57 protein-coding genes and 3 tRNA genes (1 of these 60 cut by a window edge) are annotated in these 55,900 nt (G+C 59.6%); 30 read left to right on the top strand and 30 right to left on the bottom strand.

The genetic code is table 11. The annotated features are described in order from the left end of the window. From ACXHXG_RS00005 to ACXHXG_RS00015, 3 genes are all read right to left on the bottom strand, one after another. Window positions 1-610, bottom strand: a 610-nt coding sequence (locus tag ACXHXG_RS00005; protein WP_457898151.1) for a GTP-binding protein, incomplete at its 3' end; no start/stop codon positions are given. Window positions 611-1,061: 451 nt separating this feature from the next. Beyond that, window positions 1,062-1,135 (bottom strand) — tRNA-Gly (locus ACXHXG_RS00010). Window positions 1,136-1,159: 24 nt separating this feature from the next. Continuing rightward, window positions 1,160-1,244: transfer RNA gene (locus ACXHXG_RS00015), tRNA-Tyr, on the bottom strand. A 198-nt stretch (window positions 1,245-1,442) separates the two neighbouring features. Between ACXHXG_RS00015 and rlmB the strand changes: the two genes are divergently transcribed. The 3 genes from rlmB to ACXHXG_RS00030 all read left to right on the top strand — a co-directional run bounded on the left by rlmB (window position 1,443) and on the right by ACXHXG_RS00030 (window position 3,998). Further along, window positions 1,443-2,351, top strand: a complete 909-nt coding sequence (gene rlmB / locus ACXHXG_RS00020; protein ID WP_104822770.1) for a 23S rRNA (guanosine(2251)-2'-O)-methyltransferase RlmB — start codon at window positions 1,443-1,445, stop codon at window positions 2,349-2,351. 39 nt (window positions 2,352-2,390) lie between these two features. Beyond that, window positions 2,391-3,089 carry an AprI/Inh family metalloprotease inhibitor gene (locus ACXHXG_RS00025; RefSeq protein ID WP_457898152.1) on the top strand — a complete coding sequence of 233 codons (699 nt, stop codon included), beginning with the start codon at window positions 2,391-2,393 and terminating at the stop codon, window positions 3,087-3,089. Window positions 3,090-3,203: 114 nt separating this feature from the next. Continuing rightward, the gene (locus ACXHXG_RS00030) at window positions 3,204-3,998 is read left to right on the top strand and encodes a class I SAM-dependent methyltransferase (RefSeq protein ID WP_457898153.1); all 795 of its coding nucleotides are present in this window, start codon (window positions 3,204-3,206) and stop codon (window positions 3,996-3,998) included. Window positions 3,999-4,071: 73 nt separating this feature from the next. Here ACXHXG_RS00030 and ACXHXG_RS00035 read toward each other — a convergent pair whose 3' ends face one another. The 5 genes from ACXHXG_RS00035 to ACXHXG_RS00055 form a co-directional block, all read right to left on the bottom strand. Further along, on the bottom strand, window positions 4,072-4,356 hold the full coding sequence (locus ACXHXG_RS00035) for a hypothetical protein (RefSeq protein ID WP_457898154.1): 285 nt from the start codon (window positions 4,354-4,356) through the stop codon (window positions 4,072-4,074). Between the two features lie 88 nt (window positions 4,357-4,444). Then, a complete protein-coding gene (locus ACXHXG_RS00040) occupies window positions 4,445-4,714 on the bottom strand; it encodes a hypothetical protein (RefSeq protein ID WP_104822766.1) in 270 nt (89 codons plus the stop codon). Window positions 4,715-4,906: 192 nt separating this feature from the next. Beyond that, window positions 4,907-6,088 carry an MFS transporter gene (locus ACXHXG_RS00045; protein ID WP_457898155.1) on the bottom strand — a complete coding sequence of 394 codons (1,182 nt, stop codon included), beginning with the start codon at window positions 6,086-6,088 and terminating at the stop codon, window positions 4,907-4,909. A 156-nt stretch (window positions 6,089-6,244) separates the two neighbouring features. Then, complete coding sequence (locus ACXHXG_RS00050) at window positions 6,245-6,763, bottom strand: cyclophilin-like fold protein (protein ID WP_457898156.1); 519 nt, start codon at window positions 6,761-6,763, stop codon at window positions 6,245-6,247. Between the two features lie 7 nt (window positions 6,764-6,770). Continuing rightward, on the bottom strand, window positions 6,771-7,787 hold the full coding sequence (locus tag ACXHXG_RS00055; protein WP_457898157.1) for a zinc-dependent alcohol dehydrogenase family protein: 1,017 nt from the start codon (window positions 7,785-7,787) through the stop codon (window positions 6,771-6,773). Between the two features lie 162 nt (window positions 7,788-7,949). Between ACXHXG_RS00055 and ACXHXG_RS00060 the strand changes: the two genes are divergently transcribed. Next, complete coding sequence (locus ACXHXG_RS00060; RefSeq protein WP_104822762.1) at window positions 7,950-8,846, top strand: LysR family transcriptional regulator; 897 nt, start codon at window positions 7,950-7,952, stop codon at window positions 8,844-8,846. A 91-nt stretch (window positions 8,847-8,937) separates the two neighbouring features. Here ACXHXG_RS00060 and ACXHXG_RS00065 read toward each other — a convergent pair. Then, window positions 8,938-9,013 (bottom strand) — tRNA-Thr (locus tag ACXHXG_RS00065). 166 nt (window positions 9,014-9,179) lie between these two features. Here ACXHXG_RS00065 and ACXHXG_RS00070 point away from each other — a divergent pair. Then, complete coding sequence (locus ACXHXG_RS00070) at window positions 9,180-9,953, top strand: NAD kinase (RefSeq protein WP_457898158.1); 774 nt, start codon at window positions 9,180-9,182, stop codon at window positions 9,951-9,953. Window positions 9,954-10,042: 89 nt separating this feature from the next. On the opposite strand, the gene prfB is transcribed toward ACXHXG_RS00070, so the two are convergent. The 3 genes from prfB to ACXHXG_RS00085 form a co-directional block, all read right to left on the bottom strand. Continuing rightward, window positions 10,043-11,174, bottom strand: a protein-coding gene (gene prfB / locus ACXHXG_RS00075) for a peptide chain release factor 2 (protein WP_104822742.1) whose coding sequence is annotated in 2 segments (ribosomal slippage) — window positions 10,043-11,104 and window positions 11,106-11,174 — 1,131 coding nt in all. Because the reading frame shifts where the segments join, the coding sequence is not laid out codon by codon here. Between the two features lie 126 nt (window positions 11,175-11,300). Continuing rightward, window positions 11,301-13,766, bottom strand: a complete 2,466-nt coding sequence (locus ACXHXG_RS00080; protein WP_457898159.1) for a penicillin-binding protein 1A — start codon at window positions 13,764-13,766, stop codon at window positions 11,301-11,303. 260 nt (window positions 13,767-14,026) lie between these two features. Next, a complete protein-coding gene (locus ACXHXG_RS00085; RefSeq protein WP_457898160.1) occupies window positions 14,027-15,241 on the bottom strand; it encodes an N-acetylmuramoyl-L-alanine amidase in 1,215 nt (404 codons plus the stop codon). A gap of 693 nt (window positions 15,242-15,934) precedes the next feature. Here ACXHXG_RS00085 and ACXHXG_RS00090 point away from each other — a divergent pair. Then, window positions 15,935-18,823: an Rne/Rng family ribonuclease gene (locus ACXHXG_RS00090; RefSeq protein WP_104822739.1), complete on the top strand. Its 2,889-nt coding sequence runs from the start codon at window positions 15,935-15,937 to the stop codon at window positions 18,821-18,823. A 212-nt stretch (window positions 18,824-19,035) separates the two neighbouring features. Here the strand turns inward: ACXHXG_RS00090 and ACXHXG_RS00095 are convergent, their stop codons facing one another. Beyond that, entirely contained in the window at window positions 19,036-20,193 is a 1,158-nt protein-coding gene (locus tag ACXHXG_RS00095; RefSeq protein WP_457898797.1) for a pyridoxal phosphate-dependent aminotransferase, read from the bottom strand. A 211-nt stretch (window positions 20,194-20,404) separates the two neighbouring features. Here ACXHXG_RS00095 and ACXHXG_RS00100 point away from each other — a divergent pair, with 211 nt between their 5' ends. From ACXHXG_RS00100 to ACXHXG_RS00125, 6 genes are all read left to right on the top strand, one after another. Continuing rightward, window positions 20,405-21,172 (top strand): DsbA family protein, encoded by a 768-nt coding sequence (locus tag ACXHXG_RS00100; protein WP_457898161.1) that lies wholly within the window; start codon window positions 20,405-20,407, stop codon window positions 21,170-21,172. A 226-nt stretch (window positions 21,173-21,398) separates the two neighbouring features. Beyond that, the gene (aroQ, locus tag ACXHXG_RS00105) at window positions 21,399-21,833 is read left to right on the top strand and encodes a type II 3-dehydroquinate dehydratase (protein ID WP_457898162.1); all 435 of its coding nucleotides are present in this window, start codon (window positions 21,399-21,401) and stop codon (window positions 21,831-21,833) included. A 26-nt stretch (window positions 21,834-21,859) separates the two neighbouring features. After that, on the top strand, window positions 21,860-22,330 hold the full coding sequence (gene accB, locus ACXHXG_RS00110) for an acetyl-CoA carboxylase biotin carboxyl carrier protein (RefSeq protein WP_104822736.1): 471 nt from the start codon (window positions 21,860-21,862) through the stop codon (window positions 22,328-22,330). Between the two features lie 5 nt (window positions 22,331-22,335). Further along, on the top strand, window positions 22,336-23,688 hold the full coding sequence (gene accC / locus ACXHXG_RS00115; protein ID WP_199773538.1) for an acetyl-CoA carboxylase biotin carboxylase subunit: 1,353 nt from the start codon (window positions 22,336-22,338) through the stop codon (window positions 23,686-23,688). A 3-nt stretch (window positions 23,689-23,691) separates the two neighbouring features. Then, entirely contained in the window at window positions 23,692-24,315 is a 624-nt protein-coding gene (gene aat / locus ACXHXG_RS00120; RefSeq protein WP_104822735.1) for a leucyl/phenylalanyl-tRNA--protein transferase, read from the top strand. A 70-nt stretch (window positions 24,316-24,385) separates the two neighbouring features. Next, window positions 24,386-25,342 carry a DUF2167 domain-containing protein gene (locus ACXHXG_RS00125; protein ID WP_457898163.1) on the top strand — a complete coding sequence of 319 codons (957 nt, stop codon included), beginning with the start codon at window positions 24,386-24,388 and terminating at the stop codon, window positions 25,340-25,342. 163 nt (window positions 25,343-25,505) lie between these two features. Here the strand turns inward: ACXHXG_RS00125 and ACXHXG_RS00130 are convergent, their stop codons facing one another. Beyond that, entirely contained in the window at window positions 25,506-25,673 is a 168-nt protein-coding gene (locus ACXHXG_RS00130; RefSeq protein WP_158704431.1) for a hypothetical protein, read from the bottom strand. Between the two features lie 34 nt (window positions 25,674-25,707). Here ACXHXG_RS00130 and ACXHXG_RS00135 point away from each other — a divergent pair, with 34 nt between their 5' ends. After that, entirely contained in the window at window positions 25,708-26,346 is a 639-nt protein-coding gene (locus ACXHXG_RS00135) for a DUF1062 domain-containing protein (RefSeq protein ID WP_457898164.1), read from the top strand. Between the two features lie 81 nt (window positions 26,347-26,427). On the opposite strand, the gene ACXHXG_RS00140 is transcribed toward ACXHXG_RS00135, so the two are convergent. From ACXHXG_RS00140 to ACXHXG_RS00165, 6 genes are all read right to left on the bottom strand, one after another. Next, window positions 26,428-26,868 (bottom strand): DUF2155 domain-containing protein, encoded by a 441-nt coding sequence (locus ACXHXG_RS00140; RefSeq protein ID WP_104822732.1) that lies wholly within the window; start codon window positions 26,866-26,868, stop codon window positions 26,428-26,430. A gap of 104 nt (window positions 26,869-26,972) precedes the next feature. Next, complete coding sequence (locus ACXHXG_RS00145) at window positions 26,973-27,371, bottom strand: NADH:ubiquinone oxidoreductase subunit NDUFA12 (protein WP_104822731.1); 399 nt, start codon at window positions 27,369-27,371, stop codon at window positions 26,973-26,975. A gap of 105 nt (window positions 27,372-27,476) precedes the next feature. Then, complete coding sequence (locus tag ACXHXG_RS00150) at window positions 27,477-27,944, bottom strand: GNAT family N-acetyltransferase (protein ID WP_457898165.1); 468 nt, start codon at window positions 27,942-27,944, stop codon at window positions 27,477-27,479. A 22-nt stretch (window positions 27,945-27,966) separates the two neighbouring features. After that, complete coding sequence (locus ACXHXG_RS00155; RefSeq protein WP_283050041.1) at window positions 27,967-28,470, bottom strand: GNAT family N-acetyltransferase; 504 nt, start codon at window positions 28,468-28,470, stop codon at window positions 27,967-27,969. 6 nt (window positions 28,471-28,476) lie between these two features. Next, a complete protein-coding gene (gene gatB / locus ACXHXG_RS00160; protein WP_457898166.1) occupies window positions 28,477-29,982 on the bottom strand; it encodes an Asp-tRNA(Asn)/Glu-tRNA(Gln) amidotransferase subunit GatB in 1,506 nt (501 codons plus the stop codon). A 77-nt stretch (window positions 29,983-30,059) separates the two neighbouring features. Further along, complete coding sequence (locus ACXHXG_RS00165; RefSeq protein WP_457898167.1) at window positions 30,060-30,569, bottom strand: GNAT family N-acetyltransferase; 510 nt, start codon at window positions 30,567-30,569, stop codon at window positions 30,060-30,062. A gap of 298 nt (window positions 30,570-30,867) precedes the next feature. Between ACXHXG_RS00165 and ACXHXG_RS00170 the strand changes: the two genes are divergently transcribed. Beyond that, the gene (locus tag ACXHXG_RS00170) at window positions 30,868-31,125 is read left to right on the top strand and encodes a YjhX family toxin (RefSeq protein WP_457898798.1); all 258 of its coding nucleotides are present in this window, start codon (window positions 30,868-30,870) and stop codon (window positions 31,123-31,125) included. Between the two features lie 285 nt (window positions 31,126-31,410). Beyond that, window positions 31,411-32,871: a hypothetical protein gene (locus ACXHXG_RS00175; RefSeq protein ID WP_457898168.1), complete on the top strand. Its 1,461-nt coding sequence runs from the start codon at window positions 31,411-31,413 to the stop codon at window positions 32,869-32,871. 113 nt (window positions 32,872-32,984) lie between these two features. Here the strand turns inward: ACXHXG_RS00175 and gatA are convergent, their stop codons facing one another. The 3 genes from gatA to ACXHXG_RS00190 form a co-directional block, all read right to left on the bottom strand. Continuing rightward, window positions 32,985-34,466, bottom strand: a complete 1,482-nt coding sequence (gene gatA / locus ACXHXG_RS00180; protein WP_104822725.1) for an Asp-tRNA(Asn)/Glu-tRNA(Gln) amidotransferase subunit GatA — start codon at window positions 34,464-34,466, stop codon at window positions 32,985-32,987. 56 nt (window positions 34,467-34,522) lie between these two features. Next, a complete protein-coding gene (gatC, locus tag ACXHXG_RS00185) occupies window positions 34,523-34,810 on the bottom strand; it encodes an Asp-tRNA(Asn)/Glu-tRNA(Gln) amidotransferase subunit GatC (RefSeq protein ID WP_283050034.1) in 288 nt (95 codons plus the stop codon). 68 nt (window positions 34,811-34,878) lie between these two features. Further along, window positions 34,879-35,583 (bottom strand): metal-dependent hydrolase, encoded by a 705-nt coding sequence (locus ACXHXG_RS00190; RefSeq protein WP_457898169.1) that lies wholly within the window; start codon window positions 35,581-35,583, stop codon window positions 34,879-34,881. 118 nt (window positions 35,584-35,701) lie between these two features. Here ACXHXG_RS00190 and ruvX point away from each other — a divergent pair, with 118 nt between their 5' ends. Then, the gene (ruvX, locus tag ACXHXG_RS00195) at window positions 35,702-36,196 is read left to right on the top strand and encodes a Holliday junction resolvase RuvX (protein WP_457898170.1); all 495 of its coding nucleotides are present in this window, start codon (window positions 35,702-35,704) and stop codon (window positions 36,194-36,196) included. On the opposite strand, the gene ACXHXG_RS00200 is transcribed toward ruvX, so the two are convergent. From ACXHXG_RS00200 to ACXHXG_RS00215, 4 genes are all read right to left on the bottom strand, one after another. Beyond that, complete coding sequence (locus ACXHXG_RS00200; protein ID WP_457898171.1) at window positions 36,133-36,465, bottom strand: DUF6105 family protein; 333 nt, start codon at window positions 36,463-36,465, stop codon at window positions 36,133-36,135. The genes ruvX and ACXHXG_RS00200 overlap by 64 nt on opposite strands. Then, the gene (locus tag ACXHXG_RS00205) at window positions 36,462-36,635 is read right to left on the bottom strand and encodes a hypothetical protein (protein ID WP_457898172.1); all 174 of its coding nucleotides are present in this window, start codon (window positions 36,633-36,635) and stop codon (window positions 36,462-36,464) included. The genes ACXHXG_RS00200 and ACXHXG_RS00205 overlap by 4 nt, the downstream gene beginning before the upstream one ends. 129 nt (window positions 36,636-36,764) lie before the next feature. Then, on the bottom strand, window positions 36,765-37,424 hold the full coding sequence (locus ACXHXG_RS00210) for a TetR/AcrR family transcriptional regulator (protein ID WP_104822720.1): 660 nt from the start codon (window positions 37,422-37,424) through the stop codon (window positions 36,765-36,767). 103 nt (window positions 37,425-37,527) lie between these two features. Beyond that, the gene (locus ACXHXG_RS00215) at window positions 37,528-38,145 is read right to left on the bottom strand and encodes a GNAT family N-acetyltransferase (protein ID WP_457898173.1); all 618 of its coding nucleotides are present in this window, start codon (window positions 38,143-38,145) and stop codon (window positions 37,528-37,530) included. Between the two features lie 85 nt (window positions 38,146-38,230). On the opposite strand from ACXHXG_RS00215, the gene ACXHXG_RS00220 reads away from it, so the two are divergent. Continuing rightward, complete coding sequence (locus ACXHXG_RS00220) at window positions 38,231-38,431, top strand: type II toxin-antitoxin system VapB family antitoxin (protein ID WP_104822718.1); 201 nt, start codon at window positions 38,231-38,233, stop codon at window positions 38,429-38,431. Then, window positions 38,428-38,826, top strand: coding sequence for a type II toxin-antitoxin system VapC family toxin (gene vapC / locus ACXHXG_RS00225; RefSeq protein ID WP_457898174.1), 399 nt, complete (start codon window positions 38,428-38,430; stop codon window positions 38,824-38,826). Before ACXHXG_RS00220 ends, vapC begins: the two co-directional genes overlap by 4 nt. Before the next feature lie 16 nt (window positions 38,827-38,842). On the opposite strand, the gene ACXHXG_RS00230 is transcribed toward vapC, so the two are convergent. Next, complete coding sequence (locus tag ACXHXG_RS00230; protein WP_457898175.1) at window positions 38,843-40,501, bottom strand: acyl-CoA dehydrogenase family protein; 1,659 nt, start codon at window positions 40,499-40,501, stop codon at window positions 38,843-38,845. A gap of 185 nt (window positions 40,502-40,686) precedes the next feature. Between ACXHXG_RS00230 and ACXHXG_RS00235 the strand changes: the two genes are divergently transcribed. The 10 genes from ACXHXG_RS00235 (at window position 40,687) to rpmG (ending at window position 52,274) form a co-directional block, all read left to right on the top strand. Then, complete coding sequence (locus tag ACXHXG_RS00235; RefSeq protein WP_457898176.1) at window positions 40,687-41,643, top strand: aspartate carbamoyltransferase catalytic subunit; 957 nt, start codon at window positions 40,687-40,689, stop codon at window positions 41,641-41,643. Next, a complete protein-coding gene (locus ACXHXG_RS00240) occupies window positions 41,640-42,929 on the top strand; it encodes a dihydroorotase (RefSeq protein ID WP_285168192.1) in 1,290 nt (429 codons plus the stop codon). The genes ACXHXG_RS00235 and ACXHXG_RS00240 overlap by 4 nt, the downstream gene beginning before the upstream one ends. A 32-nt stretch (window positions 42,930-42,961) precedes the next feature. Then, a complete protein-coding gene (plsY, locus tag ACXHXG_RS00245) occupies window positions 42,962-43,579 on the top strand; it encodes a glycerol-3-phosphate 1-O-acyltransferase PlsY (protein ID WP_457898177.1) in 618 nt (205 codons plus the stop codon). Beyond that, window positions 43,579-44,730, top strand: a complete 1,152-nt coding sequence (gene dprA / locus ACXHXG_RS00250; RefSeq protein WP_457898178.1) for a DNA-processing protein DprA — start codon at window positions 43,579-43,581, stop codon at window positions 44,728-44,730. Before plsY ends, dprA begins: the two co-directional genes overlap by 1 nt. 240 nt (window positions 44,731-44,970) lie before the next feature. Continuing rightward, window positions 44,971-47,658, top strand: coding sequence for a type I DNA topoisomerase (gene topA, locus ACXHXG_RS00255; protein WP_457898179.1), 2,688 nt, complete (start codon window positions 44,971-44,973; stop codon window positions 47,656-47,658). Then, on the top strand, window positions 47,655-50,033 hold the full coding sequence (gene rnr / locus ACXHXG_RS00260) for a ribonuclease R (RefSeq protein WP_285168188.1): 2,379 nt from the start codon (window positions 47,655-47,657) through the stop codon (window positions 50,031-50,033). Before topA ends, rnr begins: the two co-directional genes overlap by 4 nt. A gap of 30 nt (window positions 50,034-50,063) precedes the next feature. Further along, window positions 50,064-50,519 (top strand): DUF983 domain-containing protein, encoded by a 456-nt coding sequence (locus ACXHXG_RS00265; RefSeq protein WP_283050013.1) that lies wholly within the window; start codon window positions 50,064-50,066, stop codon window positions 50,517-50,519. Beyond that, window positions 50,516-50,815 (top strand): hypothetical protein, encoded by a 300-nt coding sequence (locus ACXHXG_RS00270; protein ID WP_457898180.1) that lies wholly within the window; start codon window positions 50,516-50,518, stop codon window positions 50,813-50,815. The genes ACXHXG_RS00265 and ACXHXG_RS00270 overlap by 4 nt, the downstream gene beginning before the upstream one ends. A gap of 10 nt (window positions 50,816-50,825) precedes the next feature. Then, entirely contained in the window at window positions 50,826-52,010 is a 1,185-nt protein-coding gene (locus ACXHXG_RS00275; RefSeq protein ID WP_104822708.1) for an MFS transporter, read from the top strand. Between the two features lie 96 nt (window positions 52,011-52,106). After that, on the top strand, window positions 52,107-52,274 hold the full coding sequence (gene rpmG / locus ACXHXG_RS00280; RefSeq protein ID WP_003587245.1) for a 50S ribosomal protein L33: 168 nt from the start codon (window positions 52,107-52,109) through the stop codon (window positions 52,272-52,274). An 810-nt stretch (window positions 52,275-53,084) separates the two neighbouring features. On the opposite strand, the gene ACXHXG_RS00285 is transcribed toward rpmG, so the two are convergent. After that, on the bottom strand, window positions 53,085-54,458 hold the full coding sequence (locus ACXHXG_RS00285) for a PleD family two-component system response regulator (protein WP_457898181.1): 1,374 nt from the start codon (window positions 54,456-54,458) through the stop codon (window positions 53,085-53,087). Between the two features lie 15 nt (window positions 54,459-54,473). Beyond that, window positions 54,474-54,845 (bottom strand): response regulator, encoded by a 372-nt coding sequence (locus tag ACXHXG_RS00290; protein ID WP_007531841.1) that lies wholly within the window; start codon window positions 54,843-54,845, stop codon window positions 54,474-54,476. Between the two features lie 131 nt (window positions 54,846-54,976). On the opposite strand from ACXHXG_RS00290, the gene ACXHXG_RS00295 reads away from it, so the two are divergent. Together ACXHXG_RS00295 and ACXHXG_RS00300 are read left to right on the top strand one after the other, a co-directional pair. Further along, window positions 54,977-55,285 (top strand): DUF3572 domain-containing protein, encoded by a 309-nt coding sequence (locus tag ACXHXG_RS00295; protein WP_285168184.1) that lies wholly within the window; start codon window positions 54,977-54,979, stop codon window positions 55,283-55,285. Window positions 55,286-55,287: 2 nt separating this feature from the next. Then, window positions 55,288-55,900: the 5' portion of a hypothetical protein gene (locus ACXHXG_RS00300; protein WP_104822704.1), read on the top strand. Its footprint extends 35 nt past the window's final position; the window shows 613 of its 648 coding nt (coding positions 1-613); the start codon lies at window positions 55,288-55,290; the stop codon falls past the right edge of the window.

Genomic DNA, 55,900 nt, shown 5'->3' on the forward strand with positions numbered 1-55,900 from the left:
TCGGACGCTCTGGCGTCGGGATGTAGGCGTCAACCTGGGCCATCAGCTCGCGGATCGCGTTTTCGCCGATTTCCTTGTTGCTGTCTTCCAGGGCAGCAAGCGCCGAACCCTTGACAACCGGAATGTCATCGCCCGGGAAGTCGTAGGACGACAGCAGTTCGCGAACTTCAAGCTCGACGAGCTCGAGAAGCTCGGCGTCGTCAACCTGGTCGACCTTGTTCAGGAACACAACGATCGCCGGAACGCCAACCTGGCGGGCGAGCAGGATGTGCTCGCGCGTCTGCGGCATCGGGCCGTCGGCAGCCGAGCAAACCAGGATCGCGCCGTCCATCTGCGCGGCACCCGTGATCATGTTCTTCACATAGTCAGCGTGGCCGGGGCAGTCGACGTGCGCATAGTGACGAGCAGCCGTTTCATATTCAACGTGTGCCGTCGAGATCGTGATACCACGCGCCTTTTCTTCCGGTGCCGCGTCGATCTGGTCATACGCCTTGAACTCACCGAAGAACTTCGTGATCGCTGCCGTCAGAGACGTCTTGCCGTGGTCAACGTGGCCGATCGTGCCGATGTTAACGTGCGGCTTATTGCGCTCAAACTTACTCTTTGCCATTTGAATGCTTCCTGTGAACGTAAATGGTGGCCCCGGCGAACCGGTTTAGTGCCGCCGTTTAAGGCTTTCGTCGCATTTGCGCAAGACTTAATTGCAGGCCCTATTCTTGGCGAAGTGTAGCCGATGACGGACAATGCACGCCGTCGGCTTTGATTCGCCCCGCAGGTTTCGCCGGCCGATCCGGAAAGATGTAAAAGCATTTGCCGGTTCAGACGCTTAGATAGGCACGCTGAGGAAATAATCCAGGTGTCCGAAGCCGCTTCTCAGAATTGAACAGGTCTGCAGAGGCCGATCTTGCAGAGGTTCGCGAATAGGTATGTATCGCCCGCCAGAATATAAGCCATTCCTCACGCGGAGGATGTGAATCGAATATGGCGGAGAGGAAAGCAGGGATTCAGGGCAGCAGGTCTGTCGCAAGACCTGCCTGACGGAGATGAAGGACTGAAAATCTTGGAGCGGGTAGCGGGAATCGAACCCGCGTATTCAGCTTGGAAGGCTGCTGCTCTACCATTGAGCTATACCCGCGGGTGGCCAAGATCCTGTGCGGAATGGTGGAGGGAGTTGGATTTGAACCAACGTAGGCTGAGCCAACGGATTTACAGTCCGTCCCCTTTAACCACTCGGGCATCCCTCCAGTTTTCCGACTGGATCTTGCGACCAAGCTTGCTAGACCGGACGTCGCCGCCGCGATCTGCGCCGCGTATATGACCGGACCGTTTCCTTCTGTCAACATGAGGTCCGGGCAAAAATGACGAAAAAATTTCAACTTGCTGCAAAAGCCCACTGACGAAAGAGGACTATGCGCTCAAGGGCGCTCTCGCTATAAAGCCGCATGAGCAAAGACAGAACATCCGGCCGTTCCGGCCCTGACAACACCGTCGGCGACAAGTCGGCCAAAGACACGCATTACGCCACCTTGCGGCGCGCGCATCGCGACGCCAAGCGCGAGCGCGGCGAAATTCCGACGCCGCCGCCACAGAAGCGCAAGCGGGCCGGCGCGGACGATTGGAAGCCGCCGGCACTCGCCCCCGACCAGGTGTATCTTTATGGCCTACATACGGTGCGCGCAGCCCTTGCCAATCCCGAGCGGAAGAACATCAAGCTGTCGGCGACGCAGAATGCGTTGGTGCGGCTGGAAATCGGACCGGCGGCCGAACTCGGCATTCCCGTCGAGATGGTCTCGCCGCAGGATATTGACAAAGTGCTGGGTCCGGAAGCGATCCATCAGGGTGTCATGCTGGAGACGCGTCCCCTGCCCGTGCGCCGGCTGGAGGCCCTGAAGGACAGCCCGCTGCTGCTGGTTCTCGATCAGGTGACCGATCCGCACAATGTCGGCGCAATCATGCGCTCAGCCGTCGCCTTCGACGCCGGCGCCGTCATCACCACACAGCGTCATAGCCCGACCGAATCGGGCGTACTCGCCAAATCCGCCTCCGGCGCGCTGGAGCTGATACCCTATATTCAGATCACCAATCTCGCCGACGCGCTCGGTGAGCTGCACCGCCTCGGCTTCGTCACCATCGGTCTTGATTCGGAAGGGCCGGCGCCGCTCGAAGGCACGTTTTCGGGCGAGAAGGTTGCCCTCGTCCTTGGCTCCGAGGGCAAGGGGCTGCGCCAGAAGACACGGGAAACGGTGAACGCGCTGGCGCGGCTCGACATGCCAGGCGCGATCAAATCACTCAACGTCTCGAACGCGGCCGCGATCGCTCTCTATGCAGCGCGGTCTTATCTGAAAATCTAGCGGCACGGGGGTGCCGCAGCAGATTTGGGGGGAACTGCCTTGATCCGCACTTTTTGTCTCGCGGCGGCTTCTGCCGCCTTCATTCTCGCCGCCGGGCAACCGGCTGGTGCCGCCGACGAGGAACTCATCAAGTCGCAGGCGGGCACATGGCTGCTGGCGCCGGAAGGTGGCGCCAAGGGCTGCCGCCTCACCTTCGAAACCAGTCCAGTGACCGGCGGCTACGCCGTCAGCGGCGCGGATGCCTGCGCAACCGCCCTGCCCGCCTACGCCAAGACGGCCGCCTGGAATTTCAGCGAGGACGGCTCGCTCGCCCTTATGGACGCGACGCAGAAGGTGGTGGCCCGTTTCCAGGAAGAAGAGGGCTCGCCCTGGGAAAGCGAAGAAGGCGATCCGACGTGGCTGCTGCCAGCACTCGGAGACGTCGACCATGTTCCAACCGTCGCAAGCCTCGCCGGCACCTGGCAAGTCGAGCAGCCCAACGGCAAACTCATCTGCAACATCACGCTGTCCAGCGATACCGACGAGGATGGCACGCCGAAAATGTCACCGGGCAGCGACTGCCCGGCCGACGTTGCTGACCTCAAGCTTTCCCTCTGGGTCGTTGAGGGCTTTGGCCTGGTGATGATGGGCACTGACGGCTCTTCGCTCTCCTTCGATATGCGGCCGGATGGCAGCTTTCAGAAATCCGAGGAAGAAGAGGGACAGCCGATGGTGCTCGTCCGCAAACAGGGCGGCTAAAGGAGCCGATATCCCGCCTATGGCTTGACGTCCGAGAAATGTGACTATGTTAGCTTGGGCCGGTCCGAACCCGGCCCTTATTGTCACATATTGGGAAATATAGGTACAGGGCGCATGATCTTATCGAATATCCGCAAATTCATCTTCCACGAATTGCGAAGTGTAGAAGGATATATCGACCCACCGGATGCCCTTGTTTACCTTTCTATTCTGGAACGCCAGAGGGGACATGGATTGGGCGGCGGAATTGCTGAAATCGGGGTTTATTTCGGTCGTTCTTATTTTCTCCTGAAAAAGATCACTTCGCCGGAGGATCGTGTGCTTGGCATCGATCTCTTCGACATCGGAGAGATGTCGAATGGCGTTTCCGAGCAATACCGAACATTTATCGAGAATGGCGAGCGGCTCGGCCTGCCTGTCGACGAGGACCTGCTGTTCGTCGGCGATAGCGCGGAGCTGTCGCCGAAAGACATAGCGAGCAAGGTCGGCAAGGTGCGCTTCTTCAGTATCGATGGCGGGCACACCTTGTCGAACCTGAAAGCCGACATCCACCTGGCGAAGGAGACGATCGCCGACCATGGCGTCATCGTCTTCGACGACACGTTCAATCCCGCCTGGCCGGAGGTCACAGTCGGTGTCGCGGATTTCCTCCGCGACGATGATGAGATTTTCTCGGCTTTCTGCATGACGAAATACAAAACATATGTCTGCCGGCGCGAATTCCACGATTTCTACCGTGCGGCTATCCTGCGGGCGCCCCATCTCAGAGCCTTCGAACTGGCGGAAACGCATTTTCTGGGGTCCGACGCCGTCCGCCTGCACAATCCATTCGGCCGGCGCATACTCTACGAACTCATGACCCGCTCGGGCATGAGCGCCATTTCGGAGCGCGCATACCGCTGCCACTAGAGTAATTCGAGGAAAAGTGCGCAACGGTTTTTCGTCCGGAATTGCGACAAAAACAAAGGGACAGAAAAACGGATCAGCGAACTGCAATCGGCTGCGGACGCCAAGCCGATTGCTGCGTGAGCGACCGCTCCGTGATCGGGCATCCATCCTGCAGCTTCAGCCATGAGGTGACATTCAGGTTCATCTCGCATTGCGCGAGATAGCTCTTGCCGTTCACGGTCATGCAGGCGACTTCGCCGATCGCATGCTGCTTTCCGTCTACGTTTTTGCAGTAGCAATCCTGCCCGGCCAACGCCGGCGCATCTGCCATCACAGCAAACGGCAATCCCAGGACAATAAGCTTCAAAACCTCGCGCATGGACGTTCCCTCGCCCGCCGTGGATGAGGAAAGTGTATGCTTATTTCAGACGTTGTAAATGCGCGAGGCCGAAGCGCGCCGGCGCAGCCTAGTGAATCGCAGGATCCGATTCGTCGAAGAAAGTCCTGATACCATCGCGCGCGATCGTCGCCAGGAACTCATCGAAGGCCTCGCGGTCAGTCGCGAAGGGCTCTTCCCATTCGATAAGATCCTCCTCCGGCGTGATGACCTCCATCCGCCAGTCTTGCTGGGTGCCTGCCGGGCGAAAGATATCGACGAGCACGGTCACGCCGTCCTCGGTAAATTCACCGGATAGTTCGGAGTGTTCGAGTTTGGGCTTCTTGGGCTTAACGGTCATATCTTCCCACATGCAGCAATGACGAGAATCGTAACTTAGTGATCGTTACGACCATTTCAAAGTGCAGCGGCGTTACAATTGCATGAAGCAGCCGCCGATTTCCTGCATCGAGGGCTGCAGGGAAAACAACTCGGTTAAGCCGCTGAATGAGCGTGTCTATTGCCGAAGCAGGTCGAACGTCACTGCATGGCGTCACCTCGGCCGCAAGCGTGTCACGCCGACCGCGACCACGCTCGAAACCATAAAGAGGATAGCGCTGTACGCGAACGGGCTCCACCAGCCGGCACTGTCGAAGAGCATGCCGCCTGTGAAGGCACCAAATGTTATGGCGAACTGGATGAGCGCAACCTGAAGCCCGCCTCCCGCTTCAAGCTCTGACGGTATGATGCGCGTCAGCCAGGTACCCCAGGCCACCGGAATGGGAGTGGCAAACAGGCCGAAGAGAGCAAGGAGCGCCCCTATTGTCAGGGCAGATGGGCCAAGCGGTATCAACAATACCGCGATGAGCATCAGCGCGGCCGGGAAGCTCACCAGCACGGTGCTTAGGTGCGAGCGCAGCAGGAACCCGATCATCGATGTCCCCAGAAGGCCCGCCAGGCCGATCCCAAGGAGAACGAGCGAAAGACCGTTGACATCAAGGCCGGTTACGTCCCCAAGGAACGGCCGTAAATAGGTGGACAGTGCAAACTGTCCCATGAAGAAGAAGGTCATGGCCGCCATACCGATGGCGAAGGTGCGGTTGCGCAGCAGCCCGAATGTACTGCGAACCGAACCGGCACCACCTCCCGGTATTTTCGGCAGTGCAAAGACCTGCCATATGAAGGCAATGATCGCGATCGGCACCATAATAAAGAATGCGCCTCGCCAGCCGATCAACCCGCCGAGGAAACTCCCCAATGGTTGAGCGACAACACTTGCAAGGGCGCTTCCTCCTTGCAGCATGGCAAGAGCCTTGGGTAGGTCCGGGCCGGATACAATACGCGCCATGATAGCCGTGGACAGCGACCAGAAGCCGCCAATCGACACGCCGATCAGCGCGCGGCCGACCATGAACACGAGGTAGTTGGGCGCGAATGTGATTGCCAGACCGGAAAGCACGAGAACGCCTGTGTAGGAAAGTACCACTGCGCGTCGGTCAAGGCGTGCCAGTAACGCATTGCTGAACAGGCTGGTGACGACGGCAAAGAAACCCGAAACGGAAATCGCTTGACCGGCCTGTCCCACCGTGATGCTCAGTTCGTCGGCGATTGGTGTCAGCAGGCTGACAGGCAGGAATTCCGAGGCAACGAGCGTGAATGTCATCAGCGTCATGCAGATGACAATACCCCACGGACTTGCCGTGCTTTCGATCTGGTTGTCGTAGGTGGTTTCCATATTGCTTTCCGTCAATGGCTTGGAGCGGATCGTTCAGGACGTATTGGAGTGTCTGAGCCTGCTGAGGGAACGACAGGGATCGTGCCGGCGCGCCGGCCTCACCCAGCTTGAGTCTCATGCGATCAGGTTTTCGAAGATGCGCGCGGGCCGCGCCGCCTAGTTCTCGTTCTTGCCCGTCAGTCCGTTGCTGACCTCGATGGTTACCGGTGCACCGTCCGGGATCGCGCGAACTTCGTCCACGCTCGCGTGAATGCGTCCCAGCGGGACTTTTCCTGGCCAGTAGCCGATGTAACCATAATAAAGCGCAATCCATTGACCGGGCTCGTAATAGCCCACTTCCGGGATCTCAGGCTCGTCGCCACGAGGCCCCCCCTTCATGGAAAGCCCGTCTTTCAGCCGGATGACCTTCTCGTCATAACCAGGATAATTGCCGGCTTTTAAGTTGAGCGGCAGTTTGGTGATCAGGTCTTTGGCCGTCTCGTTGTCGTAGAGATCGACAGCAAACGTCTTTTCACCGATGCGTATCGCGATTGTCTTGTCGCTCGGCTTTCTCAAATTGCTGTGCATGGCGCTGTCTTCTGTCGTGTAACTCGATTTGGCTTGAATGATGCCCGCTAGTCCCAGGCATCCCAATGCAAGCACCGCCGCCAACGTCGTAGATCGCTTCAGGGTCATGACGTCCTCACATCCGAAGGAGCGTCTTGATGGCACTGCGTTCGTCCATGGCCTTGTAGCCTTGGGCGACATCGGTAAGCGGCACTTCGAGATCGAAGACTTTGCCGGGGTTGATCTGCCGGGTCATGATGAGATCAATGAGGTGCGGCAGGAAGCGACGCACCGGTGCCGGACCGCCGAGCAGGTTCTTCTGTTGAAAAAACAGCATCTGCCCGTCCAGCTCAACGCCATGCGGCACGCCGACATAGCCGATCGAGCCGCCTGGACGGGCGCAGTTGATCGCCTGCAGCATCGATTCCTGGGTGCCGACGCACTCAAGGACGGAATCGGCGCCAACGCCTCCGGTCAATTCCTTCACTCTTGCAACGCCCGCGTCGCCCCGCTCTGTGATGATGTCGGTGGCGCCATATTCGAGGGCGAGTTCCTGGCGCTGCTTATGGCGGCTCATGGCAATGATGCGCCCGGCGCCAAGCTGTTTTGCCGACAGCACGCCCATGAGGCCGACGGCGCCGTCGCCCACCACAACCGCCGTGCAGCCCGGCGTCACGCGCGCGGCATCAGCGGCATACCAGCCCGTGCCGAGCACGTCGGATGCGGCGAGCAGGCTCGGGATCAGGTCTTCGGACGGCATGGTGTCGGTCGCGACCAACGTACCGTCAGCCAGTGCGATACGAGCGTATGGCGCCTGCGCGCCGGACATGAATTCGCGGTGTTCGCAGGAGGACTGGAAACCGTACCGGCAATGCGGGCAGGTATTGTCCGAGAGGCAGAACGAGCCGACGACGAACTGGCCGGGCCGGATAGTCTTCACGTCGCTTCCAACCTCGACCACGACGCCGCAGTATTCATGGCCCATATGCTGCGGCGCGGTCACGGCCTGAATTCCGCGATACGGCCAGAGATCGGAGCCGCAGACGCAGGACGCCGAAAGCTTGATGATGGCGTCGGTGGACTTCAGGATTTTGGGTTCGGCGACTTCTTCGCAGCGGATGTCGCCGGGGGCGTGAAGGACTGTTCCGAGCATGAATCTCTCCGGTTCTTTGACCATCGGGCGAAGTGCCCTTGTCAAACTTGATCGGAGAAACAGATAGCACCGATCGATAGCCTGCATTAGCCGCGCCAATTTGCATGGACTTATCGAAATTCGCTTGTAATAGATATCGATCGGATAGGTGGAGGACCTGTTGTGGCGCGGGAAAACTTCAACGAATTACTCTTGTTCCTCGCAGTTGCCGAAGAACGCAGCTTCACCAAAGCCGCGGCAAAGTTGGGAATTGCCCAATCCACCCTCAGCTACGCCGTCAAGCAACTCGAAGCACGAATGGGGCTTCGGCTTCTGACCCGCACGACGCGAAGTGTGGGAACGACGGAGGCCGGCGAACGTCTCCGGCAATCCCTGGCGCCGCGCATTTCTGAAATAGAAGCCGACATAGAGGCGTTGATGGCCTATCGGGACAAGCCGGCCGGTACCGTCAGAATCACATTGTCCCATCACGCCATGGAAAGCGTCGTTTGGCCCAAACTATCCCCCATGCTCGCGGACTATCCGGACATCAAGCTGGAACTCAGCGTCGATAGCAGCTTCCGCAACATCGTTGAGGATGGCTTCGACGCTGGTGTGAGACTCGGCGAAAGTCTTGAGAAAGACATGGTGGCGGTGCGGATCGGACCGGATTGGAGATTGGTGGCTGTTGGGTCTCCCGGTTATTTCATGACGCGAGCCGTGCCAAGGACGCCGCAGGAACTCATGCGCCATAATTGCATCAACAGGCGCATTGACAGGATCGGAGCGCTCTATGCCTGGGAGTTCGAGAAGGATGGCGAGGAGGTTCGCGTCAGGGTCGAAGGGCAGCTTACTTTCAACACGGATGCCGAGATGGTCGATGCCGCTCTTCGAGGCTATGGCATAGCCTACGTACCGGAAAGCTTCGTCGAGCAGCATCTGGCAGAAGGGCGGCTGCAGCTCGTGCTCGACGACTGGTCACCGAAATTTGCCGGATATTACCTCTACTATCCCAGCAGGCGCCAGAATTTGCCGGCATTTTCTGTGATCGTGGACGCGCTTCGGCAAAGGAGCTGGTAGCCTGTGAGGCATTTTCCAGAAAGTCTCGAGCCGCAAAATAGGTCGCAAATTTCAGAAGATTGGGGAAAGCATAGTGATCTCTAGATCATGATGGTGCCCCCGGCAGGGTTCGAACCCGCGACCCCCTGATTACAAATCAGGTGCTCTACCAACTGAGCTACAAGGGCACATCGGCATGCCAAGTAGCAGATTTTGATTTCCTGTAAAGGGAAAATCGGCAGTTTGGCTTTGATGCAGCGGATCAAAGCCCCTGCCTATTCACCAGTCTTTGCAAAACGTCTTGTCGCGTAAGGGGAATATCATTACCTAGTACGATTATTCAAAGGACATTGCATGTCACGCGCTTTTCAGTCTGTTTGTTTTCTCGCATCGACCGCGCCGGAAGCCCAAAGCGCGCGGGAGGAGTTGATTCGCCTTTACGGCCAGACGCCGCAGGAAGATGCGGATATCGTCGTTGCGCTCGGCGGCGATGGCTTCATGCTGCAGACGCTGCACAATACGATGAACTCCGGCAAGCGCGTCTACGGCATGAATCGCGGCTCCATCGGCTTCCTGATGAACGATTATCGTACCGAATGCCTGGCCGAACGCATCGAAGCGGCTGTCGAAAATGCGTTTCATCCGCTGCAGATGAGCACGCGCAACGCAGACGGCAGCACATCCGTCGCGCTTGCCATCAACGAGGTGTCATTGTTTCGCCAGTCCTATCAGGCGGCCAAGCTGAAGGTCGAGATCGACGGCCATGTCCGTCTGCCGGAACTGATCTGCGACGGGCTGATGGTGACGACGCCGGCCGGTTCCACCGCCTATAATCTCTCCGCTCACGGCCCCATCCTGCCGCTCGAGGCACCGCTGCTCGCCATCACCCCAGTCAGCGCTTTCCGCCCTCGCCGCTGGCGCGGCGCCCTCCTGCCCAACAAGGTGACGATCGACATCACCGTGCTGGAGGCAGAAAAACGCCCGGTCAATGCGGTTGCCGACAACACCGAAGTCAAATCGGTCGTGAGCGTCAAGATCGCCCAGACCGAAGACACGACGGCACGTATTCTCTCCGATCCAGACAGATCGTGGTCGGAGCGGATATTGGCGGAGCAGTTTTCGGATTAAGAAATACTTGCGCATCGCAAGAGCGGCATTCCAGCGAACAAAAAAAGCCCCGTCTCCGGGGCTTTTCGTCTATTAAATGCGTTCGGATCTTAATCCACGTCGTCCACGACCGCGTCGGCCGCGCCGCTGATGCGGTGCGCGAGGGCAGCTTCCATGAACTCGTTGAGATCGCCATCGAGCACGTCATCTGGGGCCGTGCTGGCGACGCCGGTGCGCAAGTCCTTGACGAGCTGATAAGGCTGCAGGACGTAGGAGCGGATCTGGTGGCCCCAGCCGATATCGGTCTTCGAGGCGGCTTCGGCGTTGGCGGCCTCTTCCCGCTTCATCAATTCCGCTTCGTACATGCGGGCGCGCAGCATGTCCCAGGCCTTGGCGCGGTTCTTGTGCTGCGAGCGTTCCTGCTGGCATTGCACGACGATGCCGGTCGGGATGTGCGTGATACGCACCGCCGAGTCGGTCGTGTTGACGTGCTGGCCGCCGGCGCCGGACGAACGATAGGTGTCGATGCGGCAGTCGCCCTCGTTGATCTCGATCTGGATCGAGTCGTCCACGACCGGATAGACCCAGATCGACGAGAAGGAGGTGTGACGGCGGGCATTGCTGTCATAGGGCGAGATGCGAACCAGGCGGTGAACGCCCGATTCGGTCTTCAGCCAGCCATAGGCATTGTGGCCCTTGACCAGCAGCGTCGCCGATTTGATGCCGGCTTCTTCGCCGTCATGGACTTCGAGCAATTCCACTTTGAAGCGCTGACGCTCTGCCCAGCGGGTGTACATGCGCAGCAGCATGTTTGCCCAGTCCTGGCTCTCGGTGCCGCCGGCGCCGGAATGGACTTCGAGGTAGGTATCGTTGGAATCGGCCTCGCCCGAAAGCATGGCTTCCACCTGCCGGCGCGCAGCTTCCGTCTTCAAACTCTTGAGGGCTTCTTCGGCCTCGCGGACGACGTCGGCATCGCCCTCTTCCTCGCCAAGCTCGATCAGTTCGACATTGTCGGCAAGCTGCTGCTCAAGCGCACGCACGCCGTTGATGCCGTCATCGAGCTGCTGGCGCTCGCGCATCAGCTTCTGCGCTTCGGAGGCATCGTTCCAGAGGGTCGGGTCCTCTGCCTTGTTGTTCAACCAGTCCAGTCGTCTTATCGCCTGATCCCAGTCAAAGATGCCTCCTCAGCAGGCTTATGGCCTGCTTGGTTTCGTCGACTACATTCTCGATTTCCGCTCGCATGTTCCTGCTTCTTTATTCGGCCGTTCGCTATGAACGGCTGTTCAATTCAAAGAGTGCTGGTGACATAGATACACATGCCGCGACTGTAAAGCCCCGCCACATGATCATTGGACAAATCGACCAGGATCAGAAGAGACCGCCCGCACCTGACGTGACCGCCTGATTGGCCTGCGGCGAGGTCTTCAGAATTTCCTCGGGCGCGACCTGCGCCGAAGCATCGCCGCCGCCGATGACCGTATAGGTGGTCGCAGGACCAGTGCCGGGCTTGAAGGCTTCCATGATGGCGTCGGGATCGCCGGGCTGCGCGGCCATGCCGGTCGCGCGGTTGACGGCCATCATATTCATGCCCGCCGGAACCTGGAATTTCTCCGGCTGCTCATCCTTGGTGGCGGCCTGCATGAACTCGTTAAAGATCGGCGCGGCGATCGAGCCACCGGTCGCGCCGCGGCCGAGTGTGCTCGGCGTGTCGTAGCCGACATAAAGGCCGGCAACGAGGCTCGGCGTAAAGCCGACGAACCAGGCGTCCTTTTCATCGTTGGTCGTACCGGTCTTGCCGGCGACATCGGTGTTCAGCTTGATCTTGCCGGCGGCCGTGCCGCGGACGACGACGCCCTGCATCATCGAAGTGACCTGATAGGCAGTCATCGGATCGAGCACCTGCTCGCGGTTGTCGGCGATGACTGGCTCATCCTGATTCTGCCAATCGCTGACATTGCAGGCGTCGCAGACGCGCTCTTCGTGCTTGAAGATGGTCGCGCCATAGCGGTCCTGAATGCGGTCGATCAATGTCGGCTTGATCTGCTTGCCGCCATTGGCGATGACCGAATAGGCGGAAACCATGCGCAGCACCGTCGTCTCGCCGGCGCCAAGCGCCATGGCAAGAACCGGGTTCATGCGGTCATAGATGCCGAAGCGGTCGGCATATTCGGCGACCAGCGGCATGCCCATATCCGCAGCGAGACGCACGGTCATCAGGTTGCGCGAATGCTCGATGGCAAAGCGAAGCGTATGGGCGCCGCCGCCCTCGCCTTCGTAGTTTTCCGGCTTCCACACCTGTCCGTTGCTGAGCGTGATCTGGAGCGGATCGTCAAGAATGACCGACGCCGGCGTATAGCCATTGTCCATGGCCGCCGCGTAAACGAAGGGCTTGAAGGACGAGCCGGGCTGGCGTTTAGCCTGGGTAGCGCGGTTGAACTCCGACTGCGCATAGGAGAAACCGCCGACCATGGCGAGCACGCGGCCGGTATGCGGATCCATCACGACGAGGCCGCCCTGCACTTTCGGAGGCTGGCGCAGGCGATAGGCGCTGGAATCGGCATCGCCGGTCTTCTGGACATAGATCACGTCACCTGGGCTCAACACGCCGGTCGGCGATTTCGCCGTCTTGCTGCCACCCGCCGAGCGGAAAGCCCAACGCATGTCAGCTACGGCGATCGTACCACGCTTGCGATCGTTCGCGACCTTACCCGCGGCGTCGACACTTGGCTGGAGGCCGATATCGACCGTCTGATCGGACACGGAAAGCACGACGGCGAGCTGCCATTCCGGCACGTCGCTCAGGGACGGGATCTTGGCGAGTTCCGGACCCCAATCCTGCGATGTCGCGATCTGCTTGATCGGGCCATGGAAGCCGCGGCGCTCGTCGTAGTCGACCAGTCCGTCCTGCAACGCCTTGCGTGCTTCGATCTGGATCTGCGGATCCAGCGAGGTACGGACCGAAAGCCCGCCCTCGAGGAGGGTTTTCTCGCCATATTGGTCGATCAACTGGCGGCGGACTTCTTCGGCAAAATAATCGGAGGCGAAGAGCGACGGGCCACTCTTTGGCGGCGCAACGCCGAGCGGCTGCTTCTTGGCTTCTTCGCCGTCGCTCTGGCTGACATAGCCATTCTCGACCATGCGGTCGATAACCCAGTTGCGGCGGGTCATCGCAGCGTCGGGGTGGCGGAACGGATTGTAGTTGGACGGGCCCTTGGGCAGCGAAGCGAGATAAGCCGATTCGGCAATCGTCAGCTCGTTGACCGACTTGTCGAAATAGGTCAGCGCCGCACCGGCGATGCCATAGGAATTGAGGCCGAAATAGATCTCGTTCAGATAGAGTTCGAGGATCTTGTCCTTGCTGTAGGCCTGTTCGATGCGGAAGGAGAGGATCGCTTCCTTGATCTTGCGGTCGAAGGTCTGGTCGGCCGAAAGCAAGAAGTTCTTGGCGACCTGCTGGGTGATGGTCGATGCACCAACGAAACGGCGGCCGGAACCGATATTCTGAAGGTTTACGGCGACGGCGCGCATCAGGCCGCCGACATCGACGCCCGGATGATTGTAGAAGTTCTTGTCTTCCGCCGAGAGGAAAGCGGCCTTGACGCGATCGGGAATGGCCTGGATCGGCAGGAACAGCCGGTTCTCGCGCGAATATTCCTTCATCAAGGCACCGTTGCCCGCGTGAATGCGGGTCGTCACCGGCGGCGCGTATTTGGCGAGCACCTCATAATCCGGCAGATCCTTGGAAACGACGCTCAGATAAATAGCCGCCGCCGCCGCCGCACCCAGGAACAGGAGGCAGCCCAGCCCAAAGAAATATCCAATCAGTCTGACCATATGATGCTACCGGTGCTTCTTCTTCATGCGGCGCATGCGCGAGACCATCGCACATTCACGGGCGTTTTGCACGCTCAGGGCGTGAATGCAAGACGGCAACGGCATAAAGCCGTGCATGCCGACCGCGGCAAACAATACTTTGGTGTAACGGCGGGAATGTGAGCAAAATAGGGCTCACCGCTGGTATTCCTCACTTCATCCCAGCCCATTAGCAGCGGCTGTTACATGGAAGACACGAACGGCGCCGCTATTCTACCATCTCAGCCGCCATTCGCGATGGTCGAAACGCGGTATTTCTGTACCGCATCGGTCAGCCGATCCGCCAATTTCTGCCGCCAATCGGGATCAAGCAAAAGTTTCTCATCATCCTTGTTCGAGAGGAAGCCAAGCTCGAGGAGAATGGAGGGAACATCCGGCGCCTGCAGCACGCGGAAGCCGGCATGGCGATGCGGGTTGTTGATCATCGAGATCTGGCCATTGAACGAGGTCAACACGTCCTGCGCCAGCGAGATGGAAAAAGCCTGCGTCTCACGCCGGGTCAGGTCCATTAGAATATCCGCGACGGCGGCAGGCTGGGCCTGCGTCTCGGCGCCGGCAAGCTGGTCGGAATTGTTTTCGCGGTCGGCGACTTCGCTGGCGAGCTTGTCGGAGGCCTTGTCGGAGATCGTATAGACTGTGGCGCCGCGGATATCCTTCTGCTTCAGCGTGTCGGCATGCAGCGAGATGAATAGCGAGGCGTGATTCTGCCGGGCGATGGTGACGCGCTGCGACAGCGACAGATATTCATCATTGTCGCGCGTCAGGAAAGCCTTGATGCCGGGCTTGGCGTTCAGCTTGTCGGCCAGGAGTTTGGCAAAGGCGAGCGTGATGTCCTTCTCCTGGGTGACGCCATCGCTGGCCGTTGCGCCGGCGTCGATCCCGCCGTGACCCGCGTCGACCGCCACGAGGAAACTGCTCGGATCAGCCCTTTCGATCGGCGCCACCGGACCGACATCCTTTGCGGTGTCATCGTTGGTCCAGCTCTGCTGCTTGATAAGATCCGCAAACTGCCCGGCAGGCAGCATCTCGGCATCGAGCACGAGGCGATGCCCCTTGCCGCTTTCGTCGGGCTGCACCTTGGCCATGACCAGCTTCACCGGCTTGGCCGCCGTCAGCACGATGCGGGCGCTGTCCTCATCCATGGTGCCGTAGCGGATATCCTTGAAGAGGCCGATCGGCTTCAGATCGGCTGCGGGGAAACCGAAGGCGGTTGCCGGAAGGTCGACGATGACGCGTACGGGGTTGTCAAGATAATGGACCGTGAAGGTCGGCTCGCGATCCATATCGATGACGATACGGGTGCGGGCATCGTCGCCGGCGATGCGTGCGCCATAGGCGAGCAATGGATCGGCGGCGGCCATGGCCGTCGCAAGCGGCGAGAGAATCGGAAGAGCCGTCACTGCGAGGGCCACCGCTGCAATTCGCAAAACCCTCACGCCATTCTCCGTCGCATGCCGCAATCCCTTTAACTATCGCCCACCGCGCCCCATATTGATTTCGACGTTGTTTTTGAAGTCCAAAAATAACGGGAAAACCACGGATGACGCGATAGTGTCGATGTGATGGCGTGCCGGGAGAAGAATCGGAAACGCCGTCCCCGCACCTTCATCATCCGACGAATCCATCAATATTATGGCATACTTGGCTTTCCCCTTGCTATTGTGACAGATAAAACATACAACGCATATTAGGGTAGAAGTGTTGACGGGATAGAGTCGCCGCAAAGGCAGCCGCCTCGAGTACTAGGCGCCATAAGCGGCCGTCATCCGCCGTCTACAGTGCTTCTGCTCCCATACTGGATATCTGAATTTCCGGTTTTGCGCGGGAAATTCATCGGTGGAGAGCCACCAAACGCTCTTTAAAGAGAGCACATTCATCGGACCCGTTTGTTGGGTCTAAGGCATTGTCGATCTCGCTTGGTTACGGATGGTACCGCAGCAGCTTTTTCAAGAAGTGAACAGACCCCGGGGAACTGATCTCCCGGCCGCTGTCTGGCTGCTGTCATCGTCATCGCAAAACAACCAATCGCGACTTTCATTATCCGGTGCAGCAATAGTGGAGTGCAACCAGCCTGTCCTAGCGACCGGCCGGCGCCTTTCCGCATGCCGGCGCCGAGGAGCACAGCTTACATGGCAGACAAAATGCTTATCGATGCGTCTCACGAGGAAGAGACGCGTGTTGTTGTCGTTCGCGGGAACCGCATAGAAGAATTTGACTTCGAGTCGCAGCACAAGAAGCAAATCCGCGGCAATATCTATCTCGCCAAGGTGACGAGGGTTGAGCCCTCGCTGCAAGCCGCTTTCGTGGATTACGGCGGCAACCGGCATGGCTTCCTGGCCTTTGCCGAAATCCATCCCGACTACTACCAGATCCCGCTCGCCGACCGGCAGGCGCTCCTGAAGGCGGAAGCCGAAGAGCATCGCCGCGACGACGATGTCGAGCATGTCGAAACGGCGCTCGATCTTTCCCAGCAGGAACAGCCCGACATCGGCATCGTCCAGAAGGACGAGGCGGAAGTCGCGGTGACGGAAGAAGCCCTTGCCCCTGAGGTAGCGGCTGCTCCCGTCGAGGAAGCTCCGGCGAAGAAGGCCAAGCCACGCCGCAGCCGCAAGAAGGTGGTCGCTGAAGCTGCCGCCGAGGAGGCTCCTGCAGCCGAAGCGATCGCAACAGTCGACGCGCCGAGCGAAGATGAAGAAGGCGGCCCGTCCGGCGAGATGGCCGCGATGGTCGAAACCGATTCGATTTCCGAGGATGTCGATGTTTCCAAGCGCCGTCACGACGATGACGACGACGATGATCACGACCAGGAAGAAGAAGTAATCGAATCCGTCGGCGCCGAAGACGCGATGGAAGAGGTTCCGGACCGCACGCAGCGCAAGCCGCGGAAACAGTATCGCATTCAGGAAGTCATCAAGCGTCGGCAGATCCTGCTGGTGCAGGTTGCCAAGGAAGAGCGCGGCAACAAGGGTGCAGCACTTACCACCTATCTTTCGCTCGCAGGCCGCTACTCGGTTCTGATGCCGAACACGGCGCGCGGCGGTGGTATCTCCCGCAAGATCACCAATCCGCAGGACCGCAAGCGCCTGAAGGAAATCGCCAAGATGCTCGAAGTGCCGCAGGGCATGGGCGTCATCCTGCGTACCGCCGGCGCCAACCGCACCAAGGTCGAGGTCAAGCGTGACTTCGAATATCTGATGCGCCTTTGGGAAAACGTCCGTACGCTGACGCTCGCTTCGACAGCGCCTTGCCTCGTCTACGAAGAAGGCAGCCTGATCAAGCGCTCGATCCGCGACCTTTACAACAAGGATATCGGCGAGATCATCGTTGCCGGCGAAGAAGGCTATCGTGAAGCGAAAGACTTCATGAAGATGCTGATGCCGAGCCATGCCAAGGTGGTTCAGCCCTATCGAGACATCCATCCGATCTTCTCGCGCTCCGGCATCGAGGCGCAGCTTGACCGCATGCTGCAGCCGCAGGTGACTTTGCGCTCGGGCGGCTACCTGATCATGAACCAGACGGAAGCGCTGGTTTCGATCGACGTCAACTCCGGCCGCTCGACCCGCGAACACTCGATCGAGGACACGGCGCTCCAGACCAATCTGGAAGCTGCCGAGGAAATTGCCCGCCAGCTTCGCCTGCGCGACCTTGCCGGCCTGATCGTCATCGACTTCATCGACATGGAAGAAAAGCGCAACAACCGCGCCGTCGAGAAGAAGCTGAAGGAATGCCTGAAGAACGACCGCGCCCGCATCCAAGTCGGCCGTATCTCGCATTTCGGCCTTCTGGAAATGTCGCGCCAGCGCATCCGCGCTTCGGTTCTCGAAAGCACGACGCAGATCTGCTCGCATTGCGGCGGCACCGGTCATGTTCGCTCGCAGTCCTCCGTTGCGCTGCATGTTCTGCGCGGCATCGAGGAATACCTGCTGAAGAACACGACGCACGACATCACCGTGCGTACGACGCCGGACATTGCGCTCTATCTGCTCAATCACAAGCGTCAGACGATCGTCGATTACGAAAACCGCTTCGGCGTCGCCATCGTCATCGGCGCGGACAATGCCGTCGGCACGCAGCATTTCGCGATCGACCGCGGCGAGCCGGTGGAAAATCCGGTGAAGATCGAATCCCTGTTCAACTTCGCCGCCATTCCGGAGGATGATGACGACGATATCGTCATCGAGGCAGATGAGGACGAAGACGAAGAGCTCGAAGAAAAGGCCGCTAGCGTCGAACAGCAGCCCGCAGCGCGCTCCGAAAATAATGAAGGTGGCCGCAAGCGCAAGCGCCGCCGCCGTCGTCGCGGTCGTGGCGGTGACGCCCAGGTAGCATCCGAATCGGCCGATGCATCCCGCGAGGAAGGCGATGACGAAGCGGATGAAGGCGACGAGGACGATACCGGCAGCAGCGGCGAAGTCGCGGCCGTGTCCAGCGATGATGGCCAGCAGAAGCGCAAGCGCCGCCGCCGCGGCAAGCGTGGCGGGCGTCGCAATCGCGACGGCGAAGGCAACGAATTAGCCGCCGGCGGTGAAGCCGGTTCCGACGAAGGCGCTGACGATGAGGATGACGGCGAAAGCGATGTCGCTGTAACCGTTGCCGATATCGCGGTCGCCGAAGGCGAAGCCGCCGTCGAAAGCGAGCCGGCAATGGCGGCTGTCGAAACCGCGGCCGTCGTCGTTGAAGACGTGAAGCCCGCCAAGGGCCGCAGCCGCCGCAAGCCGAAGGCGGAAGCATCGCCCGTCGAGGTACCGGTCACTGAAGAAGTGTCCGTGATCGACGCCGAGGCTGAAACGGTTGCCGAAGTTGCCGGCGATCTCGACAAGGCCGCCGAACCGGTCGCCGCTGCGGAGCCCGAAGTGATCGAGGCCGCAGCCAAGCCGGCTCGCGCCAACCGCGAGTCGAACGTCTCCTCCTCCGAGCCGGTGGTCAAGTCCACCCGCACCAGCGAGGGCGGCGACGGCGATGGCGAGCCGACCAAGCCGAAGAAAGCCGGCTGGTGGCAGCGCCGTGGCTTCTTCTGAACGCTGCTGTTCGGAACGAAATAAACAAATCCGGCCGTGGCAACGCGGCCGGATTTTTGTTTTGGAAGACGGCAAGCAACCGCGGCCGATGATCGGCATTTCCGCGAATTGAGGCGCATTTCAGCGGATAGGGTGGAATTGCCGCGGAGGACGGAGTGATCTCCGTTCGGTGCAAATCTTCAAAACTCGCCGTAAACCTCTGATCGAAGAGCCTATTTCAGCCACGCCGCCATGCGTTCTGCCGCTTCCTCGATCTCCGCGTTCGAGCCGGCATAGGAGATGCGCATCGCGCGGTGTCCTTCGATCGGATCGAAATCGAGGCCCGGTGTGGCGGCGACGTTGATTTCAGCCAGCATCTTGCGGGCGAAGGCCATGCTGTCGTTGGTAAAGCGGCTGACATCGACATAGGCGTAGAAGGCGCCGTCCATCGGCGACGCGATGGAAAAGCCAATTTCGGGCAGACGGCGCATCAGGAAATCGCGGTTATGGCGGTAGCTTTCGCGGTAGACGTCCAATTCGGCCCCTGCCCCGAGTGCTGCGGCGGCGGCGATCTGCGAGAGCTCCGGCGCCGAAATGTAAAGGCTCTGAGCAACGCGCTCGATCGGGCGCACCAGGCGCTCCGGCAGCACCATCCAGCCGATGCGCCAGCCGGTCATGCAATAATATTTCGAAAAGGAATTGATGATGATGGCCTGATCGGTCAGTTCCAGAGCGCTCGTCTCTTCGCCGACGAAGGTCAGTCCATGATAGATTTCGTCGGAAATGAAAGCGATCGAACGGTCGGCACAATAATCGGCAAGCGCCTTCAGCGCCGCCCTGCCGGTCACCGTGCCGGTAGGATTGGCGGGGCTTGCAAGCAGTACGCCCTTCAGCCGCTTGCCGCTGGCCGCTTGCGCCGCCTCCAGGCTTTCCGGCGTCAACGTGAATTGCGTTTCGGCGGTGACGGGCACTTCGACGACATCGAGCCCGAGAGCAGCAAGAATATTGCGATAGGCTGGATAGCCGGGCCTTGCGATGGCGACGCTGTCGCCAGGATCGAACAGCGTCAGAAAGGCGAGGTTGAAGCCGGCCGACGAACCTGTCGTGATCGCGATCCGCATGGGATCGATGCTCAGCCCATGGCGAACCTGGTAATGAACCGCTAGCGCCTGTTTCAGCGCCAGCGTGCCCAGTGCGTCCGTGTAGCCGATGCGTCCGTGCCCGAGTGCCGTGCGTGCTGCCTCAAGTGCTGCCTTGGGCGTCGGATGCGACGGCTGGCCGACGGCCATCGAAATGACGGCATGCCCCGCCTGACGCCGACGGGTCGCCTCCGCCAGCACATCCATGGCGTGGAAGGGTTCGACATCGCTGCGTTTGGATAGGGAAAACAAGGTCAATTCTTTCTCGGATCGGATTAAAGCCAGACAATTGCCGCAATATTAGCCTGTTCACAATCCCGCGATTGCGGCTTTGTCGTGAAAATTCCTGTTTCTGGAAATAAGCATGCACCGTAAATTGCCGATACAAATTTCGGGATTTTAACCTGGCGGTGATATCCCGAACCGGACGATGAGTCTCAGCACCTACTCAAACGAGGACCCAATGACCCTTTTTTCCAAAACCCTGCTGGCCGCCTCAGCGATCGCCATTGCCGCATCGCTTGCCATGGTTCAGCCCGCAGCCGCGCTGGATGACCAGCAGAAGAAGGAATTCGGGGAGTTCATCAAGGAATACCTCGTCGAGCACCCGGAAGTGCTGTTGGACGCGCAAGCGGCGCTTGAAAAGAAACAGGACGAGGCGCGCCTCGCTCAGTCGGCCCAGGCTGTCACCCAAAACAAGGATGCCATCTTCAATTCCAAGGATGATGTCACGATCGGCAATCCAAAGGGTGACGTCACCGTGGTCGAGTTCTTCGACTATAATTGCACCTATTGCCGCCATGCGCTCCCCGACATGGACGCGCTGTTGAAGCAAGACCCGAATGTGCGTTTCGTGCTGAAGGAATTCCCGATCCTCGGACCGGATTCGGTTGCCGCGGCACGGGTTTCCGATGCTTTCCGCAAGCTTGCGCCGGAAAAATATGCTGAATTCCACCATGCGCTGCTTGGAAGCGACGGCCGCGCATCGGAAGACAGCGCCATCGAAGTTGCGACCTCGCTCGGCGTCACTGAAGCGGCAATTCGCGCTGAAATGGCCAAGAGCCCGAACAGCGATTCGATCAAGGCCACGTACCAGCTCGCCACCGATCTCAACGTCACCGGCACGCCGGCCTATGTCATCGGTAATGAGGCGATCTCCGGCGCAATCGGCCTCGACGCCATTCAGCAGAAGATCGCCAATGTCCGCAGTTGCGGCAAGACGAGCTGCTGAACCGTGGCAATGTCTGCGCCGCGCATCTTTCAGGATGCATAAAGGACACAGTGGCGCCTCAGAAGATGTATGAGCCTTTCCGAAGTCGAACCGATTTCGGGCTTATGCGTAAAATCGCCAAAATCGGGGCGTTTCCACACCTAGACACGCGCAACCTACGTCCTGGGGGCTTTCCTACGCGCCCTCGGGAGTCTATAGGTTGCGCTGCACTTTGACGGAACCTCTGATGGCGCAAACCATTTTCGTCCTAAACGGACCCAATTTGAATGCCCTCGGCAAGCGCGAGCCGGGCATCTATGGCGGCAAGACGCTCAAGGATATCGAAGCCGACTGCAAATCCGTGGGCGAAAGCCTTGGCTTTGTCGTCGACTTTCGCCAGAGCAACCATGAAGGCGTGCTGGTCGACTGGATGCACGAAGCCGGCGACGTCGCCGCCGGCGTCGCCATCAACCCCGGCGCCTATGGCCACACGTCGATCGCGCTTCATGATGCGATCCGCGCCATTTCCATTCCGGTGGTGGAGGTTCATATCTCCAACATCCACGCACGCGAAGAATTCCGGCACAAATCGATGATCGCGCCCGCCGCCAAGGGCGTGATCTGCGGTTTTGGGCCCCACAGCTACATCCTGGCGCTGCATGCGCTGAAATCCATCACGTAATAACAAGAATACAGGGCTAAACATCCATGGCTGACAAGAAATTGGGTATCGACCAGGCGCTGATCCGCGACCTCGCCAATATTCTCAATGAGACCGATCTGACCGAGATCGAAGTCGAGCAGGAAGATCTGCGCATCCGCGTATCGCGCGCCGGCACGACTCAATATGTTCAGGCACCGATCGCAGCACCCGCCTATGCCGCAGCAGCTCCCGCCGCCGCCCCCGTTGCAGCGGCCGCACCTGCCGGCAAGTCGCGCAATCCGGACAACGTCGTCAGCGCGCCGATGGTAGGCACGGTCTACATGGCACCCGCTCCAGGCGCTGCCGCTTTCATCGAGGTCGGCGCCTCCGTCAAGGAAGGCCAGACGCTGCTGATCATCGAAGCAATGAAGACGATGAACCAGATCCCCGCGCCCAAATCCGGTATTGTGACCGAAATCCTCATTCAGGATGGACGCCCGGTCGAATACGGCGAAGCCCTGGTCGTCATCGAGTAGGCCCCATGCCCATGATTTCGAAGATTCTCATAGCCAATCGCGGAGAGATCGCCCTTCGTGTGCTGCGCGCCTGCAAGGAGCTCGGCATTGCGAGCGTCGCCGTGCATTCGACCGCCGACGCCGACGCGATGCATGTGCGCCTGGCGGATGAAAGCGTGTGCATTGGCCCGCCGCCGTCGCGCGAGAGCTATCTCAACATCCACCAGATCGTCGCGGCCTGCGAGATCACCGGTGCCGACGCCGTTCATCCGGGCTATGGGTTCTTGTCGGAGAACGCCAAGTTCGCCGATATTCTCGAAGCACATGGCATCACCTTCATCGGCCCGACGGCGGATCACATCCGCATCATGGGCGATAAGATCACCGCCAAGACGACGGCGCAGCAGCTCGGCATTCCCGTCGTTCCCGGTTCGGACGGCGAAGTGAAGACCGAAGCGGATGCGCTGAGGACCGCGAAGGAAATCGGCTATCCCGTGCTGATCAAGGCGACCGCCGGTGGCGGCGGACGCGGCATGAAGGTGGCGCGCACGGAAGCCGATGTACTCGAAGCCTGGTCGACGGCGCGCACCGAGGCGGCAGCCGCCTTCGGCAATGAATCCGTCTACATGGAAAAATATCTCGGCAAGCCGCGCCATATTGAAATCCAGGTATTCGGCGATGGCGAAGGCAATGCCGTGCATCTCGGAGAGCGCGACTGCTCGCTGCAGCGCCGCCACCAGAAGGTCTGGGAAGAAGCCAATTCACCGGCGCTCAACGTCGAGCAGCGGATGAAGATCGGCCAGATCTGCGCCGACGCCATGAAGAAGCTGAAATATCGGGGCGCCGGCACGATCGAATTCCTCTATGAAAACGGCGAGTTCTATTTCATCGAAATGAACACCCGCCTGCAGGTCGAGCATCCGGTTACCGAAGCGATCACCGGCATCGATCTCGTGCACGAACAGATCCGTGTGGCCTCGGGCGGCGGTCTTTCCGTGACGCAGGAAGACGTGCATTTCCACGGCCACGCCATCGAATGCCGCATCAATGCCGAGGACGCGCGCACCTTCGTGCCCTCGCCCGGCACGATCACGCATTTCCACGCACCGGGCGGCCTTGGCGTTCGCATCGATTCGGGCGCCTACCAGGGCTACAGAATCCCGCCCTATTACGACAGCCTGATCGGCAAGCTGATCGTGCATGGCCGCACCCGCGTCGAATGCATGATGCGCCTGCGCCGCGCGCTCGACGAATTCGTGGTCGATGGCATCAAGACCACGCTGCCTCTGTTCCAGGATCTGGTTTCCAACCAGGATATCGCCAACGGCGATTACGATATCCATTGGCTGGAAGACTATCTGGCGAAAGGTTCGGCTTAACCTATGGCAGGGCCGCGCGGCAGAAATCCTGGCATTACTCCGGAAATTCTGCTGCGCGCCTATTCCATCGGTCTCTTCCCCATGGCGGAATCGGCTGACGATCCGGAAATCTTCTGGGTCGAACCCGAACTGCGGGGCGTGCTGCCGCTCGACACTTTCCACATTTCGAAAAGCCTGACGAAAACGATCCGTCGCAAGCCCTTCGATATTCGTTTCAACACGGATTTCGATGCCGTTATCGCCGCCTGCGCTGAGCATACCAGCGGCCGGCCAAGCACCTGGATCAACAAGACCATCAAGTCGCTCTATTCGACCCTCAACCATATCGGCCATGCGCACTCCGTTGAGGCTTGGGAGGGCAGCAAACTGGTCGGTGGGCTCTATGGCGTATCGCTAGGCTCGGCCTTCTTCGGGGAGAGCATGTTTTCACGCCGCACCGACGCCTCGAAGATCTGTCTTGTCTATCTGGTCGAGCGGCTCAAGCAGCGCGGCTTCACCCTCCTCGATACTCAATTCACCACCGAGCATCTGAGGACATTCGGCGCGATCGACGTGCCAAAGGATCAATATACAAGGATGCTCGAGAAAGCGATGGAATCGCCCAATCTGAGCTTCTCCAACGGTTGAGAACCCACGTACATACGTTGATTAAAACCAGAAATCCGCTACGTTCGGCACAACAGCCGGGGGTAGTATCTTGAAAACATATCTTGCAATCGCCTTTCTCGCCGCACTGGTCGCAACGCAGGCCGAGGCCAAATCCTTTCACGACATGTTCGGCACCGACGCGCCCGAGGGCGGCGCAGGAGCCATACTGAAGACCATCGACTTCCAGCAGGGACCGATCAAATTGCCCGGCGCCAACGCGACGCTGAATGTTTCCGATCAGTTCTACTATCTCAATCCGGCCGATACGCGAAAAGTACTGGTTCAGCTTTGGGGCAATCCGGGCAATGCCGCCGAAGGTACGCTCGGCATGATCTTCCCGGCGAAATATGCGCCGACGGATCAGCGTACCTGGGGTGCGGTCGTCGAATATGACGATGGCGGCCATGTCTCCGACGATGATGCCGCGTCGACAGACTACAACGCGCTGCTGAAACAAATCCAGGACGCGATCAAAGGAGACAATCCCGAACGCGAGAAGCAAGGCTACCCTTCGATCACTCTGGTCGGCTGGGCTGAACCACCGCACTATGACAAGACAACCCATGCGCTCCACTGGGCGCGCGACCTGGTCTTCGGCAAAGACCCCAATGGTCCGCATACGCTGAACTATTCGGTGCGCGTGCTCGGTCGCGAAGGCGTCATGGAGCTCGATTTCGTAGCCGGCCTCAACCAATTGCAGGAAATCAACAATGCCATCCCGAATGTCATCAACACCGTGCAATATGACAGCGGCAAGCGCTATGCCGACTTTGTCAACGGCGACAAGATCGCCGCCTACAGCATGGCGGGAATGATCGCGGCCGGTGCCGGCGTGAAGATTGCAGCAAAACTCGGCTTCCTGGCTGTCGTCCTTGGCTTTTTCAAAAGCTTCGGCGTAGCGCTCCTGGCATTGAAGAAAGGGCTGATCGTCGTCATCGCCGGCATTGCCGCCCTCGGACGCAAGATCCTTGGCGTGTTTCGCCGGGATAAAAGCACCGACGCTTGAGCGCGGTCCGGCCGGCTGGTGTAGAGAAAGGCCGTTGGCCTCCAGTGCGTCACGGCTTCAAATCCGCGTTTTAATCTGCTAACGCTCGTTTGAAGAGCGTTGGTGCATTGAGGTTCCACTTTGCCGTCGTAAATACCGGTCTCATCCAATTTCACCCCGTATGTCAGGGCAGCTTCATCGCCGCCGGATGTATGATCATGTTCATCGGGTGGTGGCCTGAGACCGGTTTGGCATTGTTGAAATGCGCCATGCGCAGCCATTGCTGTCTCAGCTCTTCAGCCGTCCGAAACATCGCCACGCCGCGCCCGTAATGGGCTTGTCTTACCGCCAACTTGGTGAACTTCCGAACGGAAGACCAAGACGGTATGTGCAACAGTCTCAAGGTCCGATGGACCATCAATCCTCGAACTGCCCCTCAACCATGGATCGCCTGCAGCGGATGCGGCTGCCCCAAGCCTTTCAAGTCCAGCGGCAAGATCAGGCTCAACGCCAACGGCAAGAAACTCGACGCCTGGCTCGTCTATAAATGCGTGGACTGCGACAAGACATGGAACCGGACGCTCTTCGAGCGCCAGACCATTCGTGATCTTGATCCGCTTGTTCTGGAAGCGCTGCAAGGCAACGATTCCGATTGGATACGAGCCAGAGAATTCGATCTCGATGCGCTGCGGCGCAAGACCCAACGCATCGACGAATTTGCCGATGCAGATGTTGAAAAAGAGATACTGAGCGAACCGGATTGCTGGACAATGCTGGAAATCGATCTGGCGGTTACGCTTCCTTTCAACGTCCGTCTCGATCGCCTGCTTGCCTCTGAACTCAACGTCTCACGCTCCCGGCTTCAGGCTCTGCACGAAGACGCGAAACTTCGGGTGCATACGGATCGCGCCGATGCGATGCGGCGTAGGATCAAGAATGGCTCATGCATCGTCATCGATCTCTCTGACGAGGCCGATCGACATTTGATCTGGAAAGCCGCCGTTTTGGGCAAAGAGATCAGCTGACCGGATGCCGTAGGATTGCTCGCGACGAATTGACCTTCGCGCGCCAATCTTGCGGCATTGCTATGGCTGAAGAGGAATATGTTACTTGGCGCCGGCGCTGTCCGGCGGCGGGATGTCCGACTTCTGCTTGCACTCTTTCAGCCAGACGTCATAGATCGGATGTTCAACGGCGTTGAGACCCGGGCTGTCGGCGAACATCCAGCCGGTGAAGATGCGGCGGATGCGGCGGTCGAGGGTGATCTCGTCCACCTCGACAAAGCCGTCGACCTTCTGCTGCTCGGTATCGTCACGGGAATAGCAAGCCTTCGGCGTCACCTGCAGCGCGCCGAACTGCACGGTCTCGTTGATGTAGACATCGAACGTGGTGATGCGGCCGGTGATCTTGTCGAGGCCGGAGAAGACGGCGACGGGGTTGGAGATGCGGGCAGCCTCGGCGGACGGCGGCAAAAAGACGCCCGCAGCAAAGGCAAGCGCCACTCCCGATATCGCACGCAAAGAAGCGCTCCGCGTGAAAAACGTCATATCCGCCAATCTCCGCTTGGTCTCGGTCAAAGCGCCGAGCACGAGCCGGCAAGTTCTGCGCCTAAAGGCCAATTGTGGCCAAAGGACGGGCCGGCCCTCTAGGCTCAGTTGCCGGGCGTCCAGGCGTCGTAATCGCCGGTCACGCGCGGACGTTCGCCGGCAACGGACAGCGAGCCGGGCGGACGATAGGCCTGCGGCGAACCCGTCGGATTGGCGCGGTGCGCCTTCTGCCATTCCTTGGCGACGTAGTTGTCCTTGGTCGGCGGAACGTCGGTGCGGTGATGCATCCAGCCGTGCCAGCCCGGAGGAATAGCGGACGCCTCGGCATAACCCTTGTAGATCACCCAGCGCTTCGGAAGGCCGTAGGAGGACATGCCGCCCTCGTAGTAGACATTGCCGAATTCATCCTCGCCGACGCGCTTGCCGAACCGCCAGGTCGCAAAGCGGGTGCCCATCGTCTGACCATTCCACCAAGTGAAGGTTTGCACGAGTAAATTCCACATGTCTTTATCCTTGTGCCCGTTGGGAGCAGGCGAAACCAGAATTCGATCGTTTGCTTATGCCGTCTGACAAACGGATTGTCCAGAGATTCGCATGGGAAACGCGCTTCATTTCAAGGCCATCTTGAAGCCGAGATGGCTCGGCTTGAAACCCAATCTCTCATAGAAACGATGGGCATCCTTGCGAAGGGCGTTCGAGGTTAGTTGCACGAGCCGCACGCCGCGGCCTTTTGCCTCGGCAATGCAAAAATTGATCATCATGGCACCGATCCCCTGCCCGCGCAGATCGCTCCGCGTCTGGACGGCCTCGATGATCATCGACGAGGAGCCGCGGCCGGTCAGCGATGTCGTGATCATGGTCTGGAACGTGCCGACGACCTCGCCCGCCAGCTCGGCGACATAGAGCGCCTGATCCGGCGAGGATTGGATGGTCCGGAAGGCGCGGAGGTAATCCTCGTAAGCGGTGGGATCGGTCGTGTCGGCGTGACCGCCGAGAGCATCGGCGGCGAAGAGGGCGATTAAGAAGCCAAGATCCGTCTCTCGGGCTTCGCGGATCAGCAGGTCAGTTCCAGTCATCGCCAACATCTTCTGATCCACTTTAGTGGCTTGCCAGCCGCTTCTCAAACACCAGCGCCGGAATACCCGACTGCCCCGGGCCAGCATTCTCGTTGCGGCCGACCTCGGTGAAGCCGTGGGCTTTGTAGAAGGCGATCGCTTCGGCATTTTCTGGCTCGACGTCGAGGCGCATGACCTCGGCGTTCGGAAAGCAGGTTTCCAGCTCGGCGAAGATGTCGCGGCCGATGCCGTTGCGTTGCAACGAGGGACGGACATAGAGCATGTGCAGGAGAACGGTCTTGGTCATCTGCTCGGACATGACGGCATAACCCATGCCGCCAATATCCTCGCCATTATCGGCGACCAGAAACTCGGATTGCCGCTTCGCCAACCGCGCTTTCAGCTTGGCCGGCGACAGCAGAAACTCGATCAGTTCATTGACCTTCGCCGCGCCGTAGTGCCGATCATAGGCGGCATGCCAGGTCTCTACGAGAAGGTCACGGACCTTCCCGAGATCCTGTTCGCCGGCCGTGCGGACGAAATACACGGGCGCCTATTCCTCTTCGATGCCGAGCTTGGCCTTGACGAGGGCTTGTACCGCCTGCGGATTGGCCTTGCCGCCGGTCGACTTCATCACCTGGCCGACGAACCAGCCGGCAAGCGTCGGCTTGGCCTTGACCTTGGCGACCTGATCCGGATTGGCGGCGATGATCTCATCGACGGCCTTCTCGATGGCGCCGGTGTCGGTGACCTGCTTCATACCGCGAGCTTCGACGATCTCCATGGGATCGCCGCCTTCGGTAAGCACGATCTCGAACAGGTCCTTGGCGATCTTACCGGAGATGGTTTCGGCCTTGATCAGGTCGATGATGGCGCCGAGCTGGGCAGGCGAAACCGGAGTCTCCTCAATGGTTTTGCCGGTTTTGTTCAAGGCGCCCAGCAAGTCGTTGATCACCCAGTTTGCCGTGATCTTGCCATCGCGACCGGCAGCGACGGCCTCGAAATAATCGGCAATCGCCTTTTCCGAGACAAGCACGGAGGCATCATAGACCGAGAGACCAAGATCGCGGACGAAACGCTCCTTCTTGTCGTCAGGCAGCTCCGGCAGATCGGCTGCGAGTTCCTCGACGAAAGCGTCGTCGAATTCGAGCGGCAGCAGGTCCGGATCGGGGAAATAACGGTAGTCGTGTGCATCCTCCTTGGAGCGCATGGAGCGGGTTTCACCCTTATTCGGGTCGAAGAGGCGCGTTTCCTGCTCGATCACCCCACCGTCTTCCAAAATACGGATCTGCCGGACCGCCTCGGCCTCGATCGCCTGTCCAATGAAGCGGATGGAGTTGACGTTCTTGATTTCGCAGCGTGTGCCGAACTCGCCGCCCGGACGACGGACAGAGACATTGACGTCGGCGCGCATGGAACCTTCATCCATATTGCCGTCGCAGGTGCCGAGATAACGTACGATCGAGCGCAGCTTGGTCATATAGGCCTTCGCCTCATCCGACGAGCGCATGTCCGGCTTGGAGACGATTTCCATCAGCGCCACGCCGGAACGGTTGAGGTCGACATAGGACATAGTGGCGTGCTGGTCGTGCATGGACTTGCCGGCGTCCTGCTCCAGATGCAGGCGCTCGATGCCGATCTCGATGTCCTCGAACTGACCCTGGCGATCCGGACCGAGCGAGATGACGATCTTGCCTTCGCCGACGATCGGGTCCTTATACTGCGAGATCTGATAGCCCTGCGGCAGGTCCGGATAGAAATAGTTCTTGCGGTCGAAGACCGAGCGCTTGTTGATCTGAGCCTTCAGGCCGAGGCCGGTGCGCACGGCCTGCCTGACGCATTCCTCATTGATGACCGGCAGCATGCCGGGCATGGCGGCATCGACCAGCGAGACGTTGGAATTCTGCGGCTTGCCGAACTCGGTCGAAGCACCGGAGAAGAGCTTGGATTTGCTCAGCACCTGGGCATGGACTTCCATTCCGACAATAACTTCCCAATCGCCGGTGGCACCGGGAATGAAGCGCTTCGGATCTGGCGTACGAACGTCGACAATGGTCATGAGAGGCTCTTGAAATGCTGTTCTTCTGAACTTTGTGAGGTAGAGCAATTGGCGGTGCGGCGCAAGACTTTCAGCACCTATAAGCCCGCGCCATACGTCCCGTCGTCGCTATCGAGCAGCGCTTTCGAAAGTCCGACCGTCGGCACGTCGCGATCGAGCTTCGGAGAATAGTCGACGGAAAGCCAATGAATGGCATAGCCGTGTGCCTTGAAGAATTCGATCGCATCGCTGTTTTCCGCGTGGGTTTGCACCGCGATCTTCTCCAGCCCCTGCTCCCGAACGTCCTTTTCGATCTGCGCCAGCAGGGCCGAACCAAGTCCCTGCCGCAGATGATCGGGATCGATCCAGAAATCGGAGATATTCTCGTCCAAGGCTTCACGGGCTGCCCAACCGGCAACCACTCCGTTCAGCTCCACGACCGTGATCGTCAGCCAGGCGCCGCGGGTGAAGTTCGAGAAGGCTTCGCTGGCACTTTCGAGCAGCGCGTCCGTGCCGCCGATCGACCTCATGGCCGCCTGCCATGAGCGCAGGCCGATATTGGCCAATATCTCCATCTCTCCTTCGTGCGCGTTGCGAATGTGGATCATCAGGCCCCCGCCGTTTTCAGCAGTAAAACACCGGAAACGGGCTTTTTCCAGCCACCAAATGAGAACGGGCGCTGGATGGCGGCCTATGTTTAACGAGGTGAAACTTGACCGGCGGGTACAACCTGCTTTAGATATGGCGCATCAATGGAGTCTTGATGTCCACCTTTTCTCAGACCCGGTAGAGGCCCCGCCCGCAAGTCTTCTTGCGCGCTGGGCCCGAAACGAAGCCCCGACTTTCCGCAAGGGAATGTCGGATCGTTTTGTCGCGCCTTACGGCGCTTTCCGGATCTTGAAAACCATGGATATTTCTCGCGCCGAACAGCGCATCCTGCATCTGCTCGCCCAAGGCGGGCGCATTGAAATCAACCGCGCCGAAAACAAGAAGATCGAGACGGTCCGCTGCTTCACACGCGACGGCTGGCTCTATCCCGGCTTCGGCCTCGACCTTTTCCGCAGGCTCAAACGCCTAAGAGCCATCAAATCGGCCGGGGGGCATCCCTATCGGATTACTGAGCAGGGATTGAGGCTGGTGAGGGCGCAGTTGGATAATAGGTAGGCTTGAATGAGCGAGGCTGCCCGGATTTTCCGGGCGGTCGATATACCGCCTGAACGGGAGGAGCTTCCGAACTCTAACCATCAGCGCTCGCATCGACACGACGACCGCGAGCACGCGAACGAATTCTTCGCCTTACCAAACGATTTGGAAGCTGCGCCGCAAATAAAAGCAGATAGCACAAGCATAGCTCGTATAAATGTGAATTTTTCAGCGCTGGGACGCCTTGCTACCTCGCATTAAGTTTGATTTCTTTTGAATTGTTTCAGTTGGTAGAGGGCAGGCCAAGTGGCACCAAAAAAAGTAGTTGTGGTCGAAGTTGAGCTAAATAGTGACAATGTCGAGAGAATAGACTTCGACTCAAAGCACACACTCTTGGACTGGGATGTTATCGTTTTCTTTCCAGATATCGCCAACATGCTTAATCATAGCGAGTCATATCAGGGGAAAATCAGTCTCAACGAAAATGATAGCTTCCGGCTCAAAGAGCGATGTGAGCACTGGAGACGCGAAATCAAACTCGCATTGGATGCCGGACGAACTGTCATCTGTTACCTTGAAGAGTTGAAAGAGATATTTGTTGATACTGGGCAGCGAAACTACTCTGGCACCGGCAAAAACAGACATACAACTCGACTTGTTTCGCTTTATTCCAACTACGAGTCGTTGCCTGTTTCGCTGAAGCCTAGAAACGCCTCTGGCAGCTCCATGAAACTTTCGCCAAAGGCATCAGTGTTAAGCCAATACTGGTCAGAGTTCGGTGGCGAATCCACATTTGAAGTGACCCTTCATGGAAGTCCGCCGACGGCCTCGATTACAACCAAGGCAGGCGACCAAGTCGTAGGCGGCATTTATAGAACAACATCAGGAGGGAACTTCGTTACGCTTCCGATGCTGACGTTTTATCAAGATGACTTTTTCTCTGGCGGCGACTTCAACGAAACGGCCAAGGTCTTCGCGGAAAAAATAATTCATTCTTGGTTGGGCATTGATGCATCACTCCGTTCTGAAACGGAACTCACTCCGGCCCCTCAGTGGGCAGAAGGCGGTGTATATCTGCTTCACGCTGAGGCTAGCTTGAAGGCAAAACTTCTTGAAGCGGAGCAGCGATTAACGGAAGCACAGAAGCAAAAGGAAGAAGCAGCTGACTCCTTGCTGGAAGCTGGTAGCTTACGCGCTCTTCTGTACGAAAAGGGTGCACCTCTTGAAAAAGCGATCATCCGAGCATTGACGGCCCTTGGTTTCGAGGCTGAGTCATACAAGGATGCGGAATCCGAATTCGATGTTGTGTTTCGTAGTGCTGAAGGTCGGCTTCTCGGCGAAGCGGAAGGAAAAGATAATAAGCCAATAAACATCGAAAAGTTGCGCCAATTATCCATGAACATTCATGAAGATCTGGCACGAGATGAAGTAAATACGCAAGCAAAACCAGTTTTGTTTGGCAATGGCTACAGGCTGCAAGCTCCATCTGAGCGAGGGCAGCAGTTCACAGATAAGTGTGTTTCTTCAGCAAAATCATCTGGTACCAGCCTTGTAGCTACAACGGATTTGTTTCGTGTGGCCAAATATGTCTCGGATAGCGATGACACAGCTTTCGCAGCTTTGTGCCGGGCCGCTCTTCTTCAAGCCTCCGGCATGGTCGCATTCCCAAATGAACCGGTCACATTACAGCACCCAATCCAGCCACTGACGGCATCACCTTTTAGCAATGACGGAATAGGCGAAGAATTCGCGACCGACGGCGCTTGACGCTGGCATTTTTCAAATTCGTGTCCAGCGCATTGCCAATCATTCATGCGGCAAATCCAACCGCGCCGACCGTTTCATGATCGGCGCATTTATAGGCCTCAAAAGGACGGCGCTTACCACCACTTCGCCGGCGTGAACTTGCCGGCGGCCTGTTCGATGACGTGGGCGGTCTTGAACAGGGTTTCCTCGTCGAACGGCTTGCCGATGAGTTGCAGGCCGAGTGGCAGGCCCTTCGGGTCGAGGCCGGCGGGGACGGCGATGCCGGGAAGACCGGCCATGTTGACCGTCACCGTGAAGATGTCGTTGAGGTACATCTTGACCGGATCGGAAGCGAGGTTCTCGTCGGCGATACCGAAGGCCGAAGACGGCGTGGCGGGCGTGAGGATCGCGTCGACGCCGGCGTGGAAGGCGAGTTCGAAATCGCGCTTGATCAGCGTGCGGACCTTCTGGGCACGCAGGTAGTAGGCGTCGTAATAGCCGGCCGAGAGCACGTAGGTGCCGATCATGATGCGGCGCTTGACTTCCTGGCCGAAGCCGGCAGCGCGCGTCTTCTCGTACATGTCGACGATATTCTCGCCGTCGACGCGCAGGCCATAGCGCACGCCGTCGTAACGGGCGAGGTTCGACGAGGCTTCAGCCGGCGCGACGATGTAATAGGCCGGCAGGGCGTATTTCGTATGCGGCAGCGAGATGTTGACGATTTCGGCGCCTGCATCCTTTAGCCAGGCGATGCCCTGCTGCCAAAGAGTCTCGATCTCTTCCGGCATGCCGTCGACGCGGTATTCGTTCGGGATGCCGATCTTCATGCCCTTGAGCGATTTACCCAGCGAGGCTTCGTAATCCGGCACGGGCAGATCGACCGAGGTCGTATCTTTGGCGTCAACGCTCGCCATCGACTTCAGCAGGATGGCAGCGTCGCGAACATCGCGAGCGATCGGGCCAGCCTGGTCGAGCGACGAGGCGAAGGCGACGATGCCCCAGCGCGAGCAGCGGCCATAGGTCGGCTTGATGCCGACCGTGCCGGTAAAGGCGGCGGGCTGGCGAATGGAGCCGCCGGTGTCAGTGGCGGTGGCGCCCGCGCAGAGATGCGCGGCAACGGCAGCGGCCGAACCGCCCGAGGAGCCCCCGGGAACGAGCTGCTGGTTGGAGCCTGCGGCGCGCCAGGGGTTGATCACGGGGCCGTAATAGGAGGTCTCGTTGGAGGAGCCCATGGCGAACTCATCCATGTTGAGCTTGCCCAGCATGACAGCACCGTCGTTCCAGAGGTTCTGGGTGACGGTCGACTCGTAGTGCGGCTCGAAGCCGTCCAGGATGTGGCTGCAGGCCTGGGTATGAATGCCTTCGGTGCCGAACAGGTCCTTGATGCCGAGCGGAATGCCTTCCAGCGCGCCGGCTTTGCCTTCAGCAAGGCGGGCGTCCGAGACCTTGGCCATTGCAAGCGCCTTTTGCGGCGTCACCTTCACATAGGCATTGAACTGAGCATTGGCCGCCTCGATCGCCGAAAGATAGGCCTCGGTCAATTCGGTGGCGGTGATGTCCTTGGCGCGCAGTTTGTCGCGAGCTTCGGCGATGGTCAGGCTGGTCAGTTCACTCATCTTGTTTCGCTTCAGGTCTAATGAGGGCAATGGGTCGGAACAGGCTCGTGCGGCCGTTATTCAACAACTTTGGGAACCAGGAAGAAATTCTGATCGGTATTCGGCGCATTGGCGACGATGTCGGAGGCCTTGCTGCCATCGGTGACACCATCCATCCGCTTCTTCATCGCCATCGGCGTGACGGAGGTCATGGCTTCTACACCATCGACATTCACTTCGGAAAGCTGCTCGACGAAGCCCAGAATGCCGTTCAACTCACCCATCATCCGCTGCGCTTCGTCCTCATTGACGGCGATGCGGGCAAGATGGGCGACGCGTTTCACGGTAGCAAGATCGACGGACATGGCATTCTCCGGATAGGATTTTTCCTATCGCTATAAAGACCATGTCCGCCATACGCAACGTACTTTTGTCAGGCGGAAACGCTGCCGCCCGGCTTCGGTGCCGCGACGGCCGTCTTCGAACCTTCCAGGCCGGCGATGAACTTTTCCGGCGTCTGGTCGATGATCGGGAAAGTGCCGTAGTGGCAGGGAATGGCGGTCTTGAAGTTGAAGTAGCGCTGGCAGGCGAGCGCGGCAACGGCGCCACCCATGGTGAAGCGGTCGCCGATCGGCACGATGCCGATATCAGGCTGATGCAGTTCGTTGATCAGGGCCATATCGGAAAAGATGTCAGTATCGCCCATGTGGAACAGCGTCGGCTCGTCGTCGAAATGCAGCATCAGGCCGTTCGCGTTGCCGAGAGAATGCGAAACACCGTCCTCTGTGAGTTGGGCAGAGGAGTGTAGCGCGTTGGTGAAGGTCGCCGAGAAGCTACCCAAAGAGATGGTGCCGCCGGTATTGCCCATTTCCAGCTTCTCGACACCCTTGCTGCCGAGCCAGGCGGCGAGATCGGCATTGGCGAGAACGACTGCGCCGGTGTCCTTGGCGATCTGAATAGTGTCGCCGACGTGATCGCCATGACCATGGGTCAAGAGGATGTGGGTGACGCCCGCGGTGGCGTCCTTCATATCGAGGCCGGCGAAGGACGAATTATAGGTCAGGAACGGATCGATAAGGATTTTGGCCTTGGCCGTTTCGATGCGAAAGGCGGAGTGGCCGAGCCAAGTGATCTTCATGGATTTCTCCTTAATACTTGATTTCTAATGCAAGACTGGTGTCTTAGGACATATCCGAAACCGTCACAAAGAAAAGCGGTGCGGACTTCAATTTGTTTTGACGGGGGACAATAGCCTGATGACGACGCTGACCATCGAAGACCTCGCCGTGATGCTTCTGCCCGGCCAGCCGATCGCCGGGCTCGATCTCGGCACCAAGACGATCGGGCTCGCCATGTCCGATCTCGGTCGGCGGTTTGCCACGCCGCGCCCGGTGATCAAGCGTGTGAAGTTCACCCAGGATGCGCAGGTGCTGCTTTCCTTCGCTGAAAAGGAGAAAGTCGCGGCTTTCGTGATCGGCCTGCCGATGAACATGGACGGTTCGGCAGGGCCGCGCGTGCAGGCGACACGGGCCTTCGTGCGCAGCATGGCCGACAAGACCGACCTGCCCTTCGTCTTCTGGGATGAGCGGTTGTCGACGGTCGCCGCCGAGCGGGCGCTGCTGGAAATGGACGTCTCGCGCGCCAAACGTGCCGAGCGCATCGACTCGGCGGCCGCAAGCTTCATTCTTCAGGGCGCCTTGGACAGGCTTTCGGCACTCGGCAGGCGGGTTTTTCCCGATCTCGAGACCTGACGGCTCTTCCACCGTTCCAGGATAGCAGCACGCTTGCGGAAGCCTATGATGGAGAAGACCAGCAGGCTGTCGAAGGCGATGGCGCGGGCGACCAACGGCGGAATGGTTTCGGGCGGGATGCCGAGGATCTTGCCGTAGATATCAAAAACGAGATCGTGCATCTGCCGCGTGAACATGAAGACGCCGAAACTCATGTCGTAGTAGGAAAGATAGTACCACGCCCCGAGAAACGAGACGGGTGCGGCCCAGCATATCAGCAACCACTTCATGCGGTTCCCCTTCGACGCGGGTATTGCGTCGCTTCAGTCGAAAGGACCAGCCAGTTCGACAGTGCCATGGCGCTCAAAACCAGTGCCGGTACCGCTATGTCGAGTGCCAGTACGGCGAAGAACATCATCGCCGCGACAAGGAACACGATTTTTGTGGGTCTCGACCCCATGGCTGCACGCTCGGTGGTTAACAAACTATCCACCTACAGTGGCCAGTTAACCGTTGCGGCGCAATGTAAACCAATTGTTAAGGTTAACGCCCGGGCGGAACTGTGGATATCTCCTGCGTGGTTGAAATGTCAGCCGTAAACGCCGCGCACGATCCGCTTCAGGGCGGTAGCGGCCTTCTCCCAGTCCTTCGACGTTTTCAGGGCAAGACCGGCGCATTGGCCGCTGACGGTCGCCGAAAGCACGAGATGCTGGATGGCGGCGAAGATCATGGCATTGACGCCGATCGCATCGATCCCCTTCGGCGGTGTAAGCGAGCCGCGCATGCGCTCTATCCAGCCAGCCAGCGCTTTCGAGCGGGCTTCCGACAGCCGCCGCACCTGCTCGGTATTTTCGGACACCTCCCACGCGACGATGCGGCGCATCAGCGGATCGGCGCGCAATGCATCGAGGAAAAGCAGGGCCAATCGTTCCATCAGGTCGCCATAGGTCAGCAGGAACATGCCGCCGGTATCGTCGGGAATGCGATCCGTCACCCAGCTTCCGAGATCGGTGCCGATCGCCTCCACCAAGCCATCGAGACCGCCATAGTAGCGATAGATCAATTGCTTGTCGCAGCCGGCGCCGCGGGCAACCGCGTTGATGCCGAAATTCTGGAAACCTTCCTCCGCCAGCAGCCGTTTCGCAGCATCCAGGATCGCCTGCTCGGTGGCGGCGCGGTTGCGCACCCGCTTCTCCGGCTCGGCGGGTGTTTCGATCGGTTTTCTCAAAACGGCGTTTGCGCTTGGCATTGTGTCGGCCCCAACCTGTCACCAGACGGTGAATAACAAGCCGCACCGAAGGGAACAACGAGCCGATGAACTTCGATGGAGTTAAAGCTGTGCAATCCACAGATTAGAGAGATTGGCCGAACCAGATGGTGGTCTGCGATGTCAATTCTGGCGGCAGTTCCAGCCGGGAAAATCCGCGCGATGCCCAGAAGCGTATGCCATTGTGGTTACCGACATTTGCCCCCAGATGCACGCCTTTGACGCCATGGGCGCGGGCATTGGAAAGCCATCTGTCGAGAAGCGCGCTGCCAATGCCCTGCCCCTGCGTGCGCGGTAAAAGATTCATATGAATATGCGCCGGGAACGGATCGGTGAGAGCAGCGGGCGCTCGCTTCGGATGGTGGATCGTAAAGCTTCTCTGCTGATCCGCATCCCAGGTCGAAGCATCGCCGGATGGCTCCGCATAGCGTTTGCGCAGCGCCGGCCACCACTCACGTTCCAGCCTTTCCTCGAAAGCAACCGTATCGAAGACCCCGGCAATATAGCCGCAGACACCCTCCCCATCTTCGGCGACGAAAACGGTTTCCGGGCTAAGGGTCGCATAGGGCACCGAATAGATATGCCCGATCATCCGTCCATCGCGATGTAGCGCCGTGGCATCCCTGCCGGCATCGCCGGTGACCAGGGAAATGATATAGAGCTGATCGATGTCATCGGGTTGGACCGGGCGGAGATTGATCATGGATACCCTCAATGGCTGCTTTCGCGTTTGCGATCCCAGGGATCGATGTGTATAATTCTTTATTGGCATACACACGAGATTGCAAATGCGAACAAATATAGAAATTGATGACGCGCTAATCGCAGAAGCAATGGCTGCGACAGGACAGTCGACAAAAAAAGCGACCGTTGAGGAAGCTCTGCGGAGTGTAGTTCGTTGGCATCGCCAGAGACGAGCGCTCGAGGACCTTGCAGGGCTTGGATGGGAAGGCGATCTGGAAGAGATGCGAAGAGATCGACAACAGTGATCGTCGTTGATAGCTCTGTTTGGATTTCCCTTTTGCGCAACGCAGAGACGGAAGCCGTGCGTCGTCTCCGAAATATGATAGCAGCAGGACCTCCCGATATTTTGGTTGGAGATCTTATACTTCTCGAAGTTCTTCAGGGTGCCCGTGGTGATCGGCATGCGGCTCTAATAGAAAGAAGTCTTCGCCAATTTACGGTTCGACCGATGCTGAACGATGCATTTGCAGTCAAAGCGGCGCGCAACTATCGTTTTCTACGAGAGCGTGGAATTACTGTACGAAAAACCATAGGCGTCATCATCGGCACGTTCTGCATCGAGGAAGGGCACGTGCTTCTTCACGATGATCGGGATTTCGATCCAATGTCTGAGCATCTCGGTCTACAAATAGCTGGATAAATCCGAGCCGGGGCAATCAAGTCGCCGGCGGATACAACAAATCGACGATGTAGCTCGCATCGAAGCGGGCATCCAGCATGCCGTAGGTGGCGCGCCAGCCGCCCGCAAGGCGGGTTTCTATAAAAGCATCGGCGATCTTGCCTGCGCCCAGGCGATAGAGTTCGGCGGCGCCGGCGGCCAGTGCCATCTGCTCGATCAAGAGGCGGGCTGCTCCTTCGTCCTGTTCGCAAAGCGCCATGGCGGCGCGTAGGACATCGATGGTTTTCTTGCCGGCCGGGCCGAGGTCGCGGGCAAGGCCGGCGAAGACGGTTTCGAACAGGTCCCTACCCCGGTTCAGAACGCGCAGCACGTCGAGCGCCATGACGTTGCCGGAGCCTTCCCAGATCGCATTGACCGGCGCCTCGCGGTAATGCCGGGCGATCGGGCGCTCCTCGATATAGCCGCTGCCGCCGATGCACTCCATCGCCTCGTAGATCAGCGCGGGCGCGATCTTGCAGCACCAATATTTGGCAACCGGCGTCATGACGCGGGCATAGGCGGCATCTTCGCTGCTGCTGCTTGCCTTGTCGAAGGCCTCCGCCAGGCGGAAGGCGAGTGCAGTCGCCGCCGCAACATCGAGCGCCATGTCGGCAAGCACGCGCGTCATGATCGGCTGATGGACCAGCATCTTGCCGAAGACGCTGCGGCCACGGGCATGATGCACGGCTTCGGCGAGCGAAGCCCGCATGATGCCGGCGGATGCCAGTGCACAATCGAGGCGCGTCAGCGTCACCATATCGAGAATGGTGCGAATGCCGCCATCCGGCGCGCCTAGCAGGAAGCCGAAGGTATCGCTGAACTCGACTTCGGAGGACGCGTTCGAGCGATTGCCGAGCTTGTCCTTCAACCGCTGGAACTGCAGGCCATTGGCGGAGCCGTCTTCAAGCAGGCGCGGCACCAGGAAGCAGCCCATGCCGTCCTTGGTCTGCGCCAGCATGATGAAAGCATCGCTCATCGGGGCCGACATGAACCATTTGTGGCCCGAGAGCCGATAGATGCCGTCACTGACCTTGTCGGCGCTCGTCTTGTTGGCGCGCACATCCGTGCCGCCCTGCTTTTCCGTCATGCCCATGCCGATGGTGACGGCGCTTTTCTGCATGGCCGGCTTGTTGGACGAATCATATTTGCGCGAGAGAATCTTCGTCGCCCAATCCTTCTGCACGGCCGGAGACGCCATCATTGCCGCGACCGAGGCGCTGGTCATGGTCAGCGGGCAGAGATGGCCGCATTCCAATTGTGCGGTCAGATAGAAGCGCGCGGCGCGGACCTTGTGCGACTGGCCCTTGGCTTCCGGGTCGGACTGCGGATCCCAGATCGAGGAATGCAGACCTGATGCCATGGAGCGGCGCATCAGCGCATGCCAGGCCGGATGAAACTCGACCACATCCAGCCGTTCGCCGCGCGGGCCGTGGGTGCGCAGTTGCGGCGCGCCCTGGTTCGCCATGCGCGCCAGTTCCTGCGCCTCATGCGAGGTGACATAACGGCCCATCTGCTCCAGATCTTCGCGCGTCGAGCGCGGCAGACCGGACGTCAAATCGACGATCAGCGGATCGGAACGATAGGCATTGATGCCGGACCAGAGGCTCGGCTGGTTCAGTTCGGCAAATGTGTCGTCAGTCCGGGTCGGTTGGGTCATGGATCGCTTGTAGAGCAAGAGGGTTGCAAAAGGAAACTGGAACTTTCGTCTCCCAACAGCATAGCTGCTGTAGCGGGATTCGAGCGAAATTGCATGGGGAACAAGCGGGCGTAACGAAAGCCCGCGCTTGCCCCTGAGGCGCTCCCTCTTTATAGACCCCCTGACGAAATCCGGAGGGCAGCGTCATGTTCTTCTTCCCCCACCGCCACCTCATCGGCATCAAGGGCCTCACCGAACAAGATATCACCTATCTTCTCGACAAGGCCGACGAGGCGGTGAAGATCAGCCGGCAGCGCGAAAAGAAAACATCGACGCTTCGCGGGCTGACGCAGATCAATCTCTTTTTCGAAGCCTCGACCCGCACGCAAGCATCCTTCGAACTGGCCGGCAAGCGGCTCGGCGCCGACGTCATGAACATGTCGGTCGGCAATTCCTCCGTAAAGAAGGGCGAAACGCTGATCGACACGGCGATGACGCTGAACGCCATGCGTCCCGATGTCCTCGTCATCCGCCACTCCAGCGCCGGTGCTGCCTCGCTGCTGGCGCAGAAGGTCTCCTGCTCCGTCGTCAATGCCGGCGACGGCCAGCATGAGCATCCGACGCAGGCGCTGCTCGACGCACTGACCATTCGCCGCGCCAAGGGCAAGCTTTCGCGCATCATCGTCGCGATCTGCGGCGACGTGCTGCATTCGCGTGTCGCACGCTCCAATATCCTGCTGCTGAATGCCATGGGTGCGCGTATCCGGGTCGTGGCTCCCGCCACGCTGCTGCCCGCCGGGAACGCCGACATGGGCGTCGAGGTCTTCCATTCGATGAAGGAAGGACTGAAGGACGCCGATGTGGTGATGATGCTGCGGCTGCAACGCGAGCGCATGTCCGGTGCCTTCGTGCCGTCGGTGCGGGAATACTATCATTTCTATGGGCTCGATGCCGAGACATTGAAGGCGGCCAAGGAGGATGCACTTGTCATGCATCCCGGTCCGATGAACCGCGGTGTCGAGATTGCCTCCGAGGTGGCCGACGGACCGCAAAGCGTCATCGCCGAACAGGTGGAAATGGGTGTCGCGGTGCGCATGGCGGTCATGGAGGCGCTCCTGATCTCGCAAAACCAGGGACCGCGCACCGAGGGAGCTGGCGCATGAGCAACTCTATCGTCCTCCAGAACGTCCGTATCATCGATCCCTCGCGCAATCTCGATGAAGTCGGCATGATCATCGTCGAAAACGGCGTCATCCTCTCTGCCGGCAAGGACGCGCATAGGCATGCCGTGCCGAAGGGCGCCGAGATCCGGGATTGCACTGGCCTCGTCGCCGTGCCCGGCCTTGTCGACGCCCGCGTCCATGTCGGCGAGCCCGGCGGCGAACATCGCGAGACCATCGCTTCGGCGAGCCGTGCGGCGGCAGCCGGCGGCGTGACCTCCTTCATCATGATGCCGGACACTGATCCCGTCATCGACGACATCGCCCTGGTCGAATTCGTTAAGAAGACGGCGCGCGATACGGCCGTCGTCAATGTCTATCCGGCAGCGGCGATTACCAAGGGGCTTGCCGGCGAAGAGATGACGGAAATCGGTCTCCTCAGGGAGGCCGGCGCCGTGGTCTTCACCGATGCGCATTCCGGCGTCTACGATACGCAGGTCCTGCGCCGCATCATGACCTATGCGCGCGAATTCGGCGCGGTCGTCTCCTGCGAGACCCGCGACAAATATCTCGGCGCCAACGGCGTGATGCATGAGGGGCTGCTGGCAAGCTGGCTCGGGCTATCCGGTATTCCGAGGGAAACCGAGCTTATCCCGCTCGAGCGCGATCTGAGAATAGCAACGCTGACCCGCAGCCACTATCACGCAGCGATGATCTCCGTGCCCGAATCGGCAGAGGCCATCCGCCTTGCACGCTCGCGCGGCGCAAAGGTCACCTGCGGCATCTCGATTAACAATCTGGCGCTTAACGAAAACGACATCGGCGAATACCGCACCTTCTTCAAGCTCTATCCGCCGCTGCGCTCCGAGGATGATCGCACGGCCATGATCGAGGCGCTTGCGGACGGCACCATCGACATCATCGTCTCGTCGCACGACCCGCAGGATGTGGATACCAAGCGCCTGCCTTTCGGAGAGGCTGAGGACGGGGCGATCGGGCTGGAGACGCTGCTTGCCGCCGCACTTCGCCTGCATCACAGCGGCGAAGTGAGCCTGATGCGACTGATCGACGCCCTTTCAACCCGGCCGGCGCAGATCTTCGGTCTTGATGCCGGCACGCTGAAGCCGGGCGCGAAAGCGGATATCACCTTGATCGATCTCGACGAGCCTTGGCTTGTTGCCAAAGACATGCTTCTGTCGCGCTCGAAGAATACACCGTTCGAAGACGCAAGAATGACCGGCAGGGCAGTCGCGACCTATGTCGCCGGCAAGTTGGTTCACAGTCTCTAGGCAAAGCTGAGGCTTATGGGGAATAGAAAGTGATGGCGGATTTCTGGACATGGCAGTTGACCCTGCCAACGGCGCTGGCAGCTATTGTCATCGGCTACCTGCTCGGCTCTATCCCCTTCGGCCTGGTTCTGACGCGCATGGCCGGCCTCGGCGACGTCCGCAAGATCGGTTCCGGCAATATCGGAGCGACCAATGTGCTGCGCACCGGCAATAAGCCGTTGGCGGTGGCAACGCTGCTGCTCGATGCTTTCAAGGGTACGGTCGCCGTGCTGATCGTCTCGCATTTCTTCGGTGAGGATGCGGGCGTGCTCGCCGGCTTTGCCGCCTTCATCGGCCATATCTTTCCGGTCTGGATCGGCTTCAAGGGCGGCAAGGGCGTGGCGACCTACCTGGGTATTCTCCTAGGCCTCGCGCCGTTGATGGCGCTGATCTTCTCCATCATCTGGCTGGTCATCGCCTTTACGACCCGCTACTCCTCTCTTTCCGCGCTGGTTGCAACCCTTGTCATTCCGGTTGCATTATGGATATTGGGTGCCGACAAGATCGCCGCGGCCATGGCGTTGATGACCGTTATCGCCTGGTACAAGCACAGAGCCAATATTGCCCGGCTGACCGCCGGCACGGAAACCAAGATCGGAGCGAAGGGGTAATGGGAAGAGGCAGCGCAGGACGAACCGGAATTGCGCTGACGGAAAAACAAAGGATCGCCTGGCTCCGCCTGATCCGCTCCGACAATGTTGGCCCCTCCACCTTTCGCGACCTTATCCGTCACTACGGCTCAGCCGAAGCCGCACTCGCCGCGTTGCCGGAACTGTCGCAGCGCGGCGGCTCGACGCGGGCTATCCGTATCGCCAGCGAGCAGGATGCACTGCGCGAACTGGAGGCCGCGCATCGTTTCGGCGCCCGCTTCGTCGGTATCGGCGAACCGGATTATCCGCAGGCGCTGAGGGAGATCGATGGTGCGCCGCCGCTGCTTGCTGTCAAAGGCAGCCTGCCGACGGCAACCCGACCGGCGATCGGCATCGTCGGCTCGCGCAATGCCTCGATCAGCGGCGCCAAATTCACTGCGATGATCGCCCGCATTTGTGGCCAGGCCGGCTATGCCGTGGTCTCGGGCCTTGCCCGCGGCATTGACACGGCAGCTCACCGCGCCAGCCTGGAAACGGGCACGATCGCCGCCATGGCCGGCGGGCTCGACCAGCCCTACCCGCCCGAAAATGTCGGCCTCTTGCATGAAATATGGGACGGCAACGGCCTTGCCGTCAGCGAAATGCCGTTCGGCTGGGAACCGCGCGCACGCGATTTTCCGCGCCGCAATCGGCTGATATCAGGCATCTCGCTGGGCGTCGTCGTGGTCGAGGCGGCAACGCGCTCCGGCTCGCTGATCACCGCGCGGCTCGCGGGCGAATTCGGCCGGCTGGTATTTGCCGTGCCGGGCTCTCCGCTCGATCCACGCTGCGAGGGCACCAATGGTTTGCTGAAGGATGGCGCGATGATCGTGACCAGTCCGGATGACGTCATCGAGGCGCTGAGGCCTCTCGCCGAGCCCGATCTTTTCCGCCCGCAGCTTGCCGAAGCGCCCGCTGAAAAGAACGACAAACCGCTGTCCTTGCCACCGGACGATACGGAGCGCTGGGAGATCATCGACGCACTCGGGCCGACGCCGGTGGAAATCGACGATATCATCCGGCATACCGGCCAGTCGGTGTCCTCCGTTCATTCCGTGCTTCTCGAACTCGACATGGCCGGCCGGTTGCATCGGCATCCCGGCGGACTGGTGTCGATCTCGATGCTGGATTGAAAGTGTTGCCGGCTATTCCGATATGATGACCAGAACCTACGGGGAGCGTCCAAAGGCGCTTATTCAGGATTGTAGTATAGATGCCATCTTGCAAGGATCGCATCGCCGCGCTGACCGCAAAAATCGACTTCGCCTCTTGACCGCGGCGAATTCCCTGTCCATGTCGGAAGGCCGGGGAAACGAAATACCCCGTCTCTCCCGCGCCTTTTTCCGGCGCGACCTCGCATTCAGAGATTGATGATGAACGTTGTAGTGGTGGAATCGCCTGCCAAGGCCAAGACAATCAATAAATATCTGGGACCCGGATATAAGGTTCTTGCTTCCTTCGGCCATGTGCGCGACCTGCCTGCCAAGGACGGCTCGGTCCTTCCCGAGCAAGACTTCGAGATGCTCTGGGAAGTCGATGGCGCTTCGCAAAAGCGCATCAAGGACATTGCCGACGCAGTGAAATCCTCCGACGGCCTGATTCTCGCGACCGACCCGGATCGCGAAGGCGAAGCGATTTCCTGGCACGTGCTCGACCTCTTGAACAAGAAGCGCGTCATCAACGGCAAGCCCGTGAAGCGCGTCGTCTTCAACGCCATCACTAAGAAGGCGGTGCTCGACGCGATGGCCGAGCCGCGCGATATCGACGTGCCGCTGGTCGACGCCTATCTCGCCCGTCGCGCGCTCGACTATCTCGTCGGCTTCAACCTGTCGCCGGTGCTGTGGCGCAAGCTGCCGGGCGCCCGTTCGGCCGGCCGCGTGCAGTCGGTGGCCTTGCGCCTCGTCTGCGACCGTGAGTCGGAGATCGAACGTTTTATCTCCGAGGAATACTGGAATCTCTTGGCGATCCTGAAGACGCCGCGCGGTGACGAATTCGAAGCGCGGCTCGTCGCCGCCAACGGCAAGCGCCTGCAGCCGCGCTCGATCGGCAATGGCGAAGAAGCCGGCAAGCTGAAGGCGCTGCTGGAAGGTGCCGCCTATGTCGTCGACACGGTCGAGGCAAAGCCGGTCAAGCGCAATCCGAGCCCGCCTTTCACCACGTCCACCCTGCAGCAGGCCGCCTCCTCCAAGCTCGGCTTCTCGGCATCCCGCACGATGCAGATCGCGCAGAAGCTCTATGAGGGTGTCGATATAGGCGGCGAGACTGTCGGTCTCATCACCTATATGCGTACGGACGGCGTTCAGATGGCGCCGGAAGCGATCGACGCGGCACGGCGCTCCATCGCCGATCAGTTCGGCAATCGCTACCTGCCGGAGAAAGCGCGCTTCTACTCGACCAAGGCGAAGAATGCCCAGGAAGCGCACGAGGCGATCCGTCCGACCGATTTCGATCGTTCGCCGGATCGCGTGCGCAAATTCCTCGATGCCGATCAGATCAGGCTCTACGATCTCATCTGGAAGCGCGGTATCGCGAGCCAGATGGCCTCGGCCGAGATCGAGCGGACCACCGTCGAAATCCTAGCTGACAATGCCGGCCAGAAGGCGGGCTTGCGCGCTGTCGGTTCGGTGATCCGCTTCGACGGCTTCATCGCCGCCTACACCGATCAGAAGGAAGATGGCGAACAAAGCGACGATGCCGACGACGAGGATGGCCGCCTGCCGGAGATCAATGCGCGCGAAAATCTCGCCAAGCAGAAGATCAATTCGACCCAGCACTTCACCGAGCCGCCGCCCCGCTATTCGGAAGCATCGCTGATCAAGAAGATGGAAGAACTCGGCATCGGCCGCCCATCGACCTATGCCGCGACGCTGGCGACGCTGCGCGACCGCGACTATGTCACGATCGACAAGCGCAAGCTGGTGCCGCAGGCCAAGGGCCGGCTCGTCACCGCCTTCCTCGAAAGCTTCTTCACGAAATACGTCGAATACGACTTCACCGCCGATCTCGAAGAGAAGCTCGATCGTATCTCCGCTGGCGAATTGAACTGGAAGGACGTATTGCGCGACTTCTGGCGCGATTTCTTTGCCCAGATCGAGGATACAAAGGAGCTGCGCGTCACCAATGTGCTCGACGCGCTGAACGAAGCGCTTGCTCCACTGGTCTTCCCGAAACGGGAAGATGGCAGCGATCCGCGTATCTGCCAGGTCTGCGGCACGGGCAACCTGTCGCTGAAGCTCGGCAAATACGGCGCCTTCATCGGCTGCTCGAACTATCCGGAATGCAATTACACGCGCCAGCTCTCCTCGGAAGGCGGCGCGGAGGCTGAAGCCAGCGGGTTGAACGAACCGAAGGCGCTCGGCACCGATCCCGTCACCGGCGAAGAGCTGACGCTGCGCTCCGGCCGCTTCGGGCCCTATATCCAGCGCGGCGACGGCAAGGAAGCCAAGCGTGCGTCGCTGCCGAGGGGCTGGAAGCCCGAGGATATCGACTATGAAAAGGCCATGGCGCTGATCTCGCTTCCGCGCGATATCGGCAAGCATCCGGAAAGCGGCAAGATGATCTCGTCCGGCATCGGCCGCTACGGGCCGTTTCTGCTGCATGACGGCAGCTACGCCAATCTCGAGTCCGTCGAAGACGTTTTCACCGTCGGCCTCAACCGCGCCGTGACCGTTCTTGCTGAAAAGCAGAGCAAGGCCGGCGGCGGAGGAAGCCGCGGCGGCACGCCAGCAGCATTGAAGGACCTCGGCGAACATCCCGACGGCGGCTCGATCACCGTTCGCGACGGCAAATACGGACCCTACGTGAACTGGGGCAAGGTCAATGCGACCCTGCCGAAAGGCAAGGATCCGCAGGCAATCACGGTTGAAGAGGCGCTGGAGCTGATCGCGGCGAAAGCCGGTAAATCCGGCGGCGGGAAGTCGGCCAGAGCGCCGGCCAAGACCAAGACCGCGGCTGCCGCCACCAAGACGACGAAGACTGCCGCCAAACCGAAGGCAAAGGCGGCTGCAAAGGCTCCGGCCAAGGCGAAAACAACCAAGACGACGAAGAAGAGCGCAGAGTGAGCAGAGAACCGCGCGGCAGGAATTCATCGTCGGAGCGACGCCCCGGCAAGACTGGTCGTGCGGCGAAAAACAGCGGCGATGCGGAACCGATGATGGCGATCGTGCACGGCGTTTTGCCGCCGCGCGAAGTCCTCCTGCGCTTCATCGCCGATCACCCGCAGCAGGCTTCCAAGCGCGAGCTTGCCAAGGCCTTTGGATTAAAGGGCGAGAGCCGCGTCGAGCTCAAGAACCTCCTGCGCGAGCTTGAAGAAGACGGCATGGTGCAGAAGAGCCGCAAGTCGCTCATCCGCCCCGGAGCTTTGCCGCCGATCGCCGTCCTCGATATCACCACGCGCGACAAGGATGGCGAGCTGATCGGCCGTCCGACCGAATGGCCGGAGGAAAACGGCGTCGCGCCGGCCGTGATGATCAAGCAGTCCTCTTCCCCCGCCGGTCGCAACGGCAAGGGCAAGGCTCCGGTTGCCGGCATGGGCGACCGCATCCTCGCTAAGATATTTCCGGCTGTCGATCGCGGCGGGCCGGCTTATACCGCGCGCATCATCAGGGTCATCGACAAGCGTCTGGCCGCAACCATGGGCGTCTTTCGCGAGACGCCGGGCGGCGGCGGGCGGCTGCTGCCGATCGAGCGGCGCGGCGAGGAAATGGTCATCGATCCGGATTATACCGGCGACGCCAAGGAAGGCGATCTGGTCGAGGTCGAAGTTGCCCGTCTCGGCCGTTTCGGGCTACCTCGCGCCAAGGTGCTGTCGATCGTGGGCTCCGTCGCTTCGGAAAAGGCGATTTCGATGATCGCCATCCATGCGCATGGCATCCCGCATGTCTTCCCGCAGGCCGCCATCGCCGAGGCGGACGCCGCCAAGCCCGCCACCATGTCGCATCGCGAAGATTGGCGCAGCCTGCCGCTGATCACCATTGATCCGGCCGACGCCAAGGACCATGACGATGCGGTCTATGCCGAGCTGGACCCCTCGCCCGACAATCCCGGCGGCGTGATCGTCACTGTCGCCATCGCGGATGTCTCCTGGTATGTCCGCCCCGGCTCCGCGCTGGATCGGGAGGCGCTGAAGCGCGGCAATTCGGTCTATTTTCCTGATCGCGTCGTGCCGATGCTCCCGGAGCGCATCTCCAACGATCTCTGCTCCCTCAAGGAAGGCGTCGACCGCCCTGCGCTTGCCGTGCGGATGATCTTTTCCAAGGAAGGCCGCAAGGCGGGCCACACCTTCCATCGCATCATGATGAAGAGTGCCGCCAAGCTTTCCTACCAACAGGCCCAGGCGGCGATCGACGGCAAGCCGGACGACAAGACCGGACCGATGCTGGAGCCGATCCTGAAGCCGCTCTGGCATGCCTATGAGGTTATGAGGCGCGGCCGCGACCGGCGTCAGCCGCTCGAACTCGACATGCCCGAACGCAAGATCCTGCTGAAGCCGGATGGGACGGTCGATCGGGTCTTCGTACCGCCGCGTCTCGATGCCCACAAACTCATCGAAGAAATGATGATCCAGGCGAATGTCGCCGCTGCCGAAACGCTGGAAAAGAAGCGGCAGGTGCTGATCTATCGCATCCATGACGGCCCGACGCTTGCCAAGCAGGAAGTGCTGCGCGAATTCCTCGCAACGCTCGGCATCTCGCTCGTCAAGGGCGGCAATGTCCGCGCCAACAGCTTCAACGGCATCCTGGCGAAGGCCGAGGGTACGGCGCATCAGACCATGGTCAACGAGATGGTGCTGCGCTCGCAGAGCCAGGCGATCTACAGCCCCGACAATATCGGGCATTTCGGCCTGAACCTGATGAAATACGCGCATTTCACCTCGCCGATCCGCCGCTATGCGGATCTGATCGTGCATCGCGCCCTCGTCGGTTCGCTCAGCTTCGGCGAAGGCGGTATCACGCCGGACGAGGAAGCAACGCTCGACGATATCGCCGCCGAAATTTCTACTTTCGAGCGCCGTGCCATGGCGGCCGAACGCGAGACGGTCGACCGGCTGATCGCGCATCATCTTGTCGGGCGTATCGGCGAGGAATTCGAGGCCCGGGTCGGCGGTGTCACCAAGTCGGGACTTTTTGTCACCCTGCCCGACTATGGCGCTGACGGCTTCATCCCTATATCTACGCTCGGCTCCGACTATTTCATCTATGACGAGGCGCATCAGGCGCTGACGGGTGAAAAGACGGGGCTCGGCTTCCGCCTCGGCGACAGCGTCACGGTGCGCCTTGCGGAAGCGATCCCGCTGGCGGGTGCCCTGCGCTTCGAAATGTTAAGCGACGGTCGCGCCATGCCAACGGCAGTGCGTTCCTTCCACAAGGCGACGCGACGCAACAAGACCCCGGCACGCAAGGCGCCGGGAACGAGACCGCCGCGCGGGCGCCGATAAACGGCGGCTGCCGGCAGGAAGGAAAGGTTCATGACGAGCAGCCCGTCCGATCCAATCATCCGCTTTGGCGGCCCCGACGAGGCTGAACGTCCGCTCGGACGCTCGATTGTCCGCGGCTTACTGAACCGCTGTCCGCATTGCGGCTCGGGAAAGCTCTTCAAGGCGTTCCTGAAACCAGCAGACCGTTGCGCCGTCTGCGAGGAGGAGCTGTTCCACCAGCGTGCCGACGACCTGCCGCCCTACTTGGTCATCCTGGTACTCGGCCATGTGGTGGTCGGCGGCTACATGCTGACGGATATGGCCTTTCATCTGCCGATCTGGGCGCATCTCGCCATCTGGGCGCCGATTACGGTGCTCACCGCCTTGGCGGCAATTCAACCAATCAAGGGCGGCGTCATCGGCCTGCAATGGGCGCTGCGGATGCATGGCTTCGGCGGCCATGACGACAGTCCCGAAGAATGGGATCGGGGAAACGGCCGGTCGTGAACCATATGCTCGAGCTGATATCACCAGCCTTGCCGGCCGGCGGGAGCGGGCATACGCCGTTACTCCCTTCGGACGGAACCAGTATCGATCCGCCCTATATTCATGATTCGCGGGAATTGCTTGATCTCCAATGGCTTGACATCGGCGACATTTCTTGTCTGAACATGCCGGGCGTCGAAAGGATCATTGCGGAGGATATGATTGATCCCATGAAAGCCGACCCGTCACCTGGATTTGGCCGTGCCGTGCCTTTCTATCTCCCGCGTTGCGAACGATTCGTTCGCCACATGCTCTAAGGATCAATTCATGTTTGAACCGACGAACGGCAAGGCCGGCCATGTCGAAGAAATTCATTGGCCTTCGCTCGTCGCCGCCATTTCGTCCGTTTCCGCTGTCGGCATCGCCATCGGCCTCGGCCTTCCGCTTCTCAGCATCATCCTCGAAAAACGCGGCATTCCCTCAAGCCTGATCGGGCTCAACACGGCAATGATGGGGATCGCCGCGATGATAGCGGCGCTGATCACCACGAAGCTCGCCCACCGATTCGGTGTGGTGCAGACGATGATCTGGGCTGTCGTGCTCTCCGCGCTGAGCTCGCTCGGGTTCTATTACGCGGAAAGCCTGCTGCTGTGGTTCCCGCTGCGCCTGATCTTCCATGGAGCGACCACCACCCTCTTCATCCTGTCGGAATTCTGGATCAACGCCGCCTCCCCGCCCTCCAAGCGCGGCTTCGTGCTCGGCCTCTATTCCACGGTTTTCTCGCTCGGCTTTGCAGCCGGCCCCCTGCTTTTCTCGCTGGTCGGCAGCGAAGGGCTGATGCCCTTCGTCATCGGCGCCTGCATTATTCTGGCGGCGACAATCCCGATCTTCATCGCCCGCAACGAGAGCCCGATCGTCGACGAAAAGCCCGAGCTGCACTTTATCCGCTACGTTTTCCTGGTGCCAACGGCGACCGCCGCCGTGTTCGTGTTCGGCGCTGTGACCGTCGGCGGCGGATCATTGTTTACCAGCTATGCGACTCGGCTTGGTTTCAACGAATCACAAGCCGCGCTGCTGCTGACCGTGATGGGCGTCGGCAACTTCGTCTTCCAGATTCCCCTGGGGCTGCTTGCCGACCGCCTGCGCGACAAGCGGCCGCTTCTGTCGATCATGGCAGCCATCGGACTGGTCGGTGCGCTTCTATTGCCCTCGCTGGCTTCGAATTGGATACTTCTGGCGGTTATCCTGCTGTTCTGGGGCGGCTGCGTCTCAGGCATGTATACGGTCGGCCTCAGCCACCTCGGAACGCGGCTGACGGGCGCGGACCTTGTCGCCGCCAATGCGGCATTCGTTTTCTGTTACGCAGTCGGCATGGTCCTCGGTCCGCCGACGATCGGAACAGCCATGGATATCGCCAATCCCAGCGGTTTTGCCTGGGCAATCGCCTTTTTCTTTGGACTTTACGTCCTGCTTTCGGCGATACGGCTGCTTTTCATGGGCAGCAGGGGTTGACTTTTCGGGCGCGATTTGTAGTTTCGCGCCAGAATTTGCCGTGGACCTCCGCACTGGCCGTCCACGGCTTTCATTTTTCTTAAAGGCAGGACGACCATGGCCAAGGCTACCACCATCAAGATCAAGCTGCTGTCGACGGCCGACACCGGTTTCTTCTACGTCACGACGAAGAACAGCCGTACGATGACGGACAAGATGACGAAGACGAAGTACGACCCGATTGCTAAGAAGCATGTCGAGTTCAAGGAAACGAAGATCAAGTAAGTTTCCTAAACTTCTGATTACAAAAGGGCGCAACCGTAAGGTTAGCGCCTTTTTTTATTTTTGCTGCCTTCTTTTTCTGTGCAAAACCTTATGCAGGCACCGGAAAAACAGAAAAGCCTAAAACTCAACTTTCTGATATTAACAAAGAAAAACGCCGCGCTTCCTTTGGAAGGCGGCGTTTCGAATTGGGGGTCGGCTAGCCTGCAAAACGGCACGAGGAACCGCTTAAATTTGCTTGCCAGCCGACCGACCCCACGACCCAGGAGATGCGGCGGACCTGAGCATCATGGGGTATTCCCACGCCCTTGCGGGCCTGTGCTTGTACGGGACTAAATTTGCGCGAAATCGAAAGAAAATCAACAAATTCTTAATGATAAAAAATTCTTGTCTGCCCGAATGGTTAAAATTCCTGCCGTCATTCAGCTTTGTTGGCCTGAAAAAATGACAATCGGAAAGCGAGTAGATCTTAAAATTAAAGAGGTAATGATCGCATGCATAGCAGATTCTGATTACAGATATTTGAGCCCATTTGCATACCATAGTGAGAACCACGTTATGCATGGAATACTCATAGCTTTTCGCCATTTCAACTTCATTTATGGCAAAAATATCACAACAAATACATGCTATACATCAGTCTTCTACAAAATATAATAAGTATATTCTGCGAACTTACTGGTGTAGAATAACGGCTTATTCTCCTGTGGAAATCTGCAGTCATTGCTGTGGAGCAAAGATTACAAATTTTTAATCCTTGTTCAAAACTACCAAAATCCCATGAATATTAAGGGACCGAGACGGCACCCTTGCTCAAGCAGCCGCCGCGACGACCCGGTTGCGGCCGGCATTCTTGGCCTCATACAGGGCGCGGTCGGCCTGCTTCATCAACTGCTCGGGGCTTTCGACCGTCTCCAAACGGGACGAGATGCCGAAAGAGGCGGTGACATTGAGAACGGCTCCTGTTTCTCGCAGCGTAACCGGCGTGGTTTCCACGGCAGCACGCAGCCGCTCGGCAACGGCGGCAGCGACTTCGGGGGACGTATCCGGCATGACCACCACAAATTCCTCTCCGCCATAGCGGCAGGCCAGATCGGCGCCGCGTACGGTGGAGCGGATACGGGCGGCAAACTCCTTCAGCACTTCATCACCGGCGTCGTGGCCATAGGTGTCGTTCACCTGCTTGAAGCGATCGATATCGGTGATCAGCACCGAGAGCGGCCGTCCACGCGTCAAGGAGCGATTGAAGAGGATCTTCAAGTGATTGTCGAGATAGCGCCTGTTGTTGAGCCCGGTGAGCGCGTCGGTGACGGCGAGTTCGATCGTATGCTGCACACTGGCGCGCAGACGGTCGTTGTAACGCTTGCGGCGGATCTGCGTCAGGCAGCGCGCTACCAGCTCGTTCGGATCGAGCGGGCGGACGATATAGTCGTTGATACCGAGATCGAGCGCGCGGACGATCATCTCGTCAGCCCCCTGCTCCGTCACCAACAGCACCGGCAGGAAGCGCGTACGCTCCAGCGAGCGGAGCTGCGAGCAAAGCCGCAGCGGATCATAATTATCGAAATTCGAATTGACGACGACGAGTTCGAACGGCCTTTCCGCAGCTTCGAATAGGGCCGCCTGCGGATCGGATGTTGCGGTCACCTCGGCGATCGGCTTCAGGGCGCGGATGATACGCTCCTGCGAATTGGCGCGGCCGTCGACCAGCAACACATGGCCATTGTCGTCGGCGCGGCCTTCGCCGATGCGCAGAAGGTCGTCAATGCCGAAGTTGCGCGCGGTCTCGTTGCGCATGCGCAGCTCGTCGCTGAGTGTCTTCAGGCGCAGCAGGCTTTTGACCCGCGAAATGAGCTGCAGATCGTTTACCGGCTTGGTCAGAAAATCGTCGGCGCCGGCCTTAAGGCCGCGCACGCGGTCGGCGGGCTGATCCAGCGCCGTGACCATGACCACGGGAATATGCGCGGTGCGCGGATCGGACTTCAGCCGCTCGCAGACCTCGAACCCATCCATGCCGGGCATCATGATATCGAGCAGGATGAGATCGACCTGGGTGCTGTCGCAGATCGCCAGCGCCTTCAGGCCGTCCTCCGCCGTCAGCACGTCGAAATACTCGGCCAGCAGCCTTGCTTCGAGCAGCTTTACGTTAGCGGGTACATCGTCAACCACCAATATGCGCGCGGTCATCAGTCTTCCCCGCGCTCAGGCGTCGCCCAGATAGGTTTTAATGGTCTCGATGAATTTCGGCACGGAGATCGGCTTGGAGACATAGGCTTCGCAGCCGCCCTGACGGATTCGCTCCTCGTCGCCCTTCATCGCAAAGGCGGTCACCGCGATCACCGGAATGACGTGCAGATCGTCATCCTCTTTCAGCCACTTCGTCACCTCAAGGCCCGAAACCTCGGGAAGCTGGATGTCCATCAGGATCAGATCCGGGCGATATTTGCGAGCAAGATCAAGTGCTTCCATGCCATTTCGGGTCTGGATCGTCGTATAGCCGGACGCCTCGATAAGATCGCGAAAGAGCTTCATATTGAGCTCGTTGTCTTCTACAATCATCACCTGCTTAGGCATGGAGAGCTGTCCCTGCATCCGGTATTGCATCCATTCTATGAAAATATAACGTCGCGAGAAATCGATTCCAGAAATACTTGAATCCGACGCTAGCGGCATTTGGTTGAAAAATAGGTAACTCACCGCTCAAAATGCAAAGTAACTTCAAGAACTCGAAGAAGGCCGCCGCCGATCCGCAGGAAACCGCGATCGCCGTACTTGGCTGGCTGGCCAATGAGCCGGACATGTTCGGCCGCTTCCTGGCCTTGACCGGTGTCGAACCGGCACAGGTGCGCAACGCCATCAACGAACCCGCTTTTCTTGCCGGCATGCTGGATTTTTTGATGAACCATGAGCCGACATTGCTTGCATTCTGCCAGGCAAGCGGCATCGCGCCAGAAACGGTTGCCGCCGCATCCGCGCACTTCTCGCCACCCGGCCTTTCCTCAGGGGAATATTGACGATGGATGCCCCGATCGAATTGGACACATCGCATGTCCGCCTTGGCGACCGGCCGCTCATCGTCTGCGACGTCGACGATGTCGTGCTGCACTTCTTTGCGCCCTTCCTGCTCTTTCTCGATGGAGAAGGCCATGAATTCCTGCCGCGGTCCTTCCGGCTGACCGGCAACGTCATTTCGAAGGCAAGCGGTGAGGCGCTGGAGGAAATGGAGGTCCGTCGTCTGATCGACGCGTTTTTCGAGGCGCAGGAACAATGGCAGACACCCTTGGATCGCGTCGTCGACACCCTTGATGGCTTTTCCAAAGACGCCGATGTCGTCTTCCTCACCGCCATGCCGCCGCAGTTCTGGGCGCAGCGCCGCCGTCTTCTCGACAGGCTGGGCCTTTCCCATCCGCTGCTCGCCTCGCTGCAGCCGAAGGGACCGATCGTGCAGGCATTGCACGGCACGCGCACCCTGCCCGTCGCCTTCGTCGACGATATGGCGCACAATCTGCATTCGGTCCGCGACCATCTCGCAAGCTGCCTTCTCATCAACCTGAAGCCGGACTCGATCGTCCATCGCATGGCGCCGGCCGCAGCGGCCGATATCCCCCAGGCAAACGATTGGGCTCAGG

The sequence above is a fragment of the Rhizobium sp. LEGMi-198b genome (genome assembly GCF_054114205.1).

Bases quoted from the DNA above. Each gene is read 5' to 3' on its own strand.
- aat (WP_104822735.1), top strand. From the start codon at position 23,692: ATGGCAGGGCCGCGCGGCAGAAATCCTGGCATTACTCCGGAAATTCTG.
- accB (WP_104822736.1), top strand. From the start codon at position 21,860: ATGGCTGACAAGAAATTGGGTATCGACCAGGCGCTGATCCGCGACCTC.
- ACXHXG_RS00090 (WP_104822739.1), top strand. From the start codon at position 15,935: ATGGCAGACAAAATGCTTATCGATGCGTCTCACGAGGAAGAGACGCGT.
- rpmG (WP_003587245.1), top strand. From the start codon at position 52,107: ATGGCCAAGGCTACCACCATCAAGATCAAGCTGCTGTCGACGGCCGAC.
- ACXHXG_RS00145 (WP_104822731.1), bottom strand. From the start codon at position 27,371: ATGTGGAATTTACTCGTGCAAACCTTCACTTGGTGGAATGGTCAGACG.
- ACXHXG_RS00080 (WP_457898159.1), bottom strand. From the start codon at position 13,766: ATGGTCAGACTGATTGGATATTTCTTTGGGCTGGGCTGCCTCCTGTTC.
- accC (WP_199773538.1), top strand. From the start codon at position 22,336: ATGCCCATGATTTCGAAGATTCTCATAGCCAATCGCGGAGAGATCGCC.
- ruvX (WP_457898170.1), top strand. From the start codon at position 35,702: ATGACGACGCTGACCATCGAAGACCTCGCCGTGATGCTTCTGCCCGGC.
- ACXHXG_RS00165 (WP_457898167.1), bottom strand. From the start codon at position 30,569: ATGATCCACATTCGCAACGCGCACGAAGGAGAGATGGAGATATTGGCC.
- gatA (WP_104822725.1), bottom strand. From the start codon at position 34,466: ATGAGTGAACTGACCAGCCTGACCATCGCCGAAGCTCGCGACAAACTG.
- ACXHXG_RS00265 (WP_283050013.1), top strand. From the start codon at position 50,064: ATGACGAGCAGCCCGTCCGATCCAATCATCCGCTTTGGCGGCCCCGAC.
- ACXHXG_RS00205 (WP_457898172.1), bottom strand. From the start codon at position 36,635: ATGGGGTCGAGACCCACAAAAATCGTGTTCCTTGTCGCGGCGATGATG.
- ACXHXG_RS00170 (WP_457898798.1), top strand. From the start codon at position 30,868: ATGGATATTTCTCGCGCCGAACAGCGCATCCTGCATCTGCTCGCCCAA.
- ACXHXG_RS00285 (WP_457898181.1), bottom strand. From the start codon at position 54,458: ATGACCGCGCGCATATTGGTGGTTGACGATGTACCCGCTAACGTAAAG.
- ACXHXG_RS00235 (WP_457898176.1), top strand. From the start codon at position 40,687: ATGTTCTTCTTCCCCCACCGCCACCTCATCGGCATCAAGGGCCTCACC.
- ACXHXG_RS00030 (WP_457898153.1), top strand. From the start codon at position 3,204: ATGATCTTATCGAATATCCGCAAATTCATCTTCCACGAATTGCGAAGT.
- plsY (WP_457898177.1), top strand. From the start codon at position 42,962: ATGGCGGATTTCTGGACATGGCAGTTGACCCTGCCAACGGCGCTGGCA.
- ACXHXG_RS00140 (WP_104822732.1), bottom strand. From the start codon at position 26,868: ATGACGTTTTTCACGCGGAGCGCTTCTTTGCGTGCGATATCGGGAGTG.
- ACXHXG_RS00200 (WP_457898171.1), bottom strand. From the start codon at position 36,465: ATGAAGTGGTTGCTGATATGCTGGGCCGCACCCGTCTCGTTTCTCGGG.
- ACXHXG_RS00035 (WP_457898154.1), bottom strand. From the start codon at position 4,356: ATGCGCGAGGTTTTGAAGCTTATTGTCCTGGGATTGCCGTTTGCTGTG.
- ACXHXG_RS00070 (WP_457898158.1), top strand. From the start codon at position 9,180: ATGTCACGCGCTTTTCAGTCTGTTTGTTTTCTCGCATCGACCGCGCCG.
- ACXHXG_RS00290 (WP_007531841.1), bottom strand. From the start codon at position 54,845: ATGCCTAAGCAGGTGATGATTGTAGAAGACAACGAGCTCAATATGAAG.
- ACXHXG_RS00040 (WP_104822766.1), bottom strand. From the start codon at position 4,714: ATGACCGTTAAGCCCAAGAAGCCCAAACTCGAACACTCCGAACTATCC.
- ACXHXG_RS00050 (WP_457898156.1), bottom strand. From the start codon at position 6,763: ATGACCCTGAAGCGATCTACGACGTTGGCGGCGGTGCTTGCATTGGGA.
- ACXHXG_RS00135 (WP_457898164.1), top strand. From the start codon at position 25,708: ATGTGCAACAGTCTCAAGGTCCGATGGACCATCAATCCTCGAACTGCC.
- ACXHXG_RS00100 (WP_457898161.1), top strand. From the start codon at position 20,405: ATGACCCTTTTTTCCAAAACCCTGCTGGCCGCCTCAGCGATCGCCATT.
- ACXHXG_RS00210 (WP_104822720.1), bottom strand. From the start codon at position 37,424: ATGCCAAGCGCAAACGCCGTTTTGAGAAAACCGATCGAAACACCCGCC.
- topA (WP_457898179.1), top strand. From the start codon at position 44,971: ATGAACGTTGTAGTGGTGGAATCGCCTGCCAAGGCCAAGACAATCAAT.
- ACXHXG_RS00240 (WP_285168192.1), top strand. From the start codon at position 41,640: ATGAGCAACTCTATCGTCCTCCAGAACGTCCGTATCATCGATCCCTCG.
- gatB (WP_457898166.1), bottom strand. From the start codon at position 29,982: ATGACCATTGTCGACGTTCGTACGCCAGATCCGAAGCGCTTCATTCCC.
- aroQ (WP_457898162.1), top strand. From the start codon at position 21,399: ATGGCGCAAACCATTTTCGTCCTAAACGGACCCAATTTGAATGCCCTC.
- ACXHXG_RS00190 (WP_457898169.1), bottom strand. From the start codon at position 35,583: ATGAAGATCACTTGGCTCGGCCACTCCGCCTTTCGCATCGAAACGGCC.
- ACXHXG_RS00230 (WP_457898175.1), bottom strand. From the start codon at position 40,501: ATGACCCAACCGACCCGGACTGACGACACATTTGCCGAACTGAACCAG.
- gatC (WP_283050034.1), bottom strand. From the start codon at position 34,810: ATGTCCGTCGATCTTGCTACCGTGAAACGCGTCGCCCATCTTGCCCGC.
- ACXHXG_RS00055 (WP_457898157.1), bottom strand. From the start codon at position 7,787: ATGCTCGGAACAGTCCTTCACGCCCCCGGCGACATCCGCTGCGAAGAA.
- ACXHXG_RS00220 (WP_104822718.1), top strand. From the start codon at position 38,231: ATGCGAACAAATATAGAAATTGATGACGCGCTAATCGCAGAAGCAATG.
- ACXHXG_RS00150 (WP_457898165.1), bottom strand. From the start codon at position 27,944: ATGACTGGAACTGACCTGCTGATCCGCGAAGCCCGAGAGACGGATCTT.
- ACXHXG_RS00215 (WP_457898173.1), bottom strand. From the start codon at position 38,145: ATGATCAATCTCCGCCCGGTCCAACCCGATGACATCGATCAGCTCTAT.
- dprA (WP_457898178.1), top strand. From the start codon at position 43,579: ATGGGAAGAGGCAGCGCAGGACGAACCGGAATTGCGCTGACGGAAAAA.
- ACXHXG_RS00295 (WP_285168184.1), top strand. From the start codon at position 54,977: ATGCAAAGTAACTTCAAGAACTCGAAGAAGGCCGCCGCCGATCCGCAG.
- rlmB (WP_104822770.1), top strand. From the start codon at position 1,443: ATGAGCAAAGACAGAACATCCGGCCGTTCCGGCCCTGACAACACCGTC.
- ACXHXG_RS00275 (WP_104822708.1), top strand. From the start codon at position 50,826: ATGTTTGAACCGACGAACGGCAAGGCCGGCCATGTCGAAGAAATTCAT.
- ACXHXG_RS00045 (WP_457898155.1), bottom strand. From the start codon at position 6,088: ATGGAAACCACCTACGACAACCAGATCGAAAGCACGGCAAGTCCGTGG.